Source organism: Pseudomonas sp. ACM7 (assembly GCF_004136015.1).
Classification (GTDB): Bacteria; Pseudomonadota; Gammaproteobacteria; order Pseudomonadales; family Pseudomonadaceae; genus Aquipseudomonas; species Aquipseudomonas frigoris.
Window position 1 is genome coordinate 4,880,613 of record NZ_CP024866.1, and the last position, 57,671, is coordinate 4,938,283.

The 57,671-nt window shown below is 59.4% G+C and carries 46 protein-coding genes; 18 read left to right on the forward strand and 28 right to left on the reverse strand.

The window, feature by feature from the left end; translation table 11 throughout:
• Nucleotides 1-328, forward strand: a 328-nt coding sequence (locus CUN63_RS23180) for a transposase (protein ID WP_165353272.1), incomplete at its 5' end; no start/stop codon positions are given.
• Nucleotides 329-521: 193 nt separating this feature from the next.
• On the opposite strand, the gene CUN63_RS23185 is transcribed toward CUN63_RS23180, so the two are convergent.
• From CUN63_RS23185 to ccoN (CUN63_RS23260), 16 genes are all read right to left on the reverse strand, one after another.
• Nucleotides 522-1,070 (reverse strand): adenine phosphoribosyltransferase, encoded by a 549-nt coding sequence (locus CUN63_RS23185; RefSeq protein WP_129442862.1) that lies wholly within the window; start codon nucleotides 1,068-1,070, stop codon nucleotides 522-524.
• A 79-nt stretch (nucleotides 1,071-1,149) separates the two neighbouring features.
• Nucleotides 1,150-1,884, reverse strand: a complete 735-nt coding sequence (gene fnr / locus CUN63_RS23190) for a fumarate/nitrate reduction transcriptional regulator Fnr (protein WP_046047868.1) — start codon at nucleotides 1,882-1,884, stop codon at nucleotides 1,150-1,152.
• Between the two features lie 129 nt (nucleotides 1,885-2,013).
• Nucleotides 2,014-3,396: an oxygen-independent coproporphyrinogen III oxidase gene (gene hemN / locus CUN63_RS23195; RefSeq protein WP_129445142.1), complete on the reverse strand. Its 1,383-nt coding sequence runs from the start codon at nucleotides 3,394-3,396 to the stop codon at nucleotides 2,014-2,016.
• 179 nt (nucleotides 3,397-3,575) lie between these two features.
• The gene (locus CUN63_RS23200) at nucleotides 3,576-4,259 is read right to left on the reverse strand and encodes a sulfite exporter TauE/SafE family protein (RefSeq protein WP_033055657.1); all 684 of its coding nucleotides are present in this window, start codon (nucleotides 4,257-4,259) and stop codon (nucleotides 3,576-3,578) included.
• Complete coding sequence (ccoS, locus tag CUN63_RS23205) at nucleotides 4,252-4,470, reverse strand: cbb3-type cytochrome oxidase assembly protein CcoS (protein ID WP_129442864.1); 219 nt, start codon at nucleotides 4,468-4,470, stop codon at nucleotides 4,252-4,254. Before ccoS ends, CUN63_RS23200 begins: the two co-directional genes overlap by 8 nt.
• A gap of 22 nt (nucleotides 4,471-4,492) precedes the next feature.
• On the reverse strand, nucleotides 4,493-6,943 hold the full coding sequence (locus tag CUN63_RS23210) for a heavy metal translocating P-type ATPase (protein WP_129442866.1): 2,451 nt from the start codon (nucleotides 6,941-6,943) through the stop codon (nucleotides 4,493-4,495).
• Between the two features lie 133 nt (nucleotides 6,944-7,076).
• Complete coding sequence (locus CUN63_RS23215; RefSeq protein WP_129442868.1) at nucleotides 7,077-7,610, reverse strand: FixH family protein; 534 nt, start codon at nucleotides 7,608-7,610, stop codon at nucleotides 7,077-7,079.
• A gap of 11 nt (nucleotides 7,611-7,621) precedes the next feature.
• Nucleotides 7,622-9,034 carry a cytochrome c oxidase accessory protein CcoG gene (gene ccoG, locus CUN63_RS23220; RefSeq protein ID WP_129442870.1) on the reverse strand — a complete coding sequence of 471 codons (1,413 nt, stop codon included), beginning with the start codon at nucleotides 9,032-9,034 and terminating at the stop codon, nucleotides 7,622-7,624.
• Nucleotides 9,035-9,343: 309 nt separating this feature from the next.
• On the reverse strand, nucleotides 9,344-10,327 hold the full coding sequence (ccoP, locus tag CUN63_RS23225) for a cytochrome-c oxidase, cbb3-type subunit III (protein WP_129442872.1): 984 nt from the start codon (nucleotides 10,325-10,327) through the stop codon (nucleotides 9,344-9,346).
• Complete coding sequence (locus tag CUN63_RS23230; protein WP_003175465.1) at nucleotides 10,324-10,509, reverse strand: CcoQ/FixQ family Cbb3-type cytochrome c oxidase assembly chaperone; 186 nt, start codon at nucleotides 10,507-10,509, stop codon at nucleotides 10,324-10,326. The genes ccoP (CUN63_RS23225) and CUN63_RS23230 overlap by 4 nt, the downstream gene beginning before the upstream one ends.
• Nucleotides 10,510-10,514: 5 nt before the next feature.
• Nucleotides 10,515-11,123, reverse strand: coding sequence for a cytochrome-c oxidase, cbb3-type subunit II (ccoO, locus tag CUN63_RS23235; protein ID WP_054593209.1), 609 nt, complete (start codon nucleotides 11,121-11,123; stop codon nucleotides 10,515-10,517).
• Complete coding sequence (ccoN, locus tag CUN63_RS23240; RefSeq protein WP_129442874.1) at nucleotides 11,123-12,565, reverse strand: cytochrome-c oxidase, cbb3-type subunit I; 1,443 nt, start codon at nucleotides 12,563-12,565, stop codon at nucleotides 11,123-11,125. Before ccoN (CUN63_RS23240) ends, ccoO (CUN63_RS23235) begins: the two co-directional genes overlap by 1 nt.
• A 483-nt stretch (nucleotides 12,566-13,048) precedes the next feature.
• Nucleotides 13,049-14,002 carry a cytochrome-c oxidase, cbb3-type subunit III gene (gene ccoP / locus CUN63_RS23245; RefSeq protein WP_129442876.1) on the reverse strand — a complete coding sequence of 318 codons (954 nt, stop codon included), beginning with the start codon at nucleotides 14,000-14,002 and terminating at the stop codon, nucleotides 13,049-13,051.
• Complete coding sequence (locus CUN63_RS23250; RefSeq protein WP_283190897.1) at nucleotides 13,999-14,199, reverse strand: CcoQ/FixQ family Cbb3-type cytochrome c oxidase assembly chaperone; 201 nt, start codon at nucleotides 14,197-14,199, stop codon at nucleotides 13,999-14,001. The genes ccoP (CUN63_RS23245) and CUN63_RS23250 overlap by 4 nt, the downstream gene beginning before the upstream one ends.
• 21 nt (nucleotides 14,200-14,220) lie before the next feature.
• Nucleotides 14,221-14,829 (reverse strand): cytochrome-c oxidase, cbb3-type subunit II, encoded by a 609-nt coding sequence (ccoO, locus tag CUN63_RS23255; protein WP_129442880.1) that lies wholly within the window; start codon nucleotides 14,827-14,829, stop codon nucleotides 14,221-14,223.
• Nucleotides 14,830-14,839: 10 nt separating this feature from the next.
• Entirely contained in the window at nucleotides 14,840-16,264 is a 1,425-nt protein-coding gene (gene ccoN, locus CUN63_RS23260; RefSeq protein WP_129442882.1) for a cytochrome-c oxidase, cbb3-type subunit I, read from the reverse strand.
• A 109-nt stretch (nucleotides 16,265-16,373) separates the two neighbouring features.
• On the opposite strand from ccoN (CUN63_RS23260), the gene CUN63_RS23265 reads away from it, so the two are divergent.
• Complete coding sequence (locus tag CUN63_RS23265; protein WP_129442884.1) at nucleotides 16,374-17,051, forward strand: alpha/beta family hydrolase; 678 nt, start codon at nucleotides 16,374-16,376, stop codon at nucleotides 17,049-17,051.
• A gap of 206 nt (nucleotides 17,052-17,257) precedes the next feature.
• Here CUN63_RS23265 and CUN63_RS23270 read toward each other — a convergent pair whose 3' ends face one another.
• The 3 genes from CUN63_RS23270 to acnA form a co-directional block, all read right to left on the reverse strand.
• Nucleotides 17,258-18,823, reverse strand: a complete 1,566-nt coding sequence (locus CUN63_RS23270) for a PAS domain-containing methyl-accepting chemotaxis protein (protein ID WP_129442886.1) — start codon at nucleotides 18,821-18,823, stop codon at nucleotides 17,258-17,260.
• 103 nt (nucleotides 18,824-18,926) lie between these two features.
• A complete protein-coding gene (locus tag CUN63_RS23275; protein ID WP_129442888.1) occupies nucleotides 18,927-19,718 on the reverse strand; it encodes a CPBP family intramembrane glutamic endopeptidase in 792 nt (263 codons plus the stop codon).
• Between the two features lie 249 nt (nucleotides 19,719-19,967).
• Nucleotides 19,968-22,709, reverse strand: a complete 2,742-nt coding sequence (gene acnA / locus CUN63_RS23285) for an aconitate hydratase AcnA (RefSeq protein WP_129442890.1) — start codon at nucleotides 22,707-22,709, stop codon at nucleotides 19,968-19,970.
• 222 nt (nucleotides 22,710-22,931) lie between these two features.
• On the opposite strand from acnA, the gene rlmM reads away from it, so the two are divergent.
• Both rlmM and tusA read left to right on the forward strand, forming a co-directional pair.
• Entirely contained in the window at nucleotides 22,932-24,005 is a 1,074-nt protein-coding gene (gene rlmM, locus CUN63_RS23290; RefSeq protein ID WP_129442892.1) for a 23S rRNA (cytidine(2498)-2'-O)-methyltransferase RlmM, read from the forward strand.
• A gap of 177 nt (nucleotides 24,006-24,182) precedes the next feature.
• Complete coding sequence (gene tusA / locus CUN63_RS23295) at nucleotides 24,183-24,434, forward strand: sulfurtransferase TusA (protein ID WP_007907805.1); 252 nt, start codon at nucleotides 24,183-24,185, stop codon at nucleotides 24,432-24,434.
• On the opposite strand, the gene CUN63_RS23300 is transcribed toward tusA, so the two are convergent.
• Complete coding sequence (locus tag CUN63_RS23300) at nucleotides 24,431-25,840, reverse strand: MATE family efflux transporter (RefSeq protein ID WP_129442894.1); 1,410 nt, start codon at nucleotides 25,838-25,840, stop codon at nucleotides 24,431-24,433. The two genes, tusA and CUN63_RS23300, sit on opposite strands and share 4 nt — an antisense overlap.
• Nucleotides 25,841-26,125: 285 nt before the next feature.
• Between CUN63_RS23300 and pdxB the strand changes: the two genes are divergently transcribed.
• Nucleotides 26,126-27,268, forward strand: a complete 1,143-nt coding sequence (pdxB, locus tag CUN63_RS23305; protein ID WP_129442896.1) for a 4-phosphoerythronate dehydrogenase PdxB — start codon at nucleotides 26,126-26,128, stop codon at nucleotides 27,266-27,268.
• 201 nt (nucleotides 27,269-27,469) lie between these two features.
• Here pdxB and CUN63_RS23310 read toward each other — a convergent pair whose 3' ends face one another.
• Nucleotides 27,470-27,649: a PA1571 family protein gene (locus CUN63_RS23310; protein ID WP_129442898.1), complete on the reverse strand. Its 180-nt coding sequence runs from the start codon at nucleotides 27,647-27,649 to the stop codon at nucleotides 27,470-27,472.
• Nucleotides 27,650-27,909: 260 nt separating this feature from the next.
• Between CUN63_RS23310 and CUN63_RS23315 the strand changes: the two genes are divergently transcribed.
• Nucleotides 27,910-29,697 (forward strand): ABC transporter transmembrane domain-containing protein, encoded by a 1,788-nt coding sequence (locus CUN63_RS23315; protein ID WP_165353273.1) that lies wholly within the window; start codon nucleotides 27,910-27,912, stop codon nucleotides 29,695-29,697.
• Between the two features lie 149 nt (nucleotides 29,698-29,846).
• Here CUN63_RS23315 and CUN63_RS23320 read toward each other — a convergent pair whose 3' ends face one another.
• Nucleotides 29,847-31,775: a transglycosylase SLT domain-containing protein gene (locus CUN63_RS23320; protein WP_129442900.1), complete on the reverse strand. Its 1,929-nt coding sequence runs from the start codon at nucleotides 31,773-31,775 to the stop codon at nucleotides 29,847-29,849.
• A 213-nt stretch (nucleotides 31,776-31,988) separates the two neighbouring features.
• Between CUN63_RS23320 and CUN63_RS23325 the strand changes: the two genes are divergently transcribed.
• Complete coding sequence (locus CUN63_RS23325; protein WP_129442902.1) at nucleotides 31,989-33,908, forward strand: ATP-binding cassette domain-containing protein; 1,920 nt, start codon at nucleotides 31,989-31,991, stop codon at nucleotides 33,906-33,908.
• A gap of 193 nt (nucleotides 33,909-34,101) precedes the next feature.
• On the opposite strand, the gene CUN63_RS23330 is transcribed toward CUN63_RS23325, so the two are convergent.
• On the reverse strand, nucleotides 34,102-34,539 hold the full coding sequence (locus CUN63_RS23330) for a universal stress protein (RefSeq protein ID WP_008151425.1): 438 nt from the start codon (nucleotides 34,537-34,539) through the stop codon (nucleotides 34,102-34,104).
• A 104-nt stretch (nucleotides 34,540-34,643) separates the two neighbouring features.
• Between CUN63_RS23330 and CUN63_RS23335 the strand changes: the two genes are divergently transcribed.
• From CUN63_RS23335 to CUN63_RS23365, 7 genes are all read left to right on the forward strand, one after another.
• On the forward strand, nucleotides 34,644-35,081 hold the full coding sequence (locus tag CUN63_RS23335) for a hypothetical protein (RefSeq protein WP_129442904.1): 438 nt from the start codon (nucleotides 34,644-34,646) through the stop codon (nucleotides 35,079-35,081).
• A gap of 540 nt (nucleotides 35,082-35,621) precedes the next feature.
• Nucleotides 35,622-37,769, forward strand: coding sequence for a fatty acid oxidation complex subunit alpha FadB (fadB, locus tag CUN63_RS23340; RefSeq protein WP_129442906.1), 2,148 nt, complete (start codon nucleotides 35,622-35,624; stop codon nucleotides 37,767-37,769).
• 29 nt (nucleotides 37,770-37,798) lie between these two features.
• Nucleotides 37,799-38,974 carry an acetyl-CoA C-acyltransferase FadA gene (gene fadA / locus CUN63_RS23345; protein WP_008007076.1) on the forward strand — a complete coding sequence of 392 codons (1,176 nt, stop codon included), beginning with the start codon at nucleotides 37,799-37,801 and terminating at the stop codon, nucleotides 38,972-38,974.
• Between the two features lie 100 nt (nucleotides 38,975-39,074).
• A complete protein-coding gene (locus CUN63_RS23350; protein WP_046047845.1) occupies nucleotides 39,075-39,311 on the forward strand; it encodes a DUF1653 domain-containing protein in 237 nt (78 codons plus the stop codon).
• Nucleotides 39,312-39,425: 114 nt separating this feature from the next.
• Entirely contained in the window at nucleotides 39,426-42,059 is a 2,634-nt protein-coding gene (gene topA / locus CUN63_RS23355) for a type I DNA topoisomerase (protein WP_129442908.1), read from the forward strand.
• 141 nt (nucleotides 42,060-42,200) lie between these two features.
• Entirely contained in the window at nucleotides 42,201-42,725 is a 525-nt protein-coding gene (locus CUN63_RS23360; protein WP_046047843.1) for a DUF6586 family protein, read from the forward strand.
• A gap of 154 nt (nucleotides 42,726-42,879) precedes the next feature.
• Nucleotides 42,880-43,113: a hypothetical protein gene (locus tag CUN63_RS23365; RefSeq protein WP_046048057.1), complete on the forward strand. Its 234-nt coding sequence runs from the start codon at nucleotides 42,880-42,882 to the stop codon at nucleotides 43,111-43,113.
• A 94-nt stretch (nucleotides 43,114-43,207) separates the two neighbouring features.
• Here the strand turns inward: CUN63_RS23365 and sulA are convergent, their stop codons facing one another.
• Entirely contained in the window at nucleotides 43,208-43,681 is a 474-nt protein-coding gene (sulA, locus tag CUN63_RS23370) for an SOS-induced cell division inhibitor SulA (RefSeq protein ID WP_046055276.1), read from the reverse strand.
• A gap of 10 nt (nucleotides 43,682-43,691) precedes the next feature.
• Nucleotides 43,692-44,300 carry a transcriptional repressor LexA gene (gene lexA / locus CUN63_RS23375; RefSeq protein ID WP_007933171.1) on the reverse strand — a complete coding sequence of 203 codons (609 nt, stop codon included), beginning with the start codon at nucleotides 44,298-44,300 and terminating at the stop codon, nucleotides 43,692-43,694.
• A 229-nt stretch (nucleotides 44,301-44,529) separates the two neighbouring features.
• Here lexA and CUN63_RS23380 point away from each other — a divergent pair, with 229 nt between their 5' ends.
• The 4 genes from CUN63_RS23380 to CUN63_RS23395 all read left to right on the forward strand — a co-directional run bounded on the left by CUN63_RS23380 (nucleotide 44,530) and on the right by CUN63_RS23395 (nucleotide 50,508).
• On the forward strand, nucleotides 44,530-45,237 hold the full coding sequence (locus tag CUN63_RS23380) for a TetR/AcrR family transcriptional regulator (RefSeq protein WP_129442910.1): 708 nt from the start codon (nucleotides 44,530-44,532) through the stop codon (nucleotides 45,235-45,237).
• Between the two features lie 170 nt (nucleotides 45,238-45,407).
• Nucleotides 45,408-46,406 carry a beta-N-acetylhexosaminidase gene (gene nagZ / locus CUN63_RS23385; protein ID WP_178082712.1) on the forward strand — a complete coding sequence of 333 codons (999 nt, stop codon included), beginning with the start codon at nucleotides 45,408-45,410 and terminating at the stop codon, nucleotides 46,404-46,406.
• 12 nt (nucleotides 46,407-46,418) lie between these two features.
• Nucleotides 46,419-47,156, forward strand: coding sequence for an S-methyl-5'-thioinosine phosphorylase (locus tag CUN63_RS23390; protein WP_129442914.1), 738 nt, complete (start codon nucleotides 46,419-46,421; stop codon nucleotides 47,154-47,156).
• A gap of 46 nt (nucleotides 47,157-47,202) precedes the next feature.
• The gene (locus CUN63_RS23395) at nucleotides 47,203-50,508 is read left to right on the forward strand and encodes a DEAD/DEAH box helicase (protein ID WP_129442916.1); all 3,306 of its coding nucleotides are present in this window, start codon (nucleotides 47,203-47,205) and stop codon (nucleotides 50,506-50,508) included.
• 139 nt (nucleotides 50,509-50,647) lie between these two features.
• On the opposite strand, the gene CUN63_RS23400 is transcribed toward CUN63_RS23395, so the two are convergent.
• From CUN63_RS23400 to mfd, 3 genes are read right to left on the reverse strand one after another with little or no spacing between them, the layout of a single operon-like run.
• The gene (locus tag CUN63_RS23400; RefSeq protein WP_129442918.1) at nucleotides 50,648-53,341 is read right to left on the reverse strand and encodes a DEAD/DEAH box helicase; all 2,694 of its coding nucleotides are present in this window, start codon (nucleotides 53,339-53,341) and stop codon (nucleotides 50,648-50,650) included.
• A 10-nt stretch (nucleotides 53,342-53,351) separates the two neighbouring features.
• Nucleotides 53,352-53,930 (reverse strand): CsiV family protein, encoded by a 579-nt coding sequence (locus tag CUN63_RS23405; protein ID WP_129442920.1) that lies wholly within the window; start codon nucleotides 53,928-53,930, stop codon nucleotides 53,352-53,354.
• Between the two features lie 10 nt (nucleotides 53,931-53,940).
• Nucleotides 53,941-57,390, reverse strand: coding sequence for a transcription-repair coupling factor (gene mfd, locus CUN63_RS23410; RefSeq protein WP_129442922.1), 3,450 nt, complete (start codon nucleotides 57,388-57,390; stop codon nucleotides 53,941-53,943).
• Nucleotides 57,391-57,671 lie beyond the last annotated feature (281 nt).

A 57,671-nucleotide genomic window follows, 5' to 3' on the forward strand; every position in this document is an offset into this window, starting at 1 on the left:
TAGCTTAATGGCTTATCTGCCTGAACTGGGAGAGGTTGGCCGGCATGAGATTGCAGCACTGGCAGGCATAGCCCCTTACAACGACGAAAGTGGCCAACATGAAGGTCCGCGCCACATTAGCGGCGGCAGGTTCGCTGCGCGTCGTGCCATGTACATGGCGTGTTGGGTGGTGATCCAGCGGCAACCTGAGTTTAAGGCTCGGTATGAAGCACTGCGCCTGAAGGGCAAATGCGCAAAGGTAGCGCTTATTGCCTGCATGCGAGTGCTGTTGGTCCGCTTGAACGCCATGATCCGAGACAAAGCTGAATGGAAAGAACGCGCAGCCTAAACGGGCTGCGGTTGTAGGGAATCACACGGGTTGAAACTGTGGGAACCCGGTTGTCTTTTGAAAAAGCTCCAAAATAAAAACAACCATGACAGTTGCTCCCACATTGAATCTCCTGCGTACACAAATCTTGTGTCCTGTAGAGATCAAATGTGGGAGCGGGCTTGCTCGCGATGGCGCCCGTACAGACGCCGCCTTACTGCTCGCTCAACGCAAATTGCGTCAGGCAAAACGTCGGAATCCCCATATCTTCCAGCCGCTGCGATCCGCCCAACTCCGGCAAATCAATGATCGCCGCCGCTTCATGAACCCGCGCGCCCATGCGTCGAACCAGGTTCGCCGCCGCAATCAGCGTCCCGCCCGTGGCGATCAGGTCATCGAACATCACCACCGAATCGCCCTCGCACAGGCTGTCGGCGTGGACTTCGAGGAAGGCTTCGCCGTATTCGGTCGCATAACCCTCGGCCAGCACGTTGGCCGGCAGTTTGCCTTGCTTGCGGAACAGCACCAGCGGCTTGTTCAGCTGATAGGCCAGGACCGAACCGATCAGAAAACCACGCGCGTCCATCGCACCGATGTGGGTGAAGTCGGCCTCGACATAACGGTGGGCGAAGCTGTCCATCACCAGGCGCAGGGCCGTGGGCGACTGGAACAATGGGGTAATGTCGCGAAAGATCACGCCCGGCTTGGGAAAGTCGATCACAGGGCGGATGAGGGATTTGATGTCGAAGGAGTCGAAGGCCATAGTCGAAGAATCCTGGCAGGCTGCAAACGACGCAGTATAACGGCGGCTGAACCGTTTCGCTCAGCCGCAATCGCCGAAATCAGCCGTCTAGCGAGCCGCCGGCCAGGGCGCAGAGCTGGATCGGGTCGAGGATATGGATTTCCTTGCCTTCAGCCGCAATCAGTTCGTTTTGCTGGAAGCGCGTGAACACCCGGGACACGGTTTCCACCGCCAGGCCTAAGTAATTGCCGATTTCGTTGCGCGACATGCTCAGGCGGAACTGGTTGGCCGAGAAACCCCGGGCGCGGAAACGGGCCGACAGGTTGACCAGGAACGTGGCGATGCGCTCGTCGGCGGTTTTCTTCGACAGCAGCAACATCATTTGCTGATCGTCACGAATTTCGCGACTCATCACGCGCATCAACTGACGGCGCAGTTGCGGCAGTTGCAGCGCCAGTTCGTCGAGGCGTTCGAAAGGGATTTCACACACCGATGTGGTTTCCATGGCTTGCGCCGAGACCGGGTGTTTTTCGGTGTCCATGCCTGACAGGCCGACCAGTTCACTCGGCAGGTGGAAACCGGTGAGTTGTTCTTCGCCGCCATCGCTCAGGCTGAAGGTCTTCAGGGCGCCCGAGCGTACTGCATAAACGGAATCGAAGGTGTCGCCCTGGCGGAACAGGAATTCGCCCTTTTTCAGCGGGCGGCCACGTTTAACGATTTCGTCCAGCGCATCCATGTCTTCCAGATTCAAAGAAAGTGGCAAGCAGAGGGGGGCCAGGCTGCAATCCTTGCAATGGGCCTGGCTATGAGCGCGCAGCTTTACTGGCTCGGACATTTCTTCAATCCTTGTGGGAAAACACACATAAGCCGTAAGGGTAACTCACGGGAGGACATTCAGGCACGCGGCGATTTTGTCGCAGGGTCGTAAAGTCAGCGTTTCGTAGAGCGGCCAGTGAGGTGATGGCTAGATAACCCGCGAGAACCGCTGGCGATTGTGCTGTTCCAGGTACGCGTCGAACACCATGCACACCGAGCGCACCAGCAATCGTCCAGCGGGCAATACGGTGATCCGTTCGTTATCCAGTTCGATCAGGCCGTCGTCAGCCATTCCCTGCAACTGTGGCCAGAGTTCGCCGAAGTAACCCTGAAAGTCGATGTTGAAGGCGTGTTCGATCGCGGCGAACTCCAGGCTGAAAGTGCAGATCAGTTGCTGGATGACCGCACGTCGCAGGCGGTCATCGGCGTTGCACAGCAGACCACGGCTGGTGGCCAGCTGCGCGCTGGCCAGCGTGTTCTGGTACTGATTCAGGTCGCTGCTGTTCTGGCAATACAAGTCGCCGATCTGGCTGATGGCCGACACGCCCAGGCCAATCAGGTCGCAGTGACCGTGGGTGGTGTAGCCCTGGAAGTTGCGTTGCAGGGTTGATTCTTCCTGAGCAATCGCCAGTTCATCGTCGGGCAGCGCGAAGTGGTCCATGCCGATGTAGCGGTAACCGGCCTTGGTCAGCTGCTCGATGGTGCCCTGGAGTATTTCCAGTTTTTGCGCCGGTGTCGGCAGTTCGTCGCTGTTGATTCGCCGTTGCGGCATGAAGCGTTCCGGCAGGTGCGCGTAGTTGAACACCGAGAGGCGGTCCGGTTGCAGGTTGATGACTTCATCGACGGTGCGGGCGAAATTCTCGGGTGTCTGCCTCGGTAAGCCATAGATCAGGTCAATGTTGATCGAGCGAAACTGAAGCGTGCGGGCAGCGTCGATCACCGCACGGGTTTGTTCCAGGCTTTGCAGGCGATTGACTGCCCGTTGCACCGCCGGGTCGAGGTCTTGCAGGCCGATACTGACCCGATTGAAACCCAGTTCACGGAGCAGGCCCATGGTCGACCAGTCGGCTTCGCGAGGGTCGATTTCGATGCCGTAGTCGCCGGAATCGTCGTCCAGCAAGTTGAAGCTTTTACGCAACTGGGCCATCAACTGGCGCAGTTCATCGTGGCTGAGAAAGGTCGGGGTACCGCCGCCGAAATGCAGCTGTTCGACTTTCTGCGCGGGGTCGAGGTGGCAGGCGATCAGCTGGATTTCCTGCTCAAGGCGCTGCAAATAGGGCTGGGCCCGGCCGCGGTCCTTGGTGATGACTTTATTGCAGGCGCAGTAGTAGCAAATGTTCGCGCAGAACGGCACGTGCACATACAGCGATAACGGGCGCAGGGCTTTACGGCTGTCGCACAGGGCGTGGAACAGGTCGAACGTGCCGACCTGACCGTCGAATTGCGCCGCGGTCGGGTAGGAGGTGTAGCGCGGTCCCGCCAGGTCGTAACGGCGGATCAGATCGGTGTCCCAACGAATGGCGTCGAGCATCATGCGGGCAATCCCCCGTAGGCTGGCAGTGTCAGCGAGTCTAGGGGGTGGCGCGGAGGGGCATCTTGATTTGCATCAACGGGCTTCAAGATCAAAAGATCGCAGCCTTCGGCAGCTCCTACAGGTGGACGCGATCCCATGTAGGAGCTGCCGAAGGCTGCGATCTTTTGAATTTGTTTCTAGTGGCCCATGAGCCAATGCTGATGCGGCCCCGGCAAGGTCCAGATGCCGAACAGAATCACCAGTAATCCACCCGTCATCCGCACGCTACGTTTGCGCAACAACGCCGTGACCCGCTCAGCCGCCAACCCCGTGGCGAGTAACACCGGCCAGGTGCCGAGCCCGAACGCGAGCATCAAAAGCGCACTGTCCAGCGCATTGCCCTGGCTCGCCGACCACAGCAACGTGCTGTAAACCAACCCGCACGGCAGCCAGCCCCAGAGCGCCCCCAGCAGTAACGCGCGCGGGACGCTCGACACCGGCAACAGTTTGTTGGCAACCGGCTGGATGTGCCGCCACAGGCCGCGACCGAGGCTTTCGATGCGGGTCAGGCCGCTCCACCAGCCAGCGAGGTACAGGCCCATGGCGACCAACAGCAATCCGGCAATGACGCGCATGAACATCGCCGCCGGGCTGTTGGCCACCGCCCAACCGGCCAGACCGATCAGCAGGCCGGCCGTTGCATAGCTGAGAATTCGCCCAAGGTTGTAGGCCAGCAGCAGTCGAAAACGACGGCTGCGTTGTTCCTTGGGAATCGCCAGGGTCAACGCGCCCATCAAGCCGCCGCACATGCCCAGGCAATGCCCGCCACCGAGCAGGCCGAGGATCACCGCAGACACCAGCAGCGGCGCCAACTCAAGCATGGGGTGGCGTCTTGTCGTCCGGTTTGGCCGGATGACCGCTGGCTTCATCGACCGCGGCCTTGTGGTTCGGGTCCTGGTCGTCGAACAGAATGCTGTGGGCCGGGCCGTCGAGGTCGTCGTACTGACCGCTGTCGACTGCCCAGAAGAAGATGTAAATGGCGATGGCCACGATCAGCAGCGCGGCCGGGATCATCACGTAGAGAGCTGGCATCTGGACTCCATGCCCGCGCGGCTCAGGCCGGCAGCGGACGGGTTTCTGGCGTGGCGCTGATCGCAGGCGTATTGGGCATGCGAGTCAGGCGCAGGGCGTTCAGCACCACGGTCAACGAACTGATGGACATGCCGACCGCGGCCCATACCGGAGTGATCCAGCCGAGGGCGGCGAACGGCAACATGAGGCCATTGTACAGCCCGGCCCACAGCAGGTTCTCGATGATTACCCGGCGGGTGCGTCGCGCCAGGCTGAAGGCTTGGACCAATGCATCGAGGCGGTTCGACAGCAGTACCGCGTCGGCACTGGTTTTTGCCAGATCGGTGGCCGACCCCATGGCCACGCTGATGTCGGCGGCGGCCAGCACGGGCACGTCGTTGACCCCGTCACCGAGCATCAACACCTTGCGGCCTTCCTTGTGCAGCTGTTGCAGGACTTGCAATTTGTCGTCCGGGCGCAAGCCGCCGCGGGCTTCATCAATGCCCAGTTCCGCGGCGACACTGGCGACCATCGGCGAACTGTCGCCGGACAGCAGCAGCGTGCGCCAACCGCGAGACTTGCAGGCGGCGAGCAGGGCGGGTGCGTCGGCACGTAGACGGTCATCAAGAACAAACCATGCCAACGGTCCCTGGCTGTCGCCGAGCAACAGCCATTGGCCGGCTTCGTCCGGCATTAACGGCACGACAGCGTCACTGAGTCCACAGACAAAACCCGGTTGGCCGATGCGCAAGCGTTGCTCACCGACCAAGCCTTCGAGGCCAAGCCCCGGCGTGCTGTGGACTTCTTCGGCGGCCAGCGGCGCCCGGCCAAACGCGCGGGCGATTGGGTGTTCAGAGCGGTTTTCCAGGGCGGCGGCCAGGCTCAGGCATTGATCGCTGTTGAGCGCGCCGAGCGGGCGAATCGATCGCAAGGCCAGTCGACCTTCCGTCAGCGTGCCGGTCTTGTCGAAAATAACCGTGTCGATCTGGTTCAGACCTTCCAGCACATGGCCGCGAGTCAGCAGCAAACCCAGTTTGTGCAATGTTCCGGTGGCGGCGGTGAGGGCGGTCGGCGTGGCCAGGGACAAGGCGCACGGGCATGTCGCAACGAGCATCGCCAAAACAATCCAGAAGGCTCGCGACGAATCCAGTTCCCACCAGATCAGGCCGATGACGGCAGCGGCAATCAGCGACAGCAGCAGGAACCACTGCGCGGCGCGGTCGGCAATTTCCGCCAGTCGCGGCTTCTCGGCCTGAGCGCGGTCCAGCAGGCGGACGATGGCGGACAATCGGGTGTCTTGACCCAGCGCCAGGACTTCCACGGTCAGCGCACCTTCGACGTTCAGGGTGCCAGCGGTGACGGCATCGCCCGGCGTGCGCGGTTGCGGCAGGTATTCGCCGGTGAGCAGGGATTCGTCGATGCTCGACTGGCCTTCGAGGATCTTGCCGTCGGCCGGGAGGATCGCGCCGGGGTGCACCAGCACCTGATCGCCGACGCGCAGTTCGCTGAGCAGGATCCGCTCGCTCTGGCCATCGGCACTCAGGCGCAGGCACGAGGCGGGCAGCAGGTTTACAAGCTGTGCGGTGGCAGCGGCGGTGCGTTCCCGGGCGCGACGTTCCAGATAACGCCCGGCCAGCAGGAACAGCGCGAACATGCCGACTGCATCGAAATACAGTTCACCGACGCCGGTGATCGAGGTCCAGATCCCGGCGATGTAGGCGCTGCCAATTGCCAGCGACACCGAGACGTCCATGGTCAGGTGCCGGGTGCGCAAGTCGCGCATGGCGCCTTTGAAGAATGGCGCGCAGCTGTAGAACACGATCGGTGTGGTGAGAAACAGCGCGACCCAACGCAGGATGGTGTGCAGCTCGGGGCTGAGGTCGATGTTGAATTCCGGCCAGGTGGCCATGGTCGCCATCATCGCCTGGAACCACAGCAATCCGGCCACGCCGAGTTGGCGCAGGGCCAGGCGGTTTTCGCTGGCCAGTTGTTCGCTGGCGCGGTCGGCTTGATAGGGGTGGGCGGCGTAACCGATGTGGCGCAATTCGTTGAGTACCTGGCTCAGCGGCAGTTGTGCATCGGCCCAGCGTACGTGCAGGCGATGGTTGGACAGGTTCAGGCGCGCTTCGGCCACCGCCGGCAAGCCACGCAGGTGTTTCTCGATCAGCCAGCCGCAGGCGGCGCAACTGATGCCTTCCATCAACAGGGTGGTTTCGGCGAGTTCGCCGTCGTGACGAACGAAGGGGGCTTGCACGTCGGCGCGGTCGTACAGCGCCAGTTCGTCCACCAACTGCACCGGCAGCGCTTCGGGGTTGGCCGATGACTCGCTGCGATGCTGGTAATAGGTTTCCAGTCCACCGGCCACAATGGCTTCGGCCACGGCCTGACAACCCGGGCAGCAGAACTCGCGGGTTTCACCGAGGACGGCAGCGGTGAAGCGGCTGCCGGCCGGGACGGGCAGGGCGCAGTGGTAGCAGGGGAGCGGAGTGGTCATGAGGAGAAGTCTATATCGTCCGGGAAAGGCTCATGCCTGTAGGAGCTGACGAGTGAAACGAGGCTGCGATCTTTTGATGTTGTTTTGAAAGAGCAAGATCAAAAGATCGCAGCCTCGTTTCACTCGACAGCTCCTACAAGTGTTCGGCGCCTTGCAGCGGTTCATCACCCAGCAGCAAATCCTTGTCATGGCTGACCTGTTCTTCTTCGAACATGCGCCAGGTCTTGTCGTCCTGTACACCCAGCAGTTCTACAAAGCGGCGACCGTCGACCTTGTCGTTCAACTGGCCAATGTAGCGGCCCTGTTCGGTTTCGCTGCGCGCCAGGGTGATTTTGCGATCTTTCTCTGGCTGGGTCGGCGAGATCAGGTTCAGCTCCAGGGTTTTCGGCTGGCTGTTGCCGCTCAGGCGCAGGTCGACTTCACCGGTCACGTCGTCCAGATGAACGCTGGCGCGCAGCAGCAGGGTCTGCGCCAGCAACTCACGGTCGAGGGAGCGGTTGATGCCTTTGCCGGCCTCGTAATAGTTGTCGTTGACCAGGTTGTCCGGGTTGTTCACCGCAATCGTCACCATGGACAAGGTCAGGGTCACGGAACACGCCAGGATGGCGATGATGATCCACGGCCAAAGGTGCTTGTACCAGGGACTTGCGGCAGTTGCTGTGGGCATGATCACTTCTCTCAACGAACTTGTGGGCCGATGAACCGGCTCTTGGCTTCAATGTGGACGCTGTTGTCATCGGCATCCTTGAGGATGAATTTCACCTCGTTGGTGCTCGATGGCAGTTTCTCCGGCGCGCTGGACAGTTCGACCGGCTGGCTGAAAATCTCCCCGGCGGCGACCTTGATCTCGCGCTTGCCTTGCAGCTTGAGGTCCGGCAGGCCAGCGGCTTCGAGCACGTAGGTGTGGTCGCGCTGATCCTTGTTCATGATCTTCAGGCTGTAGACGTTTTCGATCCGGCCTTCGGCGTTCTCGCGGTACAGCACGCGGTCTTTGCTGACGTCGAAACCGACCAGCGAACGCATGAAGAATGCGGTCATCAGCAAGGCGATCATCGCCAGCAGCACCGTGGCATAGCCGATCAGGCGCGGGCGCAGTTTATTGGTTTTTTGCCCGGACAGGTTGTGCTCGGTGGTGTAGCTGATCAGGCCGCGCGGGTAATCCATCTTGTCCATGATGCTGTCGCAGGCATCGATACAGGCCGCACAGCCGATGCATTCGACTTGCAGGCCGTCGCGGATGTCGATACCGGTCGGGCAGACCTGGACGCACATGGTGCAGTCGATGCAGTCGCCCAGGCCCATGGCCTTGTAGTCGGCGCCTTTCTTGCGCGGGCCGCGGCCTTCACCACGACGCGGGTCGTAGGAAACGATCAGGGTGTCTTTGTCGAACATCACACTCTGGAAGCGCGCGTACGGGCACATGTAAATGCACACCTGCTCGCGCAACCAGCCGGCATTGCCGTAGGTGGCGAGGGTGAAGAAGCCGACCCAGAAATACGACCAGCCGTCGGCTTCGCCGGTGAAGAAGTCGATGGTCAGTTCGCGGATCGGCGAGAAGTAACCCACGAAGGTCATGCCGGTCACGAAGCCTATCAACAGCCACATCGCGTGTTTGCTGAATTTGCGCAGGAATTTGTTGGCGCTCATGGGCGCTTTGTCGAGCTTGATGCGCTGGTTGCGGTCGCCTTCGGTGACCTTCTCGCACCACATGAAAATCCAGGTCCAGACACTCTGTGGGCAGGTATAGCCGCACCAGACCCGCCCGGCGTACACGGTAATGAAGAACAGGCCGAAGGCGCTGACGATCAGGATCCCCGAGAGCAGGATGAAGTCCTGAGGCCAGAAGGTTGCGCCAAAGATGAAGAATTTACGCTCCGGCAGGTTCCACCAGACCGCCTGATGGCCACCCCAGCTCAGCCAGACCGTACCGAAATACAGCAGAAACAGCCCGGCACCACCCATCATCCGCAGGTTGCGGAACAGTCCGGTGAAAGCGCGGGTGTAGATTTTTTCTCGAGAGGCGTAGAGGTCGACGCTGTTGTTCGCGTTCTTGGCAGGTGTGACGTCGTGTACCGGAATCTGGTTGCTCATCATTGCATCCCACGGCAGTGGAAAAATGCCTCGGTCAGTACGTGCCGACCGCGGTCAAAAAGAGGTGTTGCAGTGGCGCAATGATACGCCTGTAGCTCTAGGTCAAGGGTGCGACCTTTGGTCACGTTGGTGGAATTCAACTGACGGTGTAATGACTTGAATCAATTGACTTGTGAATTATGGACGAGTTTTCCAGCGCAGGCTCGGCAGCTGCTACGGGTTGAGCACAGATCGAACACAGGTCATAAACAAAACGGCCCCGCCAATTCACATTGGCGGGGCCGTTTTTTATTGCATCAAGCGTTTGCCTTACTGGGCGTCCGCCACTGGCGCTTTCTCACCGTGAGAGAGGCTGTAGACGTAAGCGGCCAGCAGGTGAACCTTGTCGTTGCCTTGCAGCTGTTCTTGCGCAGGCATCTGGCCCTGACGGCCGTAACGGATGGTCTGCTGCAGTTGAGCGAAGCTCGAACCGTAGATGAACGCGGCCGGGTGGGTCAGGTTAGGTGCGCCCATTGCTGGCGTACCTTTGCCTTCCGGACCGTGGCACACCGCGCAGTTGGCAGCGAACAGCTTTTGGCCGGCAACCGGGTCAGCCTTGGTGCCTTCCGGCAGTTTGCGGCCATCGAGGTTGGTCAGTACGAACGCGGCAACGTTCGCAACGCCTTGCTCGCCGATCACTTCTGCCCAAGCCGGCATCACAGCGTGACGACCGCCCATGATGGTGGTCTTGATGGTTTGTGCTTCGCCGCCCCAGCGCCAGTCGGCGTCGGTCAGGTTAGGAAAGCCATAAGCGCCCTTGGCATCGGAACCGTGGCAGACCGAGCAGTTGGAGGCGAACAGACGGCCACCCATCTTCAGGGCTTGCGGGTCCTTGGCGACTTCTTCGATTGGCATGGAAGCGAACTTGGCGAAGATCGGGCCGAACTTGGCGTCCGACTTGGCCATTTCCTTTTCCCACTCGTGAACGCCGGTCCAGCCGGTCTGGCCGTTGGCGAACGCGGTCTGCTTCTCGTTATCGAGGTAGTTGTAACCCGGCAGCAGGCCTTTCCAGTTACCCAGGCCCGGGTACAGAACCAGGTAGCCCAGGGCGAAGATGATGGTGCCCACGAACAGCATGAACCACCATTTCGGCAGTGGGTTGTCGTACTCCTCGATCCCGTCGAAGGAGTGGCCAACCGTTTCTTCGGTGGCTTCGCTGCGCTGGCCTTTACGGGTGGACAGCAGCAGCCAGGTCAGGGCGAAGATCGTGCCGAGACTGAGGACTGTGACGTACAGACTCCAGAACGTAGTCATTCTTTGTTACTCCTAGAAGCTTGCTCGACGTGCTTGATGGCTTCGGGATCATCCGCGAAAGGCAGCAAGGTCGCGTCTTCAAACTCCGACTTGCGCTTGGGGCTGAATACCCACAACGCCAGACCGATGAAGGCCACCATCACAACAACGGTGCCCAGGCCACGAATCATCCCGATATCCATCTAAATCACCGTTTGCTTTTGATGATGGTGCCCAGGCCTTGCAGATAGGCCACCAGCGCGTCCATTTCGGTTTTGCCCTTCACAGCATCCTTGGCGCCGGCGATGTCTTCGTCGGTGTAAGGGACGCCGAGCGTGCGCAAGACTTCCATTTTCTTGGCGGTGTCTTTGCCGTCGAGCTTGTTTTCCACGAGGAACGGGTAGGCCGGCATTTTCGACTCAGGCACCACGTTGCGCGGGTTGTACAAGTGCGCACGCTGCCAGTCATCGGAGTAACGACCGCCAACACGGGCCAAGTCCGGACCGGTACGCTTGGAACCCCACAGGAACGGGTGGTCCCAGACGCTTTCACCGGCGACCGAGTAGTGGCCATAACGTTCGGTTTCAGCACGGAACGGGCGGATCATCTGCGAGTGGCAGCCGACACAACCGTTGGCGATGAAAATGTCACGGCCTTCAAGTTCCAGCGCCGGGCGCGGCTTCATGCCTTCGACCGGTTTGTTGGTCACGTCCTGAAAAAACAAGGGGACGATCTGGGTCAGGCCGCCGATGCTGACGGCGATAACCATGAAGAAGGCCAGCAGGCCAATGTTCTTCTCGACTGCTTCATGCTTCATCAGTGAGCTCCAACTACAGCAATCTGTTCAGCGGCTTTGGCTTCAGCCGGGTTCGAGGCACGTACGGTACGCCATACGTTGTAGGCCATGAACAGCATGCCGCTGGCAAAGAACGCACCGCCCAGGGCGCGAACGATGAAACCAGGATGGCTGGCTTGCAGCGCTTCAACGAACGAGTAGGTGAGGGTGCCGTCGTCGTTGATTGCACGCCACATCAGACCCTGGGTGATGCCGTTGACCCACATCGAAGCGATGTACAGAACGGTACCGATGGTCGCGAGCCAGAAGTGCGTGTTGATCAGGCCGATGCTGTGCATCTGCACACGACCGAACAGTTTCGGGATCATGTGGTAGATGGCGCCGATCGAGATCATCGCCACCCAGCCCAAAGCACCGGCGTGTACGTGGCCGATGGTCCAGTCTGTGTAGTGAGACAGCGAGTTGACGGTCTTGATGGCCATCATCGGGCCTTCGAAGGTCGACATGCCGTAGAAGGCCAGGGACACAACGAGGAAGCGCAGGATCGGGTCGGTGCGCAGCTTATGCCAGGCGCCCGACAGGGTCATCATGCCATTGATCATGCCGCCCCAGCTTGGTGCCAGCAGGATGATCGACATCGCCATGCCCAGCGACTGAGCCCAGTCCGGCAGCGCGGTGTAGTGCAGGTGGTGCGGACCGGCCCAGATGTACAGGGTGATCAGCGCCCAGAAGTGCACGATCGACAGGCGATAGGAGTAGATCGGACGCTCGGCCTGCTTCGGCACGAAGTAGTACATCATCCCAAGGAAACCGGTGGTCAAGAAGAAACCCACGGCGTTGTGGCCGTACCACCACTGGATCATTGCGTCAGTCGCACCCGAATAGGCGGAGTAGGACTTGAACAGGCTGACTGGTAGCGACATGTGGTTGACGATGTGCAGCATCGCCGTCACGACGATGAAGGCACCGTAGAACCAGTTACCCACATAGATGTGCTTGGTCTTGCGCTTGACGATGGTTCCGAAGAACACCGCACCGTAGGTCACCCAGACGATAGCCAGCAGGATAGCCAGGGGCCATTCCAGTTCCGCGTATTCCTTGGTGGTGGTGTAACCCAGCGGCAAGGTAACGATCGCGCCGACGATTACAGCCTGCCATCCCCAGAAGTGGAAGGCCGCCATACGGTCGGAAATCAGTCGCGTTTGGCAGGTTCGCTGCACGACGTAATAAGAAGTGGCAAACAGTGCACAACCACCGAAGGCGAAAATCACCAGGTTGGTGTGCAACGGGCGTAAGCGTCCAAAAGTCGTCCACGGCAGACCGAAGTTCAATTCCGGCCATACAAGCTGTGAGGCGATGAAGACACCAAGCCCCATGCCAAGGATCCCCCAGACCACCGTCATGATGGCGAACTGGCGGACTACCTTATAGTTATAAGCAGTCGGACTGATTGCTGTGCTCATTCTAAGGTTCCACGGTTTGGGTGTTTTATTAGGAGTAAAAATCGGCCGCAAGTATGGAGAAAGCGGGGGGTCATTGCAACGCGCCATGACCTGGGTCAATGCTTTCAAAAGCTGATTCTGCGGCCTTTCCATGCGCCGCGTAGGGACAAAATTGCCCAAGGGCAAAATGTCGCAGCAGACGAAAATGGTGAGGGGGTCAGGTCGGATGTAACGGGGTGTGTTCAAACACAACGATCGGGTGACAGATGGCAATTGGCACGACAGCCGGTATCTACCAGCCTTTGCGGCTTGTCATCGAGCAGATTCGTCGAACACATCGGGTTGGGTCGACCTGGAACCGGCTCATGCCAGTCCGCATCGGGGGAAGCTTAGACCCGAATCTGGTGAACCGAAAGGAGGACCAACGGAGGGGTGCGACACTTGGTCGCAAAGGGGCAGGGAACTGCCGCATCCGGGAGAATGCGGCAGCAGAGCGGTCGAGATTTATTCGTGTTTGCCTTCAGCCTGCAAACGCTCGGTGCTCAGACCGTGAGACAGGCTGTAAACGTAAGCGGCCAGCAATTGCACCTTGTCGTTGCCGAGCAGTTCGTTCTGCGCCGGCATATGGCCCTGGCGGCCATGACGAATGGTCTGTTGCAGTTGCGCCAGGCTTGTTCCGTAGATAAAACCGGCCGGTTGCGTCAGATTCGGCGCGCCCATGGCTTCAGTGCCCTGGCCGTTTGCCCCATGACAGGCTACGCACATGGTGCTGAACGCTTGCTGTCCGGCGTTCAGATCGGCGCCACTGTCGGCCGGCAAAGGCAGGCCGGCCAGTTCATGACGTACATAGGCGGCAACGTTTTTCACACCAGCATCACCAAGGATTTCACCCCAGGCCGGCATCGCGGCCATGCGACCGCCCATGATCGTCGTTTTGATCATCTCGGCGTCGCCACCCCAGCGCCAGCTGGTGTCCGCCAGGTTTGGGAAGCCGAAAGCGCCCTTGGCATCCGAGCCGTGGCAGACCGCGCAATTGGAGGCAAACAGGCGACCGCCCATTTTCAAAGCTAGAGGGTCCGTTGCCACTTCTTCCACAGGCATCGCCGCGAATTTGGCGAAGATCGGCCCGAACTTCGCGTCCGACTTGGCCATTTCCTTTTCCCACTCGTGGACGCCGGTCCAGCCGTCCTCGTAACCCGGCAGAATGCCTTTCCAGTTTCCCAGCCCTGGGTAAAGCACCAGATAGCCCACGGCAAATACCAGCGTGCCGGCGAACAGCATGAACCACCACTGCGGCAGCGGGTTGTCGTACTCCTCGATGCCGTCGAAGCTGTGGCCCATGGTCTGGTCGACGCTGCCCTTGGTTTCGCCCTTGCGGGTGCCGATGAGCAGCCAGGTCAGGCCGATCAGGCTGCCGATGGTCAGTACGCAGATCCACGTACTCCAGAAGGTGGTCATGGCCGGGTACTCCTTGTTTCAGGTTCTTGGGTGGCGTCATCGGGTAGCGGTTCATCGGCGAACGGCAGCAAACGCGCTTCGGCGAATTCCGGATTGCGCTTGCTGTTGAACACCCACAGCGTCAGGCCGACGAAGGCTACGAACACCACGACCGTGCCCAGGCCGCGGATCATTCCACTGCTCATTTCGCTTACGATTTCAAAGGGCATGGCCATGGCTCACCTCTTGCTCTTGATGGATGTGCCCAGCACTTGCAGGTAAGCGACCAGCGCGTCCATTTCGGTCTTGCCCTGGAGCGAAGCGACTGAGCCTGCGATGTCATCGTCGGTGTATGGCACGCCGAGGGTGCGCATCGCCTTGATCTTGCCTTCGGTGTGGCTGCTGTCGAGTTGATTGGCCACCAGCCACGGATAGCCGGGCATTTTCGATTCCGGCACCACGTTGCGCGGGTTGTACAAATGCGCACGGTGCCAGTCTTCGGAGTAGCGACCACCGACCCGGGCCAGGTCCGGACCGGTACGTTTCGAGCCCCACAGGAACGGATGATCCCAGACGCTTTCACCGGCCACCGAGTAGTGGCCGTAGCGTTCGGTCTCGGCGCGAAACGGCCGGATCATCTGCGAATGGCAGCCGACGCAGCCTTCGCGGATGTAGATGTCGCGACCTTCCAGTTGCAGCGCGGTGTAGGGCTTCATGCCTTCCACCGGTTTATTGGTCACGTCCTGGAAGAACAGCGGGACGATCTGGGTCAGACCGCCAATGCTCACGGCCAGCACCATCAGCAACATCAGCAGGCCGACGTTTTTCTCGATTGTTTCGTGTTTCATGGCGGCCTCCTCAGGCGATCTGCGCAGCAGCGGCAACTTCGGCAGGCTGCGAGGCCCGCACGGTGCGCCAGGTGTTGTAGGCCATCAGCAACATGCCGCTGAAGAAGATCGCACCGCCCACCAGTCGCACGACGAAGCCTGGTTGGCTGGCCACCAGGGTTTCGACGAAGGAGTAGGTCAGCGTGCCGTCTTCATTGACGGCGCGCCACATGAGGCCTTGGGCGATGCCGTTGACCCACATCGAAGCGATGTACAGCACGGTGCCGATGGTGGCGAGCCAGAAGTGCGCGTTGATCAGGCCGATGCTGTGCATCTGCGTGCGGCCAAAGATTTTCGGGATCATGTGGTACAGCGCGCCGATCGAGATCATCGCTACCCAACCAAGGGCGCCGGCGTGAACGTGGCCGATGGTCCAGTCGGTGTAGTGGGAGAGGGCGTTGACCGTTTTGATGGCCATCATCGGCCCTTCGAAGGTCGACATGCCGTAGAACGCCAGCGAGACCACGAGGAAGCGCAGGATCGGGTCGCTACGCAACTTATGCCAGGCGCCCGAGAGCGTCATCATGCCGTTGATCATCCCGCCCCAGCTCGGCGCCAGCAGGATCAGCGACATCACCATGCCCAGCGACTGTGCCCAGTCCGGCAGCGCGGTGTAGTGCAAGTGGTGCGGACCGGCCCAGATGTACAGGGTGATCAGCGCCCAGAAGTGCACGATCGACAAGCGATAGGAATACACCGGACGCTCGGCCTGTTTCGGCACGAAGTAGTACATCATCCCGAGGAAACCGGCGGTGAGGAAAAAGCCTACGGCGTTGTGCCCGTACCACCACTGAACCATGGCATCGGTCGCACCCGCGTACACCGAGTAGGACTTGGTGAAACTCACCGGCAGTTCAAGGTTGTTGACGATGTGCAGAATCGCCACGGTGATGATGAACGCGCCGAAGAACCAGTTGCCGACGTAGATGTGCTTGGTCTTGCGCTTGGCCAGTGTGCCGAAGAACACCACGGCGTAGGCGACCCAGACGATGGTGATCAGAATGTCGATCGGCCATTCCAGCTCGGCGTATTCCTTGGAACTGGTGTAACCCAGCGGCAAGCTGATCGCCGCCAGCAGGATTACCACTTGCCAACCCCAGAAGCAGAACGCGGCGATTTTCGGCGCGAACAATTGAGTCTGACAGGTGCGCTGCACCGAATAGAACGAACTGGCGAACAGGGCGCAACCGCCGAAAGCGAAGATCACTGCGTTGGTGTGCAACGGGCGCAAACGCCCGAAGCTGGTCCACGGCAGATTGAAGTTGAGTTCAGGCCAGACCAATTGAGCCGCGAGAAAAACCCCGAGCCCCATGCCGACGATGCCCCACACCACCGTCATAATGGCGAATTGGCGGACCACCTTGTAGTTGTAGGCGGTACTGATAGAAGTGTTCATGGTTCCCCATCCACGGTTCAGCCGAAGTGAAGGCCCGCCTTTGCGAGTAAGCCGCATGGCAGACGCTCCCTTCGCCTGGAGTTATAGGCAGACTAAAAGCGAGGTAAGCATGGACAAAGAGCACAAGGCCAGTATTGACGGGGATCAATGGGCGCAGTGTGTGCGGGATCATGGATGGTTGTGGAATGCCGCCTCAGCGCCGGCATCGGCGACGTTGATCCTCGCCCATGGCGCCGGTGCGCCAATGGACAGCGCCTGGATGAACGACATGGCTGCGCGCCTTGCTGCATCTGGGATCAACGTGCTGCGCTTCGAGTTTCCGTACATGGCGCAACGGCGTGTTGATGGGGGTAAGCGTCCTCCGAACCCGGCACCGAAACTGCTCGAGTGTTGGCGTGAGGTCTATGCGGTGGTGCGACGCCATGTCGCTGGGCGTCTGGCCATTGGGGGCAAGTCCATGGGCGGGCGGATGGCGAGTTTGTTGGCGGATGAATTGGGGGCGGATGCGCTGGTGTGCCTCGGGTATCCGTTTTATGCGGTGGGGAAACCGGAGAAGCCTCGGGTTGAGCATTTGGCCGGGTTAAAGACGCGCACGTTGATTGTTCAGGGCGAACGGGATGCGTTGGGCAATCGCGAGGCCGTCGAGGCTTACACGTTGGCACCGAGTATCGAGGTGTTCTGGCTGGTGGCGGGGGATCATGATTTGAAGCCGTTGAAGGCTTCCGGGTTTATCCATGAGCAACATCTGGCGGCTGCGGCGCAGAAGGTTGCCGAATTTCTTCAGTGAAATTTGCGGTGTCGATCAAGGCCCCATCGCGAGCAAGCTCGCTCCCACATTTTGATTTGTGATGTGAATCAGATCTTCATCCACCGCAAATCCCCTGTGGGAGCGAGCTTGCTCGCGATAGCTGTCTGCCAGGCGACATCACTTTCGGGTTGGCAATAAAAACCCGGAAGCTTTCACTGTCCGGGTTTTTATCTTTCCAGCGACTGTTAGCGGTTAAACCGCTCCACCAACGAATACTGGGTATTCGCAGTCTTTGTCAGCTCTTCACTCAACAACGCCGAGTGTTGCGCCTGTTCCGAGGTCTGATCCGCCAGGTGCGAGATGTTGCTGATGTTGCGGCTGATTTCTTCGGCCACTGCACTTTGCTCTTCGGTAGCCGCAGCGATCTGGGTGGTCATGTCGGTGATGTTGGCCACCGCTTCGCTGATCCCCACCAGTGCCTGATCCGCTTCCAATACCCGCGCAACACCTTCTTCGGCCTGGCGATGCCCGGCTTCCATGGTTTGCACCGCGGTGCTGGCGGTCTGTTGCAGCTTGGCGATCAGGGCGTGGATCTGCCCGGTGGATTCGCTGGTGCGTTGCGCCAGTTGACGGACTTCGTCAGCCACCACCGCAAAGCCACGACCCATCTCGCCGGCACGGGCCGCTTCGATGGCTGCGTTCAACGCCAGCAGGTTGGTCTGGTCGGCGATGCCTTTGATCACATCGACCACGCCACCGATTTCGTCGCTGTCCTTGGCCAGTTGGGTCACGGTCAGGCCGGTTTCACCGACCACCACCGACAGGCGCTGGATGGCTTCGCGGGTTTCCCCGGCGATGTCGCGGCCGCGACCGGTCAGGCGATTGGCTTCCTGAGTCGCATCGGCCGTGCGCTGCACGTGGCTGGCGACTTCCTGAGTGGTGGCGGCCATCTGATTGACGGCGGTGGCCACTTGCTCGGTTTCGACGCGTTGGCGTTCCAGGCCGTTGGAGCTGTTATGCGCCAGGGTATCGGACTGTTTCGCTTGGTCGCTCAGGTGCTCGGCGGTGTCCTGCAGACGAGTCAGGCAGGTTTTCAGGCGGGCTTCCTGGCTGAGGATCGACATCTCCAGACGCGCCTGGGCGCCGCGACTGTCGGTGTACATCTGCGCGATCAGCGGGTCGGAGGTCGTCTGCCCGGCCAGGTGCAGCAGACGCTTGAGGCCGCGCTGTTGCCAGCTCAACCCCAACAGACCCAATGGCACTGACAGGCCGGCGGCCAACGCAAAACCCCATTGGGAATTGAGCGACGCGCCGATCATGAAGCTCAGCTGGCTGACCAGAATGAACGGCAGCCAGTCCTGCAGCACCGGCAGCCATTTGTCTGTTGAAGGAATCGCCGACTTGCCCTGGTTGATGCGTTGGTAGAGCGCTTCGGCACGGCGGATCTGCTCGGCGGTGGGTTTGACCCGCACCGATTCGTAACCGACCACCTGATTGCCTTCGAAAACCGGCGTGACATAGGCGTTAACCCAGTAGTGATCACCGGCCTTGCAGCGATTCTTGACAATGCCCATCCATGGCAAGCCTTGTTTCAGTGTGCCCCACATGTGCGCGAATACCGCGGCCGGGACGTCAGGGTGACGGACCAGGTTATGCGGCGCACGGATCAGCTCTTCACGAGAATACCCACTGATCTCGACGAAAGCGTCGTTGCAATAGGTGATCACGCCCTTGGCATCGGTGGTGGAAATCAACCGTTGCTGAACCGGGAAGGTCCGTTCGCGTTGTGTAATGGGCTGGTTGTTACGCATGGCTTTTTCAATCCGCAAGGCTTTGACGGGTTGTCGGCATCGTCAGCCATTTATTGAGATTATTTTTCAGTAATCAGTGGCGCGTCGCAAAACGACCCTTGCGTCAGCCGGCGAGCATCGGATAGGTGAACAGGCCGAAGTGCAGCAGGTTCAGGCCGAAATGGGTGGCGATGGCCGCACCCAAGCCACCAAAACGGTAGGCCAGACCATAGCCGACACCCGCCAGACTCGCCAGCAACACCCATTGCCAGCCGGCGCCCACATGCACCAGGCCGAACAGCAGCGAGGCGAGGAGCAGGGCGAGGTTTTCACCGTAGGGCAGGTTTTTGAAGTGCCGGGTCAGACCGCCCTGGATGTAGCCGCGAAACAGCGCCTCCTCCACCAGCGTCACCAGCAGCAAATTGTTAAGCGCCCACAGCCAGGCTTGATCCGGCCACTTCGGTGCCCAGCTGATCACGCCCAGCAACAGCGCGCCACCCAAGGCCAGCGCGGCGCTCAACGTCAGCCCCAGCGCGGTGGCATAGATGGAAAGGCGCAGCGAACGTCGACCGACAATCCACGGGCAAGCCAGCAAAAGCCAGAACCCGATCAGGGGTTTGTCCTGATTCAGGTACATGAAAAACGGCACGGCATCGTCGGTGAATCGCTGAGAGGCGAAACCACGACCGTTGTAGAAACCGGGAAGCCAGTGCATCGCCAGTGCCAGGACCAGGACGAAGAACACCCCATGACCGAGGTAGCGGCCGGCTTGAACCTTTTGCTGGCGCACGGCGAAACCTGTGAACAGCAACAATGCGACGGAGATTAGGGCCAGCCAGCCGAGTTGGCCGTAGATCAGTGCCAGACCATAGCCGAGGGAGAGGAGGGCCAGGTAGTTCCATGGCAGGGCAATCATTGAAAATCCTTGTGTCCGAAGTGTTGCGGGTTGACTCGGTCCATGTGGGAGCGAGCTTGCTCGCGATGGGGCCTTCATATCAAACATCCATGTTGCATGACACTCCGCTATCGCGAGCAAGCTCGCTCCCACAGTGGTTTTGTGTGGGGCACATACTTGTGAACAATGCCAAATAGGGGCGCGATTATAAGGACGTTCGCGGCCCAAACAAAAACACCGCCCGAAGGCGGTGTTTATATCAGCAGCCGGTTACGACGCAATCAACTGCCGCAACACGTAATGCAAAATCCCTCCCGATTTGAAGTACTCCACCTCATTGAGGGTATCGATCCGGCACAACACCTCGACTTTCTCGTGGCTGCCGTCTTCACGGGTGATCACTAGCGTCAAGTTCATCCGCGGCGTCAGCTCGACGCCGGTCAAACCCAGAATATCCAGTGTCTCCTTACCGGTCAGGTTCAGGCTCTTGCGGTTCTGATCCAGCTTGAACTGCAATGGCAACACGCCCATGCCCACCAGATTGGAGCGGTGAATCCGTTCGAAACTTTCCGCAATGACCGCTTTGACCCCTAGCAGATTGGTGCCCTTGGCCGCCCAGTCACGACTCGATCCGGTGCCATATTCTTGCCCGGCAATCACCACCAGCGGCGTGCCCGAGGCTTGATAACGCATCGCCGCATCGTAAATCGGCATCCTCTCCCCGGTGGGAATGTAAATCGTATTGCCGCCTTCTTCGCCGCCGAGCATCTCGTTACGAATGCGGATGTTGGCAAAGGTGCCGCGCATCATCACTTGGTGGTTGCCGCGACGGGAGCCGTAGGAGTTGAAGTCCCGTGGTTCCACGCCTTTTTCGCGCAAGTAATGGCCTGCGGGGCTGTCGGCCTTGATGTTGCCGGCCGGGGAGATGTGGTCGGTGGTTACCGAATCGCCGAGCAATGCGAGGACTCTGGCACCGGCGACGTCCTTGACCACCGGCGGTGGCCCACCGATGTCATCGAAGAACGGTGGATGCTGGATGTAAGTCGAATCGTCCTGCCAGACATAGGTCGCTGCTTGCGGCACTTCAATCGCCTGCCATTGCTCGTCGCCGGCAAACACTTCGGCGTATTCCTTGTGGAACATCGCGGTGTTGACCTGGTTCACCGCGTCGGCGATCTCTTTGGTACTCGGCCAGATATCCCGCAGATAAACCAGATTGCCCTCTTTGTCGGTACCCAAAGGCTCGCTGCTGATGTCGATGCGCACCGTACCGGCCAACGCATAAGCGACGACCAGCGGTGGGGAGGCCAGCCAGTTGGTTTTCACCAGCGGATGCACGCGGCCTTCGAAGTTGCGGTTGCCCGACAGCACCGAGGCGACGGTCAGGTCGGCGGCCTGAATGGCTTTTTCGATCGGCTCCGCCAATGGCCCGGAGTTGCCGATGCACGTGGTGCAGCCGTAGCCGACCAGGGCAAAACCCAGTTCATCAAGGTATTGAGTCAGGCCGGCAGCCTTGTAGTAGTCGGTGACCACTTTCGAGCCTGGGGCCAGCGAACTCTTGACCCACGGTTTGCGCTTGAGGCCTTTTTCCACGGCTTTCTTCGCCACCAGGCCGGCGGCCATCATCACGCTCGGGTTGGAGGTGTTGGTGCAGGAGGTGATCGCGGCGATCACCACCGCGCCGTTTTTCAAACGATAAGTCTGACCGTCGTATTCGTAGTCGGCTTCACCGGCCAGATCGGCATTGCCCACCGCGACGCCACCGCCGCCTTCACTTTCCAGACGACCGACTTCCTTGCTGGTGGGTTTGAATTGCAGGTCGACGAAGTCACTGAACGCTTGCGCGACATTCGGTAGCGATACCCGATCCTGTGGGCGTTTCGGCCCGGCAAGGCTGGCTTCGACGCTGCCCATGTCCAGAGCCAGGCTGTCGGTGAACGCCGGTTCCTGGCCCGGCAGGCGCCACAGGCCCTGGGCTTTGCTGTAGGCCTCGACCAGTTTCACGGTCTCGCTGGTGCGACCGGATAAACGCAGGTATTCAAGGGTGATGTCATCCACCGGGAAGAAGCCGCAGGTGGCGCCGTATTCCGGGGCCATGTTGGCGATGGTCGCGCGGTCGGCCAGCGGCAGGTCGGCGAGGCCGTCACCGTAGAACTCGACGAATTTGCCGACCACGCCTTTCTTGCGCAGCATCTGGGTGACAGTCAGCACCAGGTCGGTGGCGGTGATGCCTTCCTTGAGCTTGCCGGTGAGTTTGAAGCCGATCACTTCCGGGATCAGCATCGACACCGGTTGGCCAAGCATTGCCGCTTCCGCCTCGATCCCGCCGACGCCCCAGCCGAGCACGCCGAGGCCGTTGATCATGGTGGTGTGGGAGTCGGTGCCGACCAGGGTGTCGGGGAAGGCATAGGTGCGGCCGTCCTCATCCTTGGTCCAGACCGTGCGCCCCAGGTATTCGAGATTGACCTGGTGACAGATGCCGGTGCCCGGCGGTACCACGCTGAAGTTGTCGAAGGCGCTTTGGCCCCAGCGCAGGAACGCATAACGTTCACCGTTGCGCTGCATTTCGATGTCGACGTTCTGTTCGAAGGCGCTTGAACTGCCGAATTTGTCGACCATCACCGAATGGTCGATCACCAAATCCACGGGGGAGAGCGGATTGATTCGCTGCGGGTCGCCGCCGGCCTTGGCCATCGCGGCGCGCATGGCGGCCAGGTCGACCACGGCGGGAACACCGGTAAAGTCCTGCATTAATACCCGCGCAGGACGGTACTGAATTTCACGGTCGGAGCGACGTTCCTTGAGCCAGGCGGCAATCGCCCTGAGGTCGGCGCCGGTGACGGTTTTTTCATCTTCCCAGCGCAGCAGGTTTTCCAGCAGCACTTTCAACGACATCGGCAGTTTGTCGAGATCGCCCAGGCTTTTGGCAGCCTCCGGCAAGCTGAAATAGTGATAGGTCTTGTCGTCGATTTGTAAGGTTTTAAGCGTTTTCAGGCTATCGAGGGACGGCATTGAAATGACTCCTTTGGGTCCGCACGGCTACGGACTGACGGGACGGACAGAGGTTTAAACCTAGTCCTCTTTGGGGCTTAAGGCTAATAACTGGACTCTATGGTCGAGTCCAAGGTTCCGAACTCGGCTATCATGCGCCGGTTTTCGTGACAGGCTTTGCTTCAACGCAAGTCTGGGCATCGCGCAGTGGTTGAATTTCTCGCCATCTGCCCAGGAGTAAGAATGAACACCCTCTTTATGCATTGCCGGCCGGGCTTCGAAAGCGAAGTCTGTTCCGAGATTTCCGAACACGCCGCGCGGCTGAACGTGGCCGGTTATGCCAAGGCCAAGACTGCCAGCGCCTGTGCCGAATTTATCTGCACCGAGGAAGACGGTGCCGAGCGCCTGATGCGTGGCCAGCGTTTCGCCGATCTGATCTTCCCGCGCCAGTGGGCTCGCGGGATCTTCATCGATCTGCCGGAAACCGACCGCATCAGCGTGATCCTCGCGCACATGGCGGACTTCCCGCTGTGCGGCAGCCTGTGGCTGGAAATGGTCGACACCAACGATGGCAAGGAACTGTCGAACTTCTGCAAGAAATTCGAAGGCCACCTGCGCAAGGCGCTGATGGCCGCTGGCAAACTGGTTGAAGATGCCCACAAGCCGCGTCTGCTGCTGACCTTCAAAAGTGGCCGCGAAGTGTTCATGGGCCTGGCCGAGTCGAACAACTCGGCGATGTGGCCGATGGGCATTCCGCGCCTGAAGTTTCCGCGTGAAGCGCCGAGCCGTTCGACCCTGAAGCTGGAAGAGGCCTGGCACCACTTCATCCCGCGCGATCAATGGGATGAGCGCCTGCACAGCGACATGACCGGCGTCGACCTCGGCGCCGCACCCGGCGGCTGGACCTGGCAACTGGTCAACCGCGGCATGCTGGTGACCGCGATCGACAACGGCCCGATGGCCGAAAGCCTGATGGACACGGGGCTGGTGCAACACTTGATGGCTGACGGTTTCACCTTCAAGCCCAAGCAACCGGTGGACTGGATGGTCTGCGACATCGTCGAGAAACCGGCGCGCAACGCCGCGATGCTGGAAGAATGGATTGGCGAGGGGCATTGCCGCGAAGCGGTGGTCAACCTCAAACTGCCGATGAAACAGCGTTACGCCGAAGTGAAACGTTTGCTGGAACGCATCGCCGACGGGTTCAAGGAACGCGGCATTCGGGTCGAGATCGGCTGCAAGCAGCTGTACCACGACCGTGAAGAAGTGACCTGCCATTTGCGTCGACTCGACGTAAAGAAACCCAAGTCCCGCTGATACACCCGGACCCTTGTGGGAGCGGGCTTGCTCGCGAATACGGTGGGTCAGTCGACATCAATGTTGAATGTCAGCCCGCCTTCGCGAGCAAGCCCGCTCCCACAGGTCCGGTGTACGACACAGATGACCGACCACCCGGCAATGCGCGACAATGCCGGCAAGTTTCAGGAGTGAATCATGAGTGAAATGATTGATACGCCGGTTGACGGCACCCTCGACGCCACTGGCCTCAACTGCCCGGAACCGGTGATGATGCTGCACCAGCATATCCGTGACCTGGTGCCCGGCGGCCTGCTGAAGGTGATCGCCACCGACCCGTCGACCCGTCGCGACATTCCCAAGTTCTGCGTGTTTCTCGACCACGAACTGGTGGCGCAGCACGAAGAGGCAGGCACCTACCTCTACTGGATCCGCAAGAAACTCGCTTAACCCGCCGAATGACTGATGCGAATCCGCTTGCGTGCACTGCGCGTCAGGCGGATCGACAGCATCAGCGCCGCGCAACTCAAGCCCACGATCAAACCCTGCCACAGCCCGCTCGGGCCGCTCGGCGTGCCGAACCAGTCGGTCAGGCCCAGTGCGTAACCCACCGGCAAACCAATCCCCCAGTAAGCGAACAGCGTCAGGATCATCGTCACCCGAGTGTCCTGATAGCCGCGCAACGCGCCGGCTGCGGTGACCTGGATCGCATCGGAAAACTGGAACAGCGCCGAATACACAATCAGCATCGCCGCGACCTGAGTCACCGTCGGGTCGGCCGTGTAGATGGTTGCGATGTGTTCACGCAGCAACAGCATCATGCTCGCGGAAATGCACGCATAAGCCAGCGCCGTGCCCATGCCCACACCGGCGGCGAAGCGGGCCTCGCGCGGCTCCTGGCGGCCGAGCGCCTGGCCGACCCGCACGGTCACGGCCATGCCGAGGGAGTAGGGAATCATGAACACCAGCGAGCTGAAGTTCAGCGCGATCTGGTGCCCGGCCACGACCGTCGCGCCGAGGCTGCCGATCAGCAGCGCAATGACAGCGAAGATGCTCGACTCGGCGAACACCGCGATGCCGATCGGCAGGCCGATGCCCAGCAGGCGTTTGATCACCGACCACTGCGGCCAGTCGAAACGGCTGAACAACTCACTCGACTGATACGCCGGTGCCCAGCGCTCCCACCCGGCCATGCCCAGGGCCATCACCCACATCACGATCGCCGTGGCCCAGCCGCAACCGACACCGCCCATGGCCGGCACACCGAAGTGGCCATAGATGAAGACGTAGTTCAGCGGAATGTTCAGCGCCAGCCCGCACAGACCCAACACCATGGCCGGATGCGTACGCCCCAGGCCGTCACTGAAGCAGCGCAGCACATGGTAGAACGCGACGGCGGGCAAACCGCTGGCGATGCCATGCAGGTACTGCATGCACGGGCCGATCAATTCGGGATCGACCTTCATGATGTGCAGAATCGGTTCGGCGCTGAACAACATGCCGGTCGCCATCAAGCCCACCACCAATGCCAGCCAAAGTGCCTGGCGCACGATCGGGCCAATCTCGCTGTGGCTGCCGGCGCCGAAACGCTGCGCGACTTTCGGGGTGGTAGCCAGCAGCGTGCCGGTCATCAACAGAAACACCGGCACCCAGATCGAGTTACCCAGCGCCACGGCCGCCAGATCCCTTGGGCCGACCCGACCCGCCATCACCGCATCGACGAAGCCCATGGCAGTGGTCGCCAGTTGCGCGATCATAATCGGCAAGGCCAGGCCGAGCAGGTTTTTCAGCTCCAGGCGAACCCGGGCCGGGCGGGTGAGGGAAGTAGCGGCGAGGCGGTCAGTCACGGAATTCAAGGGCGAAACGTCCAAAGATGTTGATGCGCAAGGCGGCGCATTCTACGCCCTGACGCAGTGGTCAGGAAAAGTCCTGTGTTAGGGATTTGTAATCCTTTTCCCTCCACGCACGGTCCCTTGTAGGCGCTGTCGAGTGAAACGAGGCTGCGATCTTTTGATCTTGTCTTTAAAAAACAAAGTCAAAAGATCGCAGCCTCGTTTCACTCGACAGCTCCTACAGGGGATGCGTGCTAGGCGTGACGTGTCATCTCCGCCTACACTGCCGATCCGCCAAAGGAGCCTGCCATGCTGATTGTTGCCGACGAGAATATCCCGCTGCTCGATGCCTTCTTCGAAGGTTTCGGTGAAATCCGCCGGGTGCCGGGACGTTCCATTGACCGCGCCACCGTCGAACAGGCCGATGTGCTGCTGGTGCGCTCGGTGACCAACGTTAACCGCGCGTTGCTCGAAGGCAGCAAGGTACGCTTTGTCGGCACCTGCACCATTGGCACGGATCACCTGGATCTGGATTACTTTCAACGGGCCGGCATCACCTGGTCCAGCGCACCCGGCTGCAACGCCCGGGGCGTGGTCGACTACGTGCTCGGCAGTCTGCTGACCCTGGCCGAAATCGAAGGCGCCGACCTGACTCAACGCACCTATGGCGTCGTCGGTGCTGGTGAAGTGGGCGGTCGCTTGGTCAAAGTTTTGCAAGGTCTGGGCTGGAACGTACTGGTCTGCGATCCGCCAAGACAGGCCGCTGAAGGTGGCGATTACGTCAGTCTCGAACAGATCATCGAGCAGTGCGATGTCATCAGCCTGCACACGCCGTTGAAGAAACACGGCGCCCAGTCGACCTGGCATCTGTTAGATAAAAACCGCTTGAACCAGCTCAAGTCCGGCACCTGGCTGATCAATGCCAGTCGTGGCCCGGTGGTGGATAACGCCGCCCTGCGCCAGGTGCTGCTGCAACGTGAAGACCTGCAAGCGGTGCTGGATGTCTGGGAAGGTGAGCCCGAGGTCGATGTGGCACTGGCTGAACTCTGCGTGCTGGCGACGCCGCACATTGCCGGTTACAGCCTCGACGGCAGACAGCGTGGCACCGCGCAGATTTATCAGGCGTATTGCGATTTTCTCGGGCAGGCGGCCCGGATCAGCTTGAGCGATTTGCTGCCCGCACCCTGGTTGTCGCAAGTGACCTTGAACGCTAACAGCGATCCGGCCTGGTCGCTGGCCATGTTGTGCCGTGGCGTGTACGACCCGCGCCGTGATGATGCGGATTTCCGTCGCAGCCTTGTAGGCAACGTGAATGAACAGCGTGCAGCGTTCGATTCACTGCGTAAGCATTATCCGCTGCGGCGTGAGATTGATGGTTTGTCGGTGCGGATTGACGGGGATTCGCCTGCGTTGCAGAGGATCGTGGCGGCGTTGGGCGCAACGACTGTCTAGAGACCGCGTCGGCCCTTTCGCGAGCAAGTCGAATCGTCGCACCGCCGCTCCCACATTTGATCTCTGTCGTACACAAGATCTGTGTTCACTGGAGATCCATGTGGGAGCGGGCTTGCTCGCGAATGGCCGCACCTCCATTCTGGATTAGCAGCCATAAAAAACCCGGCCACCAGGGGCCGGGTCAAGAAGACGGTGGCTATATCACTTTTGTTCGGCAGGCTTGACCAATCGCTTTTCCAGTTCGCGACAAGCGTCCTGGATCATGCCTTCAGTGATCGGTACTTCGCGCCCGTCCTTATCGATAATTGAGCAACCCAGAGACTGGTCTGGCTGTGTGCGGATCACTTCAATCTTGTCATCGCTGCTGTTTTGCAAGGACATGGCCTGTCTCCTCATCAGGTTGTGTGCTTACTGTAGAACCGCCAGGTGACCGGACTGTGACAGCTCCCTGCGATCTTCCCAGGGCGGCGACATCAGTCCACCAGAAATACCGCGGTGTTGCCACCCGGACTTTAGACCAATACCGTCTAGGGGCTAGGCTTTGCGGTCATAATTAACCTGACTCATTATGATTTACAGCGTTCAAGCCCATCGACCGGTGTAGGCTTGATCGCGTCAAACCCTACTGGTTGCGCCATCGAATGATCTCCATCCTCTCTTCCCGTCAACGGCGCGCCATGCGCCTGGCCCTGCGTTTCATCGCGCCTTATCGCTGGCCGGCCGTCGGTGCCTTGCTCGCATTGATCGTCACGGCGGGCATCACCTTGTCCATGGGGCAGGGGATTCGCCTGCTGGTGGATCAGGGCTTCATGACCCAGTCGCCGCAGTTGCTCAACCAGTCCATCGGCCTGTTTATGTTACTGGTGGTCGGGCTGGCGATTGGCACCTTCGCGCGTTTTTACCTGGTCTCATGGATCGGCGAACGCGTTGTCGCGGACATCCGTCGTCAGGTGTTCAATCATCTGATTTATCTGCACCCAGGATTCTACGAAGACAACCGCAGCTCCGAGATCCAGTCGCGGTTAACCGCTGACACTACGCTGCTGCAATCGGTGATCGGCTCTTCGCTGTCGCTGTTTTTGCGCAATCTGTTGATGGTGATCGGCGGGATCGTCCTGCTGTTCATCACCAACCCCAAGCTCACCAGCATCGTGGTGGTCGCGTTGCCGTTGGTTATCGCGCCGATCCTGATCTTCGGCCGTCGGGTGCGCAGCCTGTCGCGCCTGAGCCAGGACCGGATTGCCGATATCGGCAGCTATGTTTCCGAAACCCTGGGCCAGATCAAAACCGTGCAGGCCTACAACCATCAGGTCCAGGATGAGCAGCGCTTTGCCGCCACGGTGGAGGAGGCCTTCAACACCGCTCGCAAGCGGATCTTCCAGCGAGCCTGGCTGATAACTCTGGTGATCGTACTGGTGCTTGGCGCCGTCGGGGTGATGCTCTGGGTTGGCGGAATGGATGTCATCGCCGGGCGGATTTCCGCGGGCGAGCTGGCGGCGTTTGTGTTTTACAGCCTGATCGTCGGCAGCGCATTCGGCACGTTGAGCGAAGTGATTGGCGAACTGCAGCGTGCCGCCGGCGCCGCCGAGCGGATTGCCGAGTTGCTGCGCTCAGAAAACATTATCCAGTCACCGACTACTGGCCTGGTGACCTTGCCTGAACGGGTGAAGGGTGACCTGGTGCTGCAAGACGTGCGCTTTTCCTACCCGTCGCGTCCCGAAAGCTATGCGGTCGATGGTTTGAATCTGACGATCAATGCCGGTGAAACCCTCGCGTTGGTCGGGCCCTCTGGTGCCGGTAAGTCGACCGTGTATGACTTGCTGCTGCGCTTTTACGACCCGGCCGAAGGACGCATCTTGCTCGATGGCGTGCCGCTGACTCAACTCGATCCGTTGGACCTGCGCCGCTGCTTCGCCCTGGTCTCGCAATCCCCGGCGCTGTTCTTTGGCAGCATCGAAGAGAACATCCGCTACGGCAACCCGACGGCAACCCTGGCCCAGGTTCAGGAAGCGGCGAAAATCGCTTACGCCCACGACTTCATCGAACAAATGCCCAACGGCTACCAGACCCACCTTGGCGACGGTGGCCTCGGTTTGTCCGGTGGCCAACGCCAACGCCTGGCCATCGCCCGAGCATTGCTGGTGGACGCGCCGATTCTGCTACTGGACGAAGCCACCAGCGCCCTTGACGCCCAGAGTGAACACCTGATCCAGCAAGCCTTGCCGAGCCTGATGAAAAACCGCACCACGCTGGTCATCGCCCACCGGCTGGCCACGGTGAAAAACGCTGACCGGATCGCGGTGATGGACCAAGGGAAACTGGTAGCGGTGGGGACGCATCAGGAATTGATCGCGAGCAACGCGCTGTATGCGCGGTTGGCGGCGTTGCAGTTCAGTGATGGCAAGACTGAGCTCGGTGTACACCCGTAGGAGCTGGCGGAGCCTGCGATCTTTTGATCTTGTTCTAATAAAAATGCCCGCATCAATCGATGCGGGCATTTGTTTATGGCCTCAAAGCAAGATCAAAAGATCGCAGGCTCCACCAGCTCCTACATAACCGGGATTAGCGGGATTAGCGGTTATTGATCGTCAAAGTAGCGCTCATGCCAATCCACCAGCGGTTGCGGTGAGTTGAGCTTCTGGCCGTAGATCACCGAGTACGACAGCACGTTTTGCACGTACTGGCGGGTTTCGTCGAACGGGATGCTTTCCACCCACACGTCGAAGCTCAGGTGGTCCGCCCCGCGCAGCCACTGACGCACTCGGCCGGGGCCTGCGTTGTAGGCGGCGGAAGCGAGGACGCGGTTGCCGTTGAACTGGCTGTGGACCTGGCTCAGGTAAGCGGCACCGAGCTGGATGTTTTTGTCCGGATCCAGCACTTGCTGCGGCGAGGCCAGTGGAATGCTGAATTTGCGCGCAGTTTCCTTGGCGGTGCCGGGCATCAGTTGCATCAGGCCGCTGGCGCCGACGCCGGAACGGGCGTCGTCCATGAAAGCACTTTCCTGGCGGGTGATGGCGAACACCCAGCTCGAATGCAAGCCACGAACCTTGGCTTCGCGCACCAGGGTTTCGCGGTGGGCCATCGGGAAGCGGATGTCCAGGTCGTCCCAGTACTGCGCCTGACTGATGGTGCGGATCGCCGGGAAATACCATTTCAGGTCGTAGGCCAGTTTCGCCTGGGCGACCATTTCGTCGCGGCTGAAGTGGCGGCTGACGTGGTACCACTCGCGGCGACCATCGACGATCTGTCCGCGAGCGTGAAACTCAAGCGCCCGACGCACGCCAGGGGTATTGCGGACCTTGTTGATCAGCGCCTGGCTCAATACCAAGGGCTTGTTGACCAGCGAATAAGGTGATTGCGAACGATCAGCGGCGAGGAAGCCATAGAAATCTCGCTCACGAGCCAGGTTCTTGTAGAGCGCTTGCGCTTCCGGGTTCTGCGGCTGCGCCAGTTCCAGGCTGCGGGCCTGCCAGTAGCGCCAGCGGTTGGTGGTCGCCAGATCCTGCGGCAAGCGGCGAGTCAGCTGATAGGCGTCGTCCCAGCGGGCCAGGCGCAGCAACAGACGCAAGCGCCATTCGGAAACCGTGTTGTCACGCAGTTCCGGGTCGTACTTGGTCATCACGTCCAGCGCGCGAGGGTCGAAGCGGCGGGCGAGGGTCAAGCCGATTTCACGGGCGATGGCCACTTTCTCATCACGGGAGAAGTGCATGCTGCTGGCGTAACCGTCGAGCAACTCCATGGCCTTGTCCGGGTCTTGCTTGGCCAAGCGGCGCAGGCCGAGGCTGACGATGTCAGACATCGGTTCATCGGCCGGGGTGAAGCGTGAAGGCTGGTTGAGCAGTTCGGGTTTCTGCGCCACATCAATCAGCAAACGACCACGAGGGGCGAGGGTGGTCAGGCCGTTGACCAGGCTGTTGGCCAGCGGATAGTTGCGCGCCTGGGCGGCAAGCTTGGTGCGCTCCCAGCGTTTTTGCTCGTTCAACTGGCCTTCGGCAGCCCATTGCCCGAACAGCGCATCGCACGCGGCGGGCTGGGATTTGCCGGTCAGCCAGAGTTTATTGGCGTTGGCGTAACCTTCGGCTTTCTGGTTATGCCCGATCTGATACTGCGCGTTTAGGCAGTCCAGTTCGGTGAAATTGAGCTTGGGGTCGTAGTACTTGACGAAGGTCGCCCAGTCACCGCGTTCGGCCAGCCAACGCAGCCAGCGCAACTTCATCCAGTTGGCCTGGGGCAGGTCGCCGTGCTCGGCGAGGAATTTCTCGATTTCGGCATTGCTCGCGGTTTTAAGGCGAGCGGTCAGTTCGTCATACGCCAGGTACGGCTCCAGCGGGTAATCGCTGAGGGCCTGGCTGTAACGGAAATAAGGACCGGTATCCCCCTTGGCGAGGGCACGCTTGGCTTCATCGTAATACTGGCGCTGGGTGGACAGGTCCACCGCCTGGGCGGTTTGAACGGCAGTGGCAGAAAGAAGAAAACAGGATAAAAGACTGAAAAGGCGACTGCGCATGAGACGTCCGGGCAGAGAAATCATGACAAGTGCGGGCATGGCCCGCACTGAATTGTCTGTAGCTTAGCCTTTTGCCAGCAGCGGGCGAAAGCTTTGCCGGCCTGTCAGCATCAGTTCGCAACATTTGTCATGCAGAGTGTCGCGAAGGTGAAATTGCCGGCCTTCTGAAGCCTCAAGTCAGGTAGAATGCGCGCCCGGTTTTTGGAGAAGCTCATGACCCTGCTCAAATTCAGCGATGTGTCCCTTGCTTTCGGCGCTATGCCGTTGTTGGACAAGGTGTCCTGGCAGATCGCCCGTGGTGAGCGGGTGTGCATCATCGGCCGCAATGGCACTGGCAAGTCCAGCATGATGAAGCTCGTCAAGGGCGACCAAAAGCCTGATGAGGGCTCCGTTTGGCGCGCACCCGGCCTCAAAATTGGCGAATTGCCGCAAGAATTGCCGGTAGCCGACGAGCGGACCGTGTTCGACGTGGTGGCCGAAGGCCTGGACGGTGTCGGCGAGCTGCTCGCGCAGTATCACCACCTCAGCCAGAACATCGTCACCGACGCCGACCTGGACAAACTGATGCACGTCCAGCACGACCTCGAAGCCCGTGACGGCTGGCGTTTGCAGCAATTGGTCGACAGCACGTTGAGCCGTCTGCAGTTGCCGGCCGACAAGACCCTCGCCGAATTGTCCGGCGGCTGGCGTCGTCGCGTCCTGCTGGCTCAGGCTCTGGTTTCCGAACCCGATCTGCTGCTGCTCGACGAACCGACCAACCACCTGGACATCGGTGCAATTGCCTGGCTCGAAGAAGCGCTGAAGGATTTCCAGGGCGCCGTGCTGTTCATCACGCACGACCGTTCATTCCTGCAGAACCTTGCGACCCGCATTCTCGAACTGGATCGCGGTGGCCTGATCGACTGGAACGGCGACTACGCCAGTTTCCTCGTGCACAAAGAAGCCTCGCTGGCCGCTGAAGACACCGCCAACGCGCTGTTCGACAAAAAACTGGCCCAGGAAGAAGTCTGGATCCGCCAGGGCATCAAGGCTCGTCGGACCCGTAACGAAGGCCGCGTCCGCGCCCTCAAAGCCCTGCGCAACGAGCGTAGCGAGCGTCGTGAACGCACCGGCAAGGCCAACATCCAGCTGGATACCGCTGACAAATCTGGCAAGCAGGTAATGGTCCTCGATAATGTGAGCTTCGCTCACCCGGGCGGCCCGTTCCTGATCAAGGACTTCTCGATGGTCCTGCAGCGCGGCGACCGTATCGGTCTGCTGGGCGCCAACGGTACCGGCAAGACGACCTTGCTGAAACTGATGCTCAGCGGTCTGCAACCAACCAGCGGCACAGTGGAAGAGGGGACGCGCATCGACGTGGCCTACTTCGACCAGTTGCGCCATCAGCTGGACCTGGAAAAGACCGTAATCGACAACGTCGCAGAAGGTCGCGACTTCATCGATATCGATGGGCAGAGCCGCCACGTGCTGAGCTACCTCGGCGACTTCCTGTTCAGCCCGCAGCGTGCCCGCACGCCGGTGAAGGCGCTGTCAGGTGGTGAACGTGCGCGTCTGTTGCTGGCGAAACTGTTCAGCAAGCCAGCGAATCTGCTGGTCCTCGACGAACCGACCAACGACCTCGACGTCGAAACCCTTGAGTTGCTGGAAGAGGTCTTGCTGACCTTCAACGGCACCGTGCTGATGGTCAGCCACGACCGGGCATTCCTCGACAACGTGGTCACCAGCACCCTGGTCTTCGAAGGTGAAGGCAAGGTTCGCGAATACGTCGGTGGTTATCAGGACTGGCTCCGTCAGGGCGGCTCGCCGCGCCTGCTGGGCGTGACCGAGAGCAAGTCCGGCAAAGCCGACCTGACCTCCGCTGTCGTGACGGCCGAAGCTGCGCCAGTCGCTGCTGTAGTCGAAGCGCCGGTGGCGAAGAAGAAACTCAGCTACAAGTTGCAGCGTGAGCTGGAAATGTTGCCGGGTCAGATCGAAGCCATGGAGCAGCAGATCGCTACCGTTGAGGCGCAAATGGCCGATGCCGGTTTCTATCAGCGTCCTGCTGCCGAGACCGCTGCAGTGATCGCTCAGTTGGAGCAGTTGCAGGCTGAGCACGACGTAATGGTCGAGCGCTGGGCCGAGCTGGATGCCTGATTGATCCTGCTATAAAAAAAGCCCGGCGTTCAGTGATGAGCGCCGGGCTTTTGGTATGGGATGCGATCTACAGAGCTGGCGTAGATCCAATGTGGGAGCGGGCTTGCTCGCGAAAGCTGCTTAACATTCAACAAATATGCTGACTGTTACACCGCTTTCGCGAGCAAGCCCGCTCCCACAGGGGATATGCGTTTCAGCTTTTGATCAGGCGCACAGCAAGCACATCGCAAGGCGCACCGTGCAGCACGTCGTTGGCGGTAGAACCGAGCAACAATGCCAGGCCGTGTCGGCCATGGCTGCCCACCACGATCAGGTCGCAGGTTTGTTCCTTGGCCAGGTGGTGGATCTCCTGGCGTGGCTGGCCGTAGGTCAGGTGGCTGTATTCTTTGGAGAGTTCCGGATACTTCACGATCAGTCGGTCCAGGCGTTCCTTGGCCTGATCGAACTGCTGTTGTTGCAGTTGTGACAGGTCCATGGGGACGTCGCCGCCAAAGGCCATGGCCATTGGCTCGACAATGTGCACCAAGGACAATTTTGCCCCGTTGCTCACCGACAGCTCGCGAGCGCGGTGGATTACAGGATCGCACTCTTCGGTTAGATCTACAGCGACCAGAATGTGGTTGTAGGGCATGAGGTGCTCCTCCTGAGGGTTGCAATATTGGTAAGTATGGCTGGTTTCAAGCGCATTGTTTTCAAAGTGACTCAATGCGCTCATCAAGAATCGGGAGTACAGATATGACGGTCTGGATAGTGGTGTCAATCATGTTGGTGGTGCTGAGTCCGCTGGCATGGTTGCGGCCGTCGCGCCACCAGAGCGGCCGCATGGCCCTGCGCATGGAGGCGCGACGCATCGGATTGGCGATGCAACTGGCGCCTCAGGACTGGCCGCACTGGCTGAGCCAGGAGCCGCCGAGCCCTTGCGCCCAGTACCATCGACCGCGGCGTGGCAATCGGCCGGCGTGCTGGAGTTACTGGCAAAAAGCGCCGGGTGTATGGGTCAACCAGTGGCAGGAGATCTGCGAGGAGCCTGCGTTGCTGATGCATTTCGAAAAGTTGCCAGACAACGTTTACAAGGTCGAAGCAGACAAGCAGATGATCACGTTGTATTGGGGCGAGAAGGGCGAAGCGACGGTTTTGCAGGATATTGATGCGGTGCTGAAAGCGCTGGCATAAATCGCGGAAATTTCGCGCCGCAATGGCGCGAAACGTCTGGCAGACAGGCAATAAAAAGCCCGACATCATCATCGGGCTGGGGTTGGCCAGGCAGGCCGGTAATTCGGTGTGGCGCTGATCTTACGCCGGGCATTCGCCAAAAGCGTTCATGTTTTTTCCTCAAGGTCCCGCCAGCGTAGCTTGTTAAACAAAGGCTGCAGCGAATTAGGGCGACTTTTCTAACTATTGATCCTATGAATGGCCTCACATGCAGCCGCGTGTTGCAGGTCTTCGTGTTACGGAAATGACCGGAAAGTCGCATTTCAACCCGTATTTTGGGCGATTGACAATTGTCGGAAATTCCGTGAAGGTGACGTACCCAAATCAAACGGGCGTATGAATTGAGCGTTTGTATTACAGACCGCTCCTACAGAATCCCGACTATCGCGTTGGCGGGTGTGCCGGGTGGATGGGCGTAGCATTGACGATAAGCGTCCCTGCCGAGCCATTCGCCTGCGTCCGACGTGTACTGTTCAGCTTCCATATCGTGGAGATCAGTTGATGATTTACGAAGGTAAAGCCATCACGGTTAAGGCTCTTGAAAGTGGCATCGTCGAATTGAAATTCGACCTCAAGGGTGAGTCCGTCAACAAGTTCAACCGTCTAACCCTGAACGAACTGCGTCAGGCTGTAGACACCATCAAGGCAGATGCTTCGATCAAGGGTGTGATCGTCAGCAGTGGCAAGGACGTGTTCATCGTCGGCGCCGACATCACCGAATTTGTCGAGAACTTCAAGCTGCCTGATGCAGAGCTTGTTGCTGGCAACCTGGAAGCCAACAAGATTTTCAGCGATTTCGAAGACCTCAACGTCCCGACTGTCGCCGCGATCAACGGCATCGCCTTGGGTGGCGGTCTGGAAATGTGCCTGGCGGCGGACTACCGCGTCATGTCCACCAAGGCCAAGATCGGTCTGCCGGAAGTCAAGCTGGGCATCTACCCGGGCTTCGGCGGTACCGTGCGTCTGCCGCGCATCATCGGTGCCGACAACGCCATCGAATGGATTGCCGCCGGCAAGGAAAACCGTCCTGACGACGCGCTGAAAGTTGGCGCAGTCGACGCAGTGGTTGCTCCCGAGAAGCTGCAGGAAGCGGCCCTGGAGCTGATCAAACGCGCCATCTCCGGCGAATTCGACTACAAGGCCAAGCGTCAGCCGAAGCTCGAAAAGCTCAAGCTCAACGCCATCGAACAAATGATGTCGTTCGAAACCGCCAAGGGTTTCGTGGCCGGTCAAGCGGGCCCGAACTACCCGGCACCGGTCGAAGCGATCAAAACTATCCAGAAAGCCGCGAACTTCGGTCGCGACAAGGCGCTGGAAGTCGAAGCCAACGGTTTCGTCAAACTGGCCAAGACCTCTGCCGCGCAGAGCTTGATCGGTCTGTTCCTGAACGATCAGGAACTGAAGAAAAAGGCCAAGGCCTACGACGAAATCGCCAAAGACGTGAAGCAGGCTGCCGTATTGGGCGCTGGCATCATGGGTGGCGGTATCGCTTATCAGTCGGCCTCCAAAGGTACGCCGATCCTGATGAAGGACATCAACGAGCACGGCATCGAGCAAGGTCTGGCCGAAGCCGCCAAATTGCTGGTGGGCCGCGTTGATAAAGGTCGCATGACCCCGGCGAAAATGGCTGAAGTGCTTAACGGCATTCGCCCTACCTTGTCCTACGGTGATTTCGGTCACGTTGATCTGGTGGTTGAAGCGGTCGTCGAGAACCCTAAGGTCAAGCAAGCCGTTCTGGCTGAAGTGGAAGGCAAGGTCAAAGAGGACACCATCCTCGCGTCCAACACCTCGACCATTTCCATTACCTTGCTGGCCAAAGCCCTCAAGCGTCCGGAAAACTTCGTCGGCATGCACTTCTTCAACCCGGTGCACATGATGCCGTTGGTTGAAGTGATCCGTGGCGAGAAGTCCAGCGAGCTGGCGGTTGCCACCACCGTTGCCTACGCCAAGAAAATGGGCAAGAACCCGATCGTCGTCAACGACTGCCCGGGCTTCCTGGTCAACCGCGTGTTGTTCCCGTACTTCGGCGGTTTCGCCAAGCTGGTCAGCGCCGGTGTGGACTTCGTCCGTATCGACAAGGTCATGGAAAAATTCGGCTGGCCAATGGGCCCGGCATACCTGATGGACGTGGTCGGCATCGACACCGGTCACCACGGTCGTGACGTGATGGCTGAAGGCTTCCCGGACCGCATGAAAGACGACCGTCGTTCGGCCATCGACGTGCTGTACGAAGCCAAGCGCCTGGGCCAGAAGAACGGCAAGGGCTTCTATGCCTACGAGACCGACAAGCGCGGCAAGCAGAAGAAAGTCGCCGATCCGTCGGTACTGGAAGTGCTCAAGCCGATCGTCTTCGAACAGCGTGAAGTCACCGACGAAGACATCATCAACTGGATGATGATCCCGCTGTGCCTGGAAACCGTTCGTTGCCTGGAAGACGGCATTGTCGAAACCGCTGCCGAAGCCGACATGGGTCTGGTCTACGGTATTGGTTTCCCTCCATTCCGTGGCGGTGCGCTGCGCTACATCGATTCGATCGGTGTTGCAGAGTTCGTTGCCCTGGCTGACCAGTACGCTGATTTGGGCGCGCTGTACCACCCGACCGCAAAACTGCGTGAAATGGCCAAAACCGGCCAGCGGTTCTTCGGTTAAGCGCCCCCAACTAGAGTGAGAGTGAATATATGAGCTTGAATCCTAGAGACGTCGTGATTGTCGACTTCGGTCGTACTCCGATGGGTCGCTCCAAGGGCGGCATGCACCGCAATACCCGCGCTGAAGACATGTCGGCGCACCTGATCAGTAAACTGCTGGAACGCAACGTCAAGGTTGATCCGAGCGAAGTCGAAGACGTGATCTGGGGCTGTGTGAACCAGACCCTGGAGCAGGGCTGGAACATCGCCCGCATGGCGTCCCTGATGACTCAAATCCCGCACACCGCTGCCGGCCAGACCGTCAGCCGTCTGTGTGGTTCGTCGATGAGCGCTCTGCACACTGCTGCGCAAGCGATCATGACCGGCAACGGTGACGTGTTCGTGGTTGGCGGCGTCGAGCATATGGGTCACGTGAGCATGATGCACGGTGTCGATCCGAACCCGCACATGTCGCTGTACGCGGCGAAAGCCTCGGGCATGATGGGCTTGACCGCTGAAATGCTGGGTAAAATGCACGGCATTACTCGCGAACAACAGGACGCTTTCGGCGTGCGCTCCCACCAGCTCGCTCACAAGGCGACACTGGAAGGCAAGTTCAAAGACGAAATCATCCCGATGCAGGGCTACGACGAGAACGGTTTCCTGAAACTGTTCGACTACGACGAAACCATTCGTCCGGAAACTACCCTGGAAAGCCTGGCGGCTCTGAAGCCAGCGTTCAACCCTAAGGGCGGCACCGTGACAGCCGGTACTTCGTCGCAAATCACCGATGGTGCTTCGTGCATGATCGTGATGTCGGCGCAGCGTGCACAGGACCTGGGCATTCAGCCTATGGCGGTGATACGTTCGATGGCGGTGGCAGGTGTAGACCCGGCAATCATGGGCTATGGTCCAGTACCGGCCACACAAAAAGCACTGAAGCGCGCGGGTCTTGGCATTAACGATATCGACTTCTTCGAGCTCAACGAAGCTTTCGCCGCACAGGCCCTGCCAGTGCTGAAAGATTTGAAAGTACTCGACAAGATGAACGAGAAGGTTAACCTGCACGGCGGCGCGATTGCCCTGGGTCACCCATTTGGTTGCTCCGGTGCGCGTATCTCCGGCACTCTGTTGAACGTGATGAAGCAAAATGGCGGCACCTTCGGGGTAGCCACCATGTGCATTGGTCTCGGCCAAGGCATCTCCACCGTCTTCGAACGCGTTTAAGCGTTCCGTTGACGGAAGCCGGGGCCAAGTGCCCCGGTTTTTGTTTTTCTGAATTTATTTTTTGTTTTTATTTTTAAAAGATTTGAGCGAGGGCCAAACCATGCCGATACAACCTGGGCTCTACCAACATTACAAAGGTCCGCAGTACCGCGTATTCAGTATTGCGCGGCATTCGGAAACCGAAGAAGAAGTGGTCTTCTACCAAGCCCTGTATGGCGATTACGGCTTTTGGGTACGTCCCTTGAGCATGTTCCTGGAGTCGGTCGAGGTTGACGGCGAACAGGTGCCACGCTTTGCTTTGGTGCAAGCTGAACCAAGCCTTTTTTCCAAGCCATAAGCTGAGTGCGCGCAAGACCCTGCGCTTGACCTCACCTTGTAGCCACTATATATAGCGGTGCCGCGTCAGGCGCCAACCGCCTTTCACTTCTAGAATTCAGGAATTTTCTGATCCATGGGCAAATCGCTGGTCATTGTGGAATCCCCGGCTAAGGCCAAGACCATCAACAAGTATCTGGGTAACCAATACGTGGTGAAGTCGAGTATCGGCCATATCCGAGACCTGCCCACCAGCGGTTCGGCTAGCGCCAGCAAAGAGCCAGCCGCCAAGCGCGGCAAGGCCGCCGCGGGTGAAGGTCCGGTGCTCACGCCGAAAGAGAAAGCGCGCAAGCAGCTCGTCTCGCGCATGGGTGTCGATCCCGATCATGGCTGGAAAGCCAAGTACGAGATCCTCCCGGGCAAGGAAAAGGTCATCGAAGAGCTGCGCCGGCTCGCCAAAGATGCTGACACCATCTATCTCGCAACCGACTTGGATCGCGAGGGGGAAGCCATTGCCTGGCACCTGCGCGAAGCCATCGGTGGTGATGACAGCCGCTACAAGCGCGTGGTGTTCAACGAAATCACCAAGAAGGCGATTCAGGAAGCCTTCTCCAAGCCGGGCGAGCTGGACATTGATCGTGTAAACGCACAACAAGCGCGTCGTTTCCTCGACCGCGTGGTGGGTTACATGGTTTCGCCGCTCCTGTGGGCCAAGGTCGCTCGTGGCCTGTCCGCCGGTCGCGTGCAATCGGTTGCTGTGAAGCTGGTCGTCGAGCGTGAGCGTGAAATCCGCGCGTTCAACCCGGAAGAGTACTGGGAAGTTCACGCCGATCTCGGTACCGCCAAGGGCGCAACCGTGCGCTTTGACGTCGCTCGCGAGAAAGGTGAAGCCTTCAAGCCGCTTAACGAAGCCCAGGCCATGGCCGCGCTGGAGAAGCTCAAGGCTTCCAGCTACAGCATCGTCAAGCGCGAAGACAAACCGACCAGCAGCAAGCCGTCGGCACCGTTCATCACGTCCACTCTGCAACAGGCCGCCAGTAACCGCCTGGGCTTCGGCGTGAAGAAAACCATGATGATGGCCCAGCGTTTGTACGAAGCCGGCTACATCACTTACATGCGTACCGACTCCACCAACCTCTCGGCCGATGCCGTGACGATGGCGCGCACTTATATTGAAGGCGAATTCGGCAAGAAGTACCTGCCGGAAACCCCGAATGTCTACAGCAGCAAGGAAGGCGCACAAGAGGCTCACGAAGCGATTCGTCCGTCCGACGCCAACACCGAGCCAAGCAAGCTGTCGGGCATGGAGCGCGATGCAGAGCGACTTTACGAGCTGATCTGGCGCCAGTTCCTCGCTTGCCAGATGCTGCCGGCCCAATACCTGTCGACCACGGTCACCGTCGGTGCCGGTGACTTCGAGTTGCGCGCCAAAGGCCGCATCCTGAAATTCGACGGTTACACCCGCGTCATGCCGCAAATCGCCAAGCCTGGTGATGACGACGTGCTGCCGGACATGGCTCAGGGCGACGCGATGAAGCTGATCAAGCTTGATCCGACCCAGCACTTCACCAAGCCGCCGGCGCGTTACTCGGAAGCGAGTCTGGTTAAAGAAATGGAAAAGCGCGGCATCGGTCGTCCTTCGACCTACGCGGCGATCATTTCGACCATCCAGGATCGTGGCTACGTAGCGTTGCACAACCGTCGTTTCTACTCGGAAAAGATGGGCGACATCGTTACCGAACGTCTGGCCGAGAGCTTCTCCAATCTCATGGACTACGGCTTCACCGCCGGCATGGAAGAGAACCTCGATGACGTGGCTCAGGGCGAACGCGACTGGAAGAACGTGCTCGATGAGTTCTACGGCGATTTCAAGAAGAAACTCGAAGTAGCCGAAAGCGCCGAAGGCGGCATGCGCGCCAACCAACCGGTGATGACTGACATTCCGTGCGTGTTGTGCGGTCGTCCGATGCAGATTCGTACAGCATCGACTGGCGTGTTCCTCGGTTGCTCGGGCTACAGCCTGCCGCCGAAAGAGCGCTGCAAGGCCACGGTCAACCTGGTGCCGGGCGACGAAATCGCGGCGGACGACGAGGGTGAATCGGAATCGTTGGTGCTGCGTGGCAAGCATCGCTGTCCGATCTGCAGCACGGCGATGGACGCATACCTGCTGGATGAGAAGCGCAAGCTGCACATCTGCGGTAACAACCCGGATTGCTCTGGCTACGAAATCGAAGAGGGTACTTATCGCATCAAGGGCTACGAAGGTCCGAGCCTGGAATGCGACAAGTGCGGCAGCGAGATGCAGCTCAAGACCGGCCGTTTCGGCAAGTTCTTCGGCTGCACCAATGCGACGTGCAAGAACACCCGCAAACTGCTGAAAAGCGGTGATGCAGCGCCGCCGAAGATGGATCCGGTGAAAATGCCTGAGCTGAAATGCGAAAAGGTCAACGACACCTACATCTTGCGCGACGGTGCTTCCGGCCTGTTCCTGGCGGCCAGTCAATTCCCGAAAAACCGCGAGACGCGTGCTCCGCTGGTCATGGAAATTGTGCCGCACAAGGATGAGATCGATCCGAAGTACCACTTCCTCTGCGAAGCGCCGAAGAAAGATCCGGACGGCCTGCCTGCTGTGATCCGTTACAGCCGTAAAACCAAAGAGCAGTACGTACAGACTGAAGTCGACGGTAAGCCGACTGGCTGGAAGGCGTACTACGACGGCGGCAAGTGGACGGTTGAAGACAAGCGCCCGGCGAAGACTGCCAAGGCTTAACAGGTGCTGTACTGAAAAGGCCGCATGACAACCCTCGGGTTTTCATGCGGCCTTTTTGTTTTGTACTTGCGGTGAGCTCGGCTGATCCACGACACTGTCCGACCTGCGTGAAGCAATTATTTCGTTGTGGAGGCTGCCGTCATGGCCCACGAACTCTATACCCGTACCAACCAGAAAATTTACTTCGCCGGCCTGTCGCTGGAAGCGCTCGCCAGAGCCGAAGAGGGGCGGGCGATGAACTCCCTGGCGCTGATCCAGGCCGGACGCGAGTCAGCCCTGTTTCACCTGTACGGTGCGTTGCTGGGACTGTGCCATGAAATCGCCGGTTTCTATCGCTTGCCTCAGGCCAATGCGCCTCGGGCCGAGTTATTGCTGACGCGCGAAGTGCTTGAAGCCATCGCGATTCCGGAAATGGCCGAGATGGTCGAGTTGGCCAATAATTCGGAAACCTGGCTGGCCAAACTGCTGGCAGCCCATGCTGCACTGTTTCAGCCGCCACGGGCGCCGCACAAGCCTAAGGGTGACGTGACGCAACCACTGATCCTGGCCGTTAACCTGGATGAAGAAGAGGCTCCACAAGAGCTGAGCCGGGAAGAGCTGGAGAGCTGGCGTCAGAACCTCAAGGGACTGGCGATTCGGTTTCGAGAAGGCCTGAACGAATGCTGAAGGATTGAGCGGAATAATGGATGGCCCGCTGGGTTGTCCGTTCAGGGATGAGAACTGTCGGACCTTTCTCTTTGTAGTGGCATCTGGTCAAGATCCCGAGCGAAGCCTGGCCGATGCCTATATAATCCCCGCCTTTCGTGGAGAACAGACCTTTATGCCAACGTCCTTTCTAGAAATTGTCGAGTTACCAGACGGCCGTATTGAGCTGCGCAGGGCTGAGGACGAGGGTTCTCTGGTTACTTTGGATTTCTCCGAGGATGCCAAAGCGTTCCTGCAGGGCCAGCACGTGGAAGTCGCCAAGGCGATGTTGAGCGTCGGCGTTCAGATGGCCGGACGCTTGGTTGAAGGCGATTTCAATACGGACGAGGGGTCTCGGGTTCTTCATTGATCCCGCCCGTCGGTTTTTTGCTGATATCGCTACAGGTCGGCTTCTCTATCCTTGGAGAAGCCCCGCGCTGTTCAACGCGCGCATTGTTTGTCAGTTAACCCAATCGAATATTCAGGCTTTGTGCGTCCCCGATCCGGGCGGCGCTGATCAACTGTTGCCGTGAAGTTGTGCTCAATGGGTTGAGCCAGCTGACCACCGTGTGGCTGCGGCCCAGGCGCAAGGCCTCGCAGGTCAACTGCTGAGCGCTCTGAGTGCCGCGCGGTTGCAGCAGCAGGATGCGTTCGCGGTTAAGGCCGGCGTCCCGCAACCAGGTCTGGGTCAGGCTGGCGGGCGGAGCGATCAGCGTCAGCCAGCGCGCGTCCTGGTCCTGACTCAGTTCCCTGAGAATCGGCGCAAGAAGGTTCAGGCAGTTCCCGGCTGCACCACGCAGCGACAGCTCACTGAAGACTTCGGGCTCGGCGCTCCAGGGTGACTCGACCACGTCTTTCAGGATCGGCGCCAATGGCTGCACCATGAAAGCCTCGAACAACGGCAGTTGGGCTTGCTGTGATGTGTGTGGGAACTGCATAAAGCCTCCTTTAGCGGCGAATGACGCCGACACTCAAGCCTTCGATCACCAGTTCCTGATCTTTCAGGTTCACTTCGATAGGGGCGAATTCAGGGTTTTCGGCAATCAACCAGACCTTGCTACCATCGCGCTTGAAACGCTTGACGGTCACTTCGTCGCCGATCCGCGCTACTACGATCTGGCCGTTGCGGGCTTCGCGGGTGGTGTGCACTGCCAGCAGGTCACCGTCGAAAATGCCCACATCCTTCATGCTCATGCCATGAACCCGAAGTAGATAGTCGGCGCGAGGATGGAAGAACGACGGGTTGATGTTGCAGGACTCTTCGATGTGCTGCTGGGCGAGGATCGGAGCACCGGCAGCCACTCGGCCTATGATCGGCAGGGTGGACTCGTCGGCCTTGGCTTCGAAGCCGGGGATGCGAATACCACGGGAAGCACCGGGCGTCATCTCGATCGCGCCCTTGCGGGCCAGCGCCTTGAGGTGTTCTTCCGCCGCATTGGGCGACTTGAAACCCAGTTCCTGAGCGATTTCCGCGCGGGTGGGCGGGTAGCCGTTGTCTTCGAGGCAGCGTTTGATGAAGGCCAGAATCTCTGCTTGGCGTGGCGTCAGCTTTAGCATATTGATCGCTCTGTCTTTTTATACAGTGACTGGGATTATATACAGTGGAACGGTCTTGGCAATGCTCCTTTTTTTGCTGACCGCCAGACGGTCGATAAGCCTGCTGACTCACGCTTGCGAGTTGTATGGTTAAATAGCTGACCGACCATTCTCAAAACGAACTGCCAGGCTTGACAAGGCACAGGCTGAAACGTATGTTTCAAACAAGTGTTTGTCAGGCGGAGTAGCCATGGCCCAGTCGGAAACCGTTGAACGCATTCTTGATGCTGCCGAGCAATTGTTCGCGGAAAAAGGTTTCGCTGAAACCTCATTGCGTCTGATCACCAGTAAGGCCGGTGTCAATCTGGCGGCGGTGAACTATCACTTCGGTTCGAAGAAGGCGCTGATCCAGGCAGTTTTCTCGCGCTTTCTCGGGCCGTTCTGCTTAAGCCTTGATAAAGAGCTGGAGCGGCGTCAGGCCAAGCCGGAGAACAGGCCGACGCTTGAAGAGCTGCTGGAAATCCTCGTCGAGCAAGCCCTGGTGGTGCAACCACGCAGCGGCAATGATCTGTCGATTTTCATGCGCTTGCTAGGTCTGGCTTTCAGTCAGAGCCAAGGGCACTTGCGGCGTTATCTGGAAGACATGTACGGCAAGGTATTCCGCCGCTACATGATGTTGGTCAACGAAGCTGCACCGCGGATTCCGCCGATTGAGCTGTTCTGGCGTGTGCACTTCATGCTCGGCGCCGCCGCGTTCAGCATGTCCGGTATCAAAGCCCTGCGCGCAATTGCCGAGACCGACTTCGGCGTCAACACCTCCATTGAGCAAGTCATGCGTCTGATGGTGCCGTTCCTGGCAGCGGGTATGCGCGCCGAAACCGGCGTGACCGATTCGGCCATGGCCACCGCACAGTTGCGTCCACGCAGCAAATCAACCCCGGTTGCCGCCAAGGTTTAACCGCGCACGGGTGGGCGCGGCAGCTGACATCCGCTAAGCTAGCCGCCCATGCCGACTCTCGTACTGAACCCGCTCCCCATTTGTATCGCCGACCTGCCGGGCACAGCCCATGGCGGCGAATCCGTGCGAGCCGGGTTTATCGTTATCAAGGAATCTCTATGACTGCTGGCCTGCAAGGCTCGTTGATGGTGGACGTCGCCGGTACCTGGCTGACGGCTGAAGATCGCCAATTGTTGCGCCAACCCGAAGTGGGCGGCCTGATCATTTTCGCCCGCAACATCGAACACCCGCGCCAGGTACGCGAGTTGAGCGCCGCCATCCGCGCCATTCGCCCCGATCTGCTGCTGGCAGTCGACCAGGAGGGCGGCCGGGTTCAGCGTTTGCGTCAGGGCTTCGTGCGACTGCCAGCCATGCGCGCCATCGCTGACAACCCGAATGCCGAGTACCTCGCCGAGCAGTGCGGCTGGCTCATGGCGACTGAAGTGCTGGCTGTCGGCCTCGATCTGAGTTTCGCTCCGGTGCTGGACCTCGACTTCCAGCGCAGCGCCGTAGTCGGCACTCGTTCATTTGAAGGTGATCCCGAGCGTGCAGCGTTGCTGGCGGGTGCCTTCATTCGCGGCATGAACAGCGCCGGCATGGCCGCCACCGGCAAGCACTTTCCCGGTCACGGCTGGGCCGAGGCCGATTCCCACGTTGCGATCCCTGTTGATGAGCGCAGCCTTGACGAAATCCGCGCCAATGACCTGGTGCCGTTCACCCGACTGAGCAAGCAACTGGCTGCGGTCATGCCAGCCCACGTTATCTATCCGCAAGTCGATTCCCAACCCGCCGGCTTCTCCCGCCGCTGGTTGCAGGACATCCTGCGTGGCGAGCTGCAATTCGACGGTGTGATCTTCAGCGATGACCTGTCCATGGCCGGCGCCCACGTGGTCGGCGATGCTGCCAGCCGTATCGAAGCGGCGCTGACGGCCGGTTGCGATATGGGCCTGGTGTGCAACGATCGCGCGGCCGCTGAATTGGCTCTGAGCGCCGCCCAGCGTCTGAAGGTTAAACCGTCCGAGCGCATAGCGCGGATGCGCGGCCAGTCGTACGCCAGCACTGAATACCGTCAAGACCCGCGCTGGCTGATAGCCGTCGGCGCGCTCAAAGAAGCTCAACTGATTGATTGAGGACTTTTCGTTATGACGGTTTACGCGATTATCGGCGGCACCGGCCTGACTCAACTCGAAGGCCTGAGCATTCGTCAGTCACTGGCGGTGGACACGCCGTACGGCGCGCCTTCGGCTGAAGTGCAGATTGGCGAGTACGCCGGCAAGGAAGTGCTGTTTCTTGCGCGCCACGGTCATCCTCACCGTTTTCCGCCGCATCAGGTGAACTACCGCGCCAACCTCTGGGCGCTGAAACAGGCTGGCGCCGAAGCGATTCTCGCGGTCAACGCCGTGGGTGGGATTCATTCCGCGATGGGGGCCGGACATTTCTGCGTGCCGCATCAGATGATCGACTACACCAGTGGTCGCGAACACACCTATTTCGCCGATGATCTGGAACAGGTCACACACATCGACTTCAGCTATCCCTACAGCGAGCCACTGCGTCAGCAATTGATCGCGGCGCTGGCGGCTGAAGGTGCCGGCTATAGCAGTTATGGCGTATACGCCTGCACTCAGGGGCCACGGCTGGAAACTGTCGCTGAAATCGCGAGACTGGAGCGCGACGGATGCGACATCGTCGGCATGACCGGGATGCCAGAGGCGGCATTGGCTCGTGAGCTGGAATTGGATTACGCCTGTCTGGCGCTGGTAGTAAACCCGGCAGCGGGCAAGTCGACGGCAGTGATTACCATGGCCGAGATCGAGCAAGCGCTGCATGACGGGATGGGTAAGGTGAAATCGACGTTGGCCCGGGTGCTCAAAGGCTGAGTCTTGATACCTGCAAACTACAGTCACTTTCAGAAGCGTTGATTTTATGCCAGCAATTATTGAGCAACTTCATGAGCTGCCGTGGGCGGAGGAGTTCAGTCATCGCGCTCTGGATAAGGCTCGCAGATACGCTGTAGAAAGCCGGGTACAAATCCGCGAAATCGAGGACGCTCTCGTTCTCGCAATTTGCAAAGGTTCCCAAGGGAATATCTACGAACAATCCATTGAACTCATTGAAGACCCTAATGGTGAGTTTGAACTGGTTTGCTCCTGTTCGTGTCCAGTGGTGATCAATTGCAAACACTGCGCAACCGTGCTTTACAACCTCCAAGAACTCCCCGTGGACTCGTTCAAAAGCACTGCCTCCATCCAACTGAATCGTGACTTGGAGCGTTGGCTCAATGATATTCCTCGCGACGCTCCGGATCGCAATGGGACTGCGCAGAGCACCGGCACGTGCTGGGTATACAAACTCAAAGCAACGTCCACTACAGGCAAGTGGTTGCTGGAGATTTGCAAGGCTCGTCAGCTCAAGGATGGCCGCTTGCAGGACATCAAATCTGTGTTCTCGCCGTCAGACGCACTGATGCGAGAGCCTGGCTATCTGTCGGAGCTTGATCTGCGAATCGCAAGATTGCTGGTCGCCGTCCACTCCCATCATTCGTTTTACAGCGGTTATCCCCTGCAAGGCAGCAGTGGTGCCGAAGTTCTTCAATTGGCATTGAAAACTTCACGCCTGTATCTCGACTTCGAACAATTGCAGCCGCTGGTACCTGGAAAGAGCAGGTCTGCGCAGTTTGCCTGGACCGAGCAAGCCAGCGGCAGCTTCCGTCCTCAATGGCGTAGTGACGAAGCGCCAGAAGAAACGATTCTGGCGCTGGAACCTTTGTACTACCTAGACCGCGAACGGATGGAGGTTGGGCCGCTGCTAAGCGAGCTAGACGAAAAGCTGGCCTGCCATTTGTCATTGGCCCCTGACATTCCCGCACGCCAGGCGATGCAGTTCAGCCATCGGATGGGCGCTGTGACTCGAGTTGTGCCTCCACCGCATGCATTGACCGAGCGGGTCGTCGATGACGTCGAACCCCAAGCCTTCCTGACACTTGCAAGCACCAACCGTTACAGGAACTGGAAGTACGAACCTGAGCACCGCGCTGCGTTGGCGTTTACGTACAACGGCCACATGGCGGCGGATAAAAAATCTTCAGAAGTACTGATACTGTCCGGCACCGAAACCCAGCGCATTCAACGTAAACCCGTGATTGAAAAAGCCTTGCGCCATGCCTTACAAAAACAAGGCTTCAAAAAGGCTACTCGTAAAAGTGATGCATTACCTGATAGTGCAGGCGAAATGTTCGATTTGCCGGACGACTCGGCTTGGCTGGCTTTTGTGCAATCCGGGGTCCCAGCGCTCAGAGAGGCAAATTGGCAGATCCGTATCAGCGAGGGCTTTCATTTCAATTTGCAGCCTATAGATGAATGGTATGCCGATGTCGAGGAATCTCCGGGACGCGAGTGGTTCGATTTGCAGTTGGGTATCGTGGTCAATGGCGAGCGCCACAGTTTGCTGCCCATCCTGCTGCAATTGTTGCGCAGGCAACCGCAACTGTTGAGGCCGGCAGAACTGGCCTTGCGTGATGATGACGATCACGTGCTGATCGATCTCAACAGTGGGCAGTTGGGTGCCAAGCCAAGCATAAAAGTTGCGCTGTCCCTTGGGCGGATCAAGCCATTAATGGCAACGCTCGGCGAGTTGTATTTGGGTGTGAGCAGCAGTGCCTCGTTACGCTTGAGCGCCCCTGATGCAGCGCGATTGAGTGAGTTGGAGGGGCTGCCGCTGGTCTGGCAGGGCGGCGAGCGCTTGCGCAGTTTCGCGAAACGCTTGCGTGAATCGACTCATAAGAACGTTGCTGTTCCGCAAGGCCTCAACGCCACACTGCGGCCTTATCAGCATGAAGGTCTGAACTGGATGCAAACCCTTCGTGAGCTTGAGGTCGGCGGTATCCTTGGCGACGACATGGGCCTGGGCAAGACCTTGCAAGCCCTGGCTCATTTGCTAGTGGAAAAGCAGGCAGGTCGACTCGATCTTCCGGCACTCGCGGTGATGCCGACCAGCCTCATTCCCAATTGGCTCGACGAAGCGGCACGCTTCACCCCGCAGCTGAAAGTCTTGGCGCTTCATGGCGCCACTCGGCAAAAGGACTTCATCAACCTTGCCGAATACGATCTGGTGTTGACCACGTATGCGTTGTTGCCGCGTGATCTTGAGGTTTTGCAGCCGCAGGTCTGGAGTGTGCTGATTCTCGATGAAGCACAGAACATCAAAAATCCGCTCAGCAAGGCCGCTCAGGCTGCCCGTGATTTGGAGGCCCGGCAGCGTTTGTGCCTGTCCGGTACGCCGTTGGAAAATCACCTCGGCGAGCTATGGTCACTGTTTCACTTCCTGTTGCCCGGCTGGCTTGGCGACAGTAAAACCTTCAATCGCGACTACCGCACCCCGATCGAGAAACACGGCAACAGCGAGCGGATGCAGCACCTGACAGCCCGGATAAAGCCCTTTCTGCTACGTCGCAAGAAAGAACAGGTCGCCACCGAGTTGCCGCCAAAAACCGAGATCGTGCATTGGATCGAACTCAGCGATGGGCAGCGAGATGTTTATGAAACCGTGCGCGTAGCGATGGACAAGAAGGTGCGTGACGAAATTGCCCGTAGCGGCGTTGCGCGTAGCCAGATCATCATCCTCGACGCCTTGCTCAAGTTGCGTCAGGTGTGCTGCGATCTGAGGCTGGTCAAAATGTCTCTGACGGCGAAAGCACTTCGTGCGGGCAGCGGCAAGTTGATTGGCTTGATGGAGATGCTGGAGGAGTTACTCGGTGAAGGGCGCAAGATTTTGCTGTTTTCGCAGTTCACTTCGATGCTTGCATTGATTGAGGAAGAATTGCTGCATCGTGGTGTTGGCTATGCGTTATTGACTGGCGAAACAACTGATCGGCGCACGCCAGTCAAAGACTTCCAGAGCGGCAAGGTGCCGTTGTTCCTGATCAGTCTGAAGGCGGGTGGCACGGGGCTTAATCTGACAGCGGCCGACACGGTGATTCACTTCGATCCGTGGTGGAACCCTGCTGTTGAAAATCAGGCCACCGATCGTGCTTACAGGATCGGTCAGGACAAACCGGTATTCGTTTACAAGATGATTGCCCGGGGCACGGTGGAGGAGAAAATACAGGCACTGCAACAGGAGAAGGCAGCGCTGGCCGGAGCGGTACTTGAAGGCGGAACAACCGGGGGATGGAAGCTTGATCAGAGTGACATTGAAGCGCTGTTTGCGCCGTTGCCTGATCCCAGGTCCTGATAAAGCGTGACTGCAGTGAGTCCGAGCTGACGCCATCGCGGGCAAGCCACGCTCCCACAGGATTGATGTTAACTCTGTGGGAGCGGCGGTGCGGCGGTCCGACTTGCCCGCGATAGCAATCTTTCTGGCGCCGCCGATCTCAGCGTTTTTCAAGTTTATCCGGCAACGGCGCAAACAACGCTTCAATATCGTCACTCTGCAACTTCCAGTCCCCGGTCTTGCGCCCATCCAGCACGCCAGCCGCCAAGTCGGATTTTTCCTTCTGCAGATGCTGAATCTTCTCTTCCACCGTGCCCCTGGCAATCATCTTGTAGACGAACACCGGCTTCTCCTGACCAATGCGATACGCCCGGTCAGTGGCCTGATTTTCCGTCGCCGGATTCCACCACGGATCATAGTGAATCACCGTGTCGGCTTCGGTCAGGTTCAAGCCGACGCCACCCGCCTTCAGGCTGATCAGAAAGATCTGACGCTTGCCGCTCTGGAAGTCTTTGACCGGGGCGCGCCGGTCGCGGGTCTGCCCGGTCAGCAGCGCATAATCGACTCCGCGTTTTTTCAGCTCGTCTTCAATCAACGACAGCATTGAAGTGAATTGCGAGAACAGCAGGATCCGCCGACCTTCATCGAACAATTCCTCAAGCATTTCCATCAGGCTGTCGAGCTTGCCGGACGTGCTGCCGCGAGTGGGCAGGGTGGCATCGTTGACCAGACGCAAATCGCAGCACACCTGACGCAGCTTCAGCAGCGCTTCAAGAATGATGATCTGGCTGCGCGCCACGCCCTTGCGGGTGATCTCGTCGCGGACTTTCTTGTCCATCGCCAGGCGCATGGTTTCGTACACATCGCGCTGGGCTTCGTTGAGCTCGACCCAATGGATGATTTCCGTTTTCGGCGGCAACTCGGTCGCCACTTGTTCCTTGGTTCGACGCAGCAGGAATGGTTTTATCCGACCGTTGAGGTGCTGAAGTCGTACTTCGCTGGCGCGTTTTTCAATTGGGACGCGGTAATCGCGGTTGAAGCTTTTCACTTCACCCAGCCAGCCGGGCAGCAGGAAGTGAAACAGCGACCACAGCTCGCCCAAGTGGTTTTCCAGCGGCGTACCGCTCAAGCACAGACGCTGACGGGCATTCAATTCGCGGGCGGCGTGGGCGGCCTTGCTGTTGGGGTTCTTGATGTACTGCGCCTCGTCCAGAACCAGCACGTGCAAAGGCTGCGCGGCGAGACGTTCGACGTCCTTGGGCAGCAGCGCATAGGTGGTCAGGATCAGGTCGTAATCGGCCAGCGTGTCGAAATGCTTTTTGCGACTGGCACCGTACAGCGCCAGCACTTTGAGTTGCGGCGTGAAGTGCGCTGCTTCATCCAGCCAGTTGGGGATCAGGCTGGTGGGCATCACCACCATGCACGGCCGATCGAGGCGTCCGGCGTTCTTCTCACTGAGAATGTGCGCCAGGGTCTGTAGGGTTTTGCCCAGACCCATGTCGTCCGCGAGAATCCCGCCGACTTCCAGTTGCCGCAGCGACTGCATCCAGCTCAAGCCTTCCAGCTGATAGGGGCGCAAGGTCGCGTTCAAGCCTTCCGGTGCGGTCGTGGTGAAGTCCTTGATGTCCCGCAGTCGCTGGGCAAAGGTGCGAATTTTCTCGCCGCCCTCCCAGAGCAACGGCAAGTCTTCCAGCGGATTCAGTCGCGTGGCATCGGCTTTGCTCAGGCGCAGCGTCGTTTCGCCGGGCCCTTGCAGGTAGAACTCGCCGAGGGTCGCCAGTACCGGTTTCAATCGGCCGAAGGGCAGGGCGACTTGCAACGGGCCGTATTCGGAGTTCGGGCGATTGGGAATGTTCACCAGGATCAACTCGTCGTCGCGACGTCGTGCAAGGCGTTCCGGGTTGAGGATCTCGGTGTGAGAGCGCATCAGGTTCAGCAGGATCGGCAGCAGACTCAGCCGTTCTCCGTTGACGATGATTCCCAGTTCCAGATCGAACCAGTCGCGCTCCGGTGCCTGTTCTACGGTGGCGTACCAATCGTCCACGGCAGTCAGGTCGAAACCGAAGTCTTCGTCGATCTGCAACTCCCAACCCTGGGTGCGCAGCTTCGGCAGTTCATTGAGGGTGAAGGTCAGCCAGGCGCTGTCGTTGACCATCTCGAAAAGTTCGCCGGCACTTTCCGGCAAGGCTTTGCTTTGCCGGGTGGCGACCTTGAAACCGAGGATTCGTAGTTGCTCCCTGTAGGTCTGTTCGACTTCCGGGTGGCGTTTTATCCGTAACGTTTGCGTCTCCTGACGTATCAGGATGTCAGCGTTCTTCTGCCCGGAAACGTATTCATCCAGATAGCTGAAAGACAACGCCGCGCGATGCTGAATATAACGCTGCATCTTGCCGTTGCGCGGTTCGAAGGCGCTGAACTCGATGCTCGCCAGCCACAAGCGCGGTACCGGTTGCACGTTATCCACCAGCACTTGCGGCGGCGCCTTCGGGCTACGGTTTTCCAGTACGGCTTGAAGTTTCTCGAGTAGCTCGGCGTCTTGCGCGGCGGCGGGGTAAGCCAGGGTTTCCTGCACTTTCAGCAGCACCGCCGCGCAATGCTTGCAGTTGCTGTGGACCGGGCAGGTGCAGGTGGCGTCAATCATCAGCAACGTGGCTTTGGCTGACTCGCGCAGGCGAATGGTCTGACGGTAAACGTTACCGCCAGAGCCCTCGCAGGCGGCAATGATCGTGGCGTCGCCGGCCTCGACGATCCTGACGCGGTTCTCCAAAGCGTAGCGACGGCCACGCTCCAGGCTCTGTTCCTTGAATCGGCTGACCCAGGAAGGTGCCAGGGGTTTGCTCAGGGTCGCTGACATAAGGACTCAATCAGTCCGGAATTTCATCGGGGACTGGCCGAGGCGCAGGGGCAGTCAGCGAGGTGATCTTGATCAACATGCCCAAGTGGCCGTTGTCGAGGAAGTTCAGCTGGCCGTTCTTGGTATGGCTTTCCTGCTTCATACGTTCGCTGGCGGTGACCATGCCGTTGGCGTCGATCTGGTTGACCCAGAAGTCTGCATCCACGTCGGTGAATCGTCCCAGTTTCATGCTCAGCGTGCCCTCGATCGGGAACTGGCCGAACTGTTCTTTGCCCTCGCTGATCGCAACTTTGCTGTCTTCTTCGCCAAGGTTCTGTTGCCACGCCTTGTGCAGCAACACCGTGTATTCATTGCTGGCGGTGAGTTTTTCCACTTCAGCATTGAGGCTCGGTGTGCGCAGGCTATCGGGGTTGATTGGCTGAGCTCCTGCAGCCCAGTCTTCCGGCGCGGCGCGGCTGACGATAGCGGGCACGGCGTTTTGGCGGACCAGAATCATTTCAATCTGATACAAGTCATCGGCAAATGCCGTAGGGGTGACCAGTGCTGTTATTAACATTGTCAACAAGGTCAGTAAGCGAAACAGGCGCATGCGGCGTCCTTCAAGCAGTTTTCGGAATGAGGTGCTCAAACAGCGCCTCTACAGTATTAAAGCGCTCTTCCGAGCGCTCCATCGGCACCTGGAATTTAAACATCGTGGCGCCTTCGAATTTGTAACGTTTTGGCTGGCTCTGAATCAGCTTGATCAGCGTCAGCGGGTCAACCGGGGTTTGCGCCGCGAACTCGATTCGACCCCCTTGCGGGCCGCCGTCGACTTTCTTGATGCCCAGTAGCTCGGCCTGTAATTTCAGCGCGGTAATGCGCATCAGGTTCTTGGTTGGTTCCGGCAACAGACCGAAACGATCGATCATCTCCACCTGCAAGTCCTTGAGGCCTTCCTCGTCGGTTGCCGAGGCGATGCGTTTGTAGAGAATCAGTCGGGCGTGCACGTCCGGCAGATAGTCCTCGGGAATCAACGCCGGTACTCGCAGATTGACTTCCGGACCACCGCCGAGCGGTTGATCGAGGTTCGGTTGTTCGCCCTTGCGGATCGACTTCACCGCGCGCTCGAGCATTTCCATGTAAAGGGTGAAACCGACGGCCTGGATCTGCCCGCTCTGCCCGTCGCCGAGCAATTCGCCGGCGCCACGGATTTCCAGGTCGTTGGTGGCAAGCACGAAACCCGCGCCGAGGTCCTGGGTATTGGCGATCGCTTCCAGACGTTTTTCGGCGTCAGGCGTGATTTGCTGGCGCGGCGGCGTCAGCAAATAAGCGTAAGCCTGGTGGTGACTGCGCCCGACCCGGCCGCGCAACTGGTGCAACTGCGCCAAGCCGAACTTGTCGGCACGCTCGATGATGATGGTGTTGGCGCTCGGCACGTCAATGCCGGTCTCGATGATGGTCGAGGCGATCAGCACGTTGAACCGCTTGTGGTAGAAGTCGCTCATCACTTGTTCGAGATCGCGTTCGCGCATCTGCCCGTGGCCGATGCCGATCCGTGCTTCCGGCACCAGTTCGGCGAGGTCGGCGGCGCATTTCTCGATGGTCTTCACGTCGTTGTGCAGGTAATAGACCTGACCGCCACGCAACAGCTCACGGAGCAAGGCCTCTTTGACCGTGCTCTTGTTCTGCTCCATGACGAAAGTCCGTACCGACAGGCGACGGGCCGGCGGCGTGGCGATGATCGACAGGTCACGCATGCCCGACACCGCCATGTTCAGCGTGCGCGGAATCGGCGTGGCGGTCAGGGTGAGGATGTCGACTTCACTGCGCAGGGCCTTGAGCTGTTCCTTCTGACGGACACCGAAACGGTGCTCTTCGTCGATGATCACCAGCCCCAGGTTTTTGATTTTCACGTCGTCCTGCAGCAGCTTGTGCGTGCCGATGACGATGTCGATCTTACCTTCGGCCAGATCCGCGACCGCGGCGTTGACTTCCTTGGTCGATTTGAAGCGGCTCATCACTTCCACGCTCACCGGCCAGTCGGCGAAGCGGTCGCGGAAGCTGTTGTAATGCTGCTGGGCGAGCAGGGTGGTCGGCACCAGAATCGCCACTTGACGACCGCCGTGTACCGCGATGAACGCTGCGCGCATCGCCACTTCGGTCTTGCCGAAACCGACGTCGCCGCAGACCAGGCGGTCCATCGGTTTCGGCGCGAGCATGTCGGTGCGCACCGCTTCGATGGTGGTTTGCTGGTCCGGGGTTTCTTCGAACGGGAAGCCGGCGCTGAAGGTCGCGTAATCGGCTTTCGGGTCGGCGAACGCATAACCTTCGCGAGCGGCGCGGCGGGCATAGATGTCGAGCAACTCGGCGGCTACATCGCGTACTTGTTCGGCAGCTTTGCGTTTGGCTTTCTGCCAGGTCTCGGAGCCGAGACGGTGCAGCGGGGCCAGGGCATCGTCGCTGCCGGTGTAACGGGCGATCAGATGCAGGTTGGCCACCGGCACGTAAAGCTTGGCGTTTTCGGCGTATTCGAGGGTCAGGAATTCGGCGGCCTGACTATCAATTTCCAGAATCGTCAGCCCGAGGTAACGCCCGACACCGTGATCGATGTGCACCACCGGCGCGCCTTCGCGCAGCTCGGTGAGGTTTTTGATAACGGCATCGTTGTTGGCGTCGGCGCGTTTCTCGCGGCGACGGCGCTGCATCACGCGCTGACCGAACAACGGGCTTTCGGCGACCAGGGCCAAGGCCGGATCGTCGAGTACCAGACCTTCGTCGAGCGGCGCGATGGTGATCGCCAGGCGCTCCTTGCTCGCGACAAAGTCCGGCCAGCTGTCGACGGTTTTCGGTCGCAGCTTCAGGCGTTCCAGCAACTCCAGCAACACTTCACGACGGCCCGCGGACTCGGCGGTAAACAGCACGCGACCGGGAAACTCGTCGAGGAAACCCGCCAGCGCCGCCAACGGTTGGGTGGCTTTGGCTTCGATGGCCAGGTTCGGCAGCTCCCGAGCGGGGAAGCGCTCGCGGCCAACGCCGGTTTCCACGTCCTGTTGACTGGCGACCACGCGCGGCCAATTCTTCAGGCGTGCGAAGCAGTCTTCCACTGGCAGGAACAACTCGGCCGGTGGTAATAAAGGACGGGCCGGGTCGACGCGACGCTCTTCATAGCGATTGCGCACGTCGTTCCAGAAGTTTTCCGCCGCCTGCTCGATGCCGGGCAAGGAAAACACTTGCGTGTCCTGCGGCAGGTAATCGAACAGCGTGGAAGTTTCGTCGAAGAACAGCGGCAGGTAGTACTCGATACCCGCCGGTGTAATCCCGCTGCTCAAGTCCTGGAAGATCGGGCAGCGACGGAAGTCGACATCGAAACGCTCACGGAAGCGCGCCTTGAAGCGGGTGACCGCATCCTTTTGCAGCGGAAACTCTCTCGCTGGCAGGAGGCGAACCGTTTCAACCTTGTCGATGGAGCGCTGGTTTTCCGGATCGAAGGTACGAAGAGTCTCGATTTCGTCGTCGAACAGGTCGATGCGGAAAGGCAGCTTGCTGCCCATCGGGAACAGGTCGATCAACGAGCCGCGCACGGTGAATTCGCCATGCTCGTAGACGGTATCGACATAGCGATAGCCGCTGGCCTCAAGCCGGGTGCGCATCTGCTCGACATCGAGCTTCTGGCCGATGTCCAGCACCAGGCTGCTGCCGAGCAGGAATTTGGTCGGCGCCAGGCGATGCAGGGCTGTGGTGATCGGCACGACCAAAACACCATGACTCAGCTCCGGCAATCGATACAGAGCGGAGATTCGCTGGGAAATAATGTCCTGGTGCGGCGAAAACAGATCGTAGGGCAGGGTTTCCCAGTCCGGGAAATGCAGCACTGGCAAATCCGGGGCGAAGAAACTCAGCTCCTGTTCCAGCCGTTCGGCACTTTGGCTGTCGGCAGTCAGCAGCAGGGTGAAGCGCTTGGCAGCGCTGGCGGCCTCGGCAATGGCCAGGCTCAGGGCGGCACCGGGCAGGTTGCCCCAGTGCTGTTTACCTGCCGCGGCAGGGAGAAGCGGTAGACGCAGAACGGGCACGGAAGGTTGAGCTCCAAGCGTTGCGACAAAGTTGGTAATTGTAACGGTCCCGGGTGCCGCCTGTCAGTTGCAGACTGTGTCTATTACGCAGGTTGGGCGAAATGTAGTGGTAAAGACAAAATCGGCCCGTTTTTTAGTAAAAAAGACTGAATATGTAGTGGCAAAACGACCGAGTGTTACGGAGGGTTACAGACAAGACAGCGGTGTCTCCCAAAAAATGACTGCGCTGCAGGCCGCGTTTTCATTGGGCTTGAGCCGTGCGTCATTTTTTTTAAGAGGAT

What these genes read in the sequence shown, in the direction of transcription:
- CUN63_RS23185 (WP_129442862.1), bottom strand. Translation starts at nt 1,070, where the DNA reads ATGGCCTTCGACTCCTTCGACATCAAATCCCTCATCCGCCCTGTGATC.
- fnr (WP_046047868.1), bottom strand. Translation starts at nt 1,884, where the DNA reads ATGTCCGAGCCAGTAAAGCTGCGCGCTCATAGCCAGGCCCATTGCAAG.
- hemN (WP_129445142.1), bottom strand. Translation starts at nt 3,396, where the DNA reads ATGCTCGACGCCATTCGTTGGGACACCGATCTGATCCGCCGTTACGAC.
- CUN63_RS23200 (WP_033055657.1), bottom strand. Translation starts at nt 4,259, where the DNA reads ATGCTTGAGTTGGCGCCGCTGCTGGTGTCTGCGGTGATCCTCGGCCTG.
- ccoS (WP_129442864.1), bottom strand. Translation starts at nt 4,470, where the DNA reads ATGCCAGCTCTCTACGTGATGATCCCGGCCGCGCTGCTGATCGTGGCC.
- CUN63_RS23210 (WP_129442866.1), bottom strand. Translation starts at nt 6,943, where the DNA reads ATGACCACTCCGCTCCCCTGCTACCACTGCGCCCTGCCCGTCCCGGCC.
- CUN63_RS23215 (WP_129442868.1), bottom strand. Translation starts at nt 7,610, where the DNA reads ATGCCCACAGCAACTGCCGCAAGTCCCTGGTACAAGCACCTTTGGCCG.
- ccoG (WP_129442870.1), bottom strand. Translation starts at nt 9,034, where the DNA reads ATGAGCAACCAGATTCCGGTACACGACGTCACACCTGCCAAGAACGCG.
- ccoP (WP_129442872.1), bottom strand. Translation starts at nt 10,327, where the DNA reads ATGACTACGTTCTGGAGTCTGTACGTCACAGTCCTCAGTCTCGGCACG.
- CUN63_RS23230 (WP_003175465.1), bottom strand. Translation starts at nt 10,509, where the DNA reads ATGGATATCGGGATGATTCGTGGCCTGGGCACCGTTGTTGTGATGGTG.
- ccoO (WP_054593209.1), bottom strand. Translation starts at nt 11,123, where the DNA reads ATGAAGCATGAAGCAGTCGAGAAGAACATTGGCCTGCTGGCCTTCTTC.
- ccoN (WP_129442874.1), bottom strand. Translation starts at nt 12,565, where the DNA reads ATGAGCACAGCAATCAGTCCGACTGCTTATAACTATAAGGTAGTCCGC.
- ccoP (WP_129442876.1), bottom strand. Translation starts at nt 14,002, where the DNA reads ATGACCACCTTCTGGAGTACGTGGATCTGCGTACTGACCATCGGCAGC.
- ccoO (WP_129442880.1), bottom strand. Translation starts at nt 14,829, where the DNA reads ATGAAACACGAAACAATCGAGAAAAACGTCGGCCTGCTGATGTTGCTG.
- ccoN (WP_129442882.1), bottom strand. Translation starts at nt 16,264, where the DNA reads ATGAACACTTCTATCAGTACCGCCTACAACTACAAGGTGGTCCGCCAA.
- CUN63_RS23265 (WP_129442884.1), top strand. Translation starts at nt 16,374, where the DNA reads ATGGACAAAGAGCACAAGGCCAGTATTGACGGGGATCAATGGGCGCAG.
- CUN63_RS23270 (WP_129442886.1), bottom strand. Translation starts at nt 18,823, where the DNA reads ATGCGTAACAACCAGCCCATTACACAACGCGAACGGACCTTCCCGGTT.
- CUN63_RS23275 (WP_129442888.1), bottom strand. Translation starts at nt 19,718, where the DNA reads ATGATTGCCCTGCCATGGAACTACCTGGCCCTCCTCTCCCTCGGCTAT.
- acnA (WP_129442890.1), bottom strand. Translation starts at nt 22,709, where the DNA reads ATGCCGTCCCTCGATAGCCTGAAAACGCTTAAAACCTTACAAATCGAC.
- rlmM (WP_129442892.1), top strand. Translation starts at nt 22,932, where the DNA reads ATGAACACCCTCTTTATGCATTGCCGGCCGGGCTTCGAAAGCGAAGTC.
- tusA (WP_007907805.1), top strand. Translation starts at nt 24,183, where the DNA reads ATGAGTGAAATGATTGATACGCCGGTTGACGGCACCCTCGACGCCACT.
- pdxB (WP_129442896.1), top strand. Translation starts at nt 26,126, where the DNA reads ATGCTGATTGTTGCCGACGAGAATATCCCGCTGCTCGATGCCTTCTTC.
- CUN63_RS23310 (WP_129442898.1), bottom strand. Translation starts at nt 27,649, where the DNA reads ATGTCCTTGCAAAACAGCAGCGATGACAAGATTGAAGTGATCCGCACA.
- CUN63_RS23315 (WP_165353273.1), top strand. Translation starts at nt 27,910, where the DNA reads ATGATCTCCATCCTCTCTTCCCGTCAACGGCGCGCCATGCGCCTGGCC.
- CUN63_RS23320 (WP_129442900.1), bottom strand. Translation starts at nt 31,775, where the DNA reads ATGCGCAGTCGCCTTTTCAGTCTTTTATCCTGTTTTCTTCTTTCTGCC.
- CUN63_RS23325 (WP_129442902.1), top strand. Translation starts at nt 31,989, where the DNA reads ATGACCCTGCTCAAATTCAGCGATGTGTCCCTTGCTTTCGGCGCTATG.
- CUN63_RS23330 (WP_008151425.1), bottom strand. Translation starts at nt 34,539, where the DNA reads ATGCCCTACAACCACATTCTGGTCGCTGTAGATCTAACCGAAGAGTGC.
- CUN63_RS23335 (WP_129442904.1), top strand. Translation starts at nt 34,644, where the DNA reads ATGACGGTCTGGATAGTGGTGTCAATCATGTTGGTGGTGCTGAGTCCG.
- fadB (WP_129442906.1), top strand. Translation starts at nt 35,622, where the DNA reads ATGATTTACGAAGGTAAAGCCATCACGGTTAAGGCTCTTGAAAGTGGC.
- fadA (WP_008007076.1), top strand. Translation starts at nt 37,799, where the DNA reads ATGAGCTTGAATCCTAGAGACGTCGTGATTGTCGACTTCGGTCGTACT.
- CUN63_RS23350 (WP_046047845.1), top strand. Translation starts at nt 39,075, where the DNA reads ATGCCGATACAACCTGGGCTCTACCAACATTACAAAGGTCCGCAGTAC.
- topA (WP_129442908.1), top strand. Translation starts at nt 39,426, where the DNA reads ATGGGCAAATCGCTGGTCATTGTGGAATCCCCGGCTAAGGCCAAGACC.
- CUN63_RS23360 (WP_046047843.1), top strand. Translation starts at nt 42,201, where the DNA reads ATGGCCCACGAACTCTATACCCGTACCAACCAGAAAATTTACTTCGCC.
- CUN63_RS23365 (WP_046048057.1), top strand. Translation starts at nt 42,880, where the DNA reads ATGCCAACGTCCTTTCTAGAAATTGTCGAGTTACCAGACGGCCGTATT.
- sulA (WP_046055276.1), bottom strand. Translation starts at nt 43,681, where the DNA reads ATGCAGTTCCCACACACATCACAGCAAGCCCAACTGCCGTTGTTCGAG.
- lexA (WP_007933171.1), bottom strand. Translation starts at nt 44,300, where the DNA reads ATGCTAAAGCTGACGCCACGCCAAGCAGAGATTCTGGCCTTCATCAAA.
- CUN63_RS23380 (WP_129442910.1), top strand. Translation starts at nt 44,530, where the DNA reads ATGGCCCAGTCGGAAACCGTTGAACGCATTCTTGATGCTGCCGAGCAA.
- CUN63_RS23390 (WP_129442914.1), top strand. Translation starts at nt 46,419, where the DNA reads ATGACGGTTTACGCGATTATCGGCGGCACCGGCCTGACTCAACTCGAA.
- CUN63_RS23395 (WP_129442916.1), top strand. Translation starts at nt 47,203, where the DNA reads ATGCCAGCAATTATTGAGCAACTTCATGAGCTGCCGTGGGCGGAGGAG.
- CUN63_RS23400 (WP_129442918.1), bottom strand. Translation starts at nt 53,341, where the DNA reads ATGTCAGCGACCCTGAGCAAACCCCTGGCACCTTCCTGGGTCAGCCGA.
- CUN63_RS23405 (WP_129442920.1), bottom strand. Translation starts at nt 53,930, where the DNA reads ATGCGCCTGTTTCGCTTACTGACCTTGTTGACAATGTTAATAACAGCA.